We start from the raw sequence: 47,432 nt of genomic DNA, 5'->3' as shown, positions 1-47,432 counted from the left end.
TTTACTTTCTCGGACAACTGCTTGAATAGGACATCAATGACCAGTTCCGTGGTTTCACGGGCTTCGTTGAGTAACCTTAGATCCACCGGATAGGGAATATCATCAGGCACACAGGTGGCATCAAGCATCAGCGTGCCCCAGTTTTTGCTGGGGTCATGCGAAAGGGGGGGCTCACCCAGCTCTGACTCGATGGCCGCGAGTTCCTTGTTCTCGCCCTCAGTGCATTCTGCTTCTGGAAGCGACGATAGAAGCTGTTTGACCAACGCGATACCACTCGCCTTCGTCATGTCATTGCAGATCTTGATCAGATCAGGTCCAATCCGCTTCCGGAAGTGCACCATCATCGAGGCGTCGAACGGGTGCGTGAACTGATAGCCACTCAGACCGATGAAGAATTGCAGATAGGGTGATTCCGTAATCAGCTCAACAGTCTCCCGATCCGTTACGCCAAGCCTCTGCTGGATATACAACGCACCAAAGGCCATCCGGAATGGCTTGGCCGGTGCACCAGTAGTGGCGCTGAATAATGGTGCGTAGCGGCTTTCCAGAGGCTCCCAGGGGATGATGCTGGCCAGCGCAACCCAGCGATTGTTCGGATCCAGCTTGCCGCCAAAGGGGGCATGAAACTCCTCAATGGATAGCTGGCCGTTGTGCTGAAAGACGTACATTTACAGCTCAGCGAATTCTTCTAGCCCACAAATGGCTGATTTGCGCGCATTCTAGCGTAAGACTCTGGCTGGAACCAGCTGCGCTGCAGTAGATCTGGGTTCCTCAGCAAGCCCTAGGTAGTCCCTGCGAACATTCCTGGCCATCAGGCAGTCCAAGGAACCCAGCTTGGCAAGGACTTCCGCTTGATCCATCAGCCACTGGCTGTTCTGGGGCTCCCGACGCGCCAGGGATTCAAGAATATCCAGACCCGCGAGGTAAGCGGCCCGTGCTTTACGGCTGTCCCCCTGCCCCACCAGCGCATTGCCGATCTTGTCGTGACTGATCGAGAGATCGCGCTGCCACTTCGCATTCTCCGGATCCTGCTGTGTCAGGGCGTTTCTGATCTCCAGACCGGTGCGATAAGCGGCCAATGCTCCAGAACTATCCTCCTGAGACAAAAGCGCATCGCCGATCTTGTTGTGACTGATCGAGAGATCGCGCTGCCACTCCGTATTCTCCGGATCCCACCGCACAAGGGATTGGGCGATTTCCAGGCCTGCGCGGTAAGCAGACAGTGCCCCGGGGCAATCTCCTTGCGCCAGCAGCACATCTCCCACTTGATCGTAACTCGCTGAGAGATCGTGTTGCCACTCCATGTTATCCGGATCCCGCTGCGCCAGGATTTCGGCAATCTCCAGGCTTTTGCGGTAGGCAGCTAGTGCCTCAGAGCTATCCCCCTGCGCCTGCAGCGCATGGCCGATCTTGTCGTGACTGATCGAGAGATCGCGCTGCCACTCCGTATTGTCCGGATCCCGCTGCGCCAGGGTTTTTCTGATTTCCAGACCGGTGCGATAAGCGGCCAATGCTCCAGAACTATCCTCCTGACCCAACAGGGCATTTCCGATTGTGTTGTGACTGATCGAGAGATCGCGCTGCCACTCCGCATGCTCCGGATCCCGCTGCACAAGGGATGCGGCGATTTCCAGGCCTGCGCGGTAAGCAGACAGTGCACCGGAGAAATCACCTTGCGCCGTCAGCACATCACCGATTCGGTCAAGTGTCCACGAGAGATCGCGCTGCCACTCCGTGTTATTCGGATCCCGCTGACTCAGGTTGTTTCTGATCTCAAGACCATCGGAGTAAGCGGCGAGTGCCCCACGGCGATCCCCCTGTGCCTCCAACAGAATGCCAATCTTGTCGTGAGTCAATGAAAGCTCGCGCTGCCAATCCGTGTTGTTGGGATCCCGCTGCGTGAGTGCTTTTCTGATCTCCAGACCAGCGCGGTAGGCAATCAGGGCTCCCGGGCCATCCACCAGCTCCATCAGCACCTCACCAATCCGGTTCAGCCCACGTCCTACCTGCTGCGCTTCTCCGCTTTCGAGGTGCAGGCAAGTCAATCCATCAAACACGTCACGTGCCGTCTCCAGCGATCCCCTCCTGATCCAGGCATAACCCAACTGGAGAGTTGCCTCGAGATCCTCCGACAAGTTCTCCAGCACAATTTCGGGATACTTCACGGCTTCAGCTGCCTCCACGGTATAGGGAAAAGACTTGAGGCTTCGCGGTCTTCATCATCATGGTGCTCCCGTTTTGAGGACACAACGCTGCCCCAGCAGCGAGAAGCTTGCCGCTGGCCACCTGCTCGAATGACCTCCCCAGCCGGCAGGATGGTTCCAAAGGCGCCCATCGATCAGTTCGAGCCGCATGACCCAGAACCAGCTCCACCAAGAACATGGCTGGGGAGCGAGGTCCGGAGATGCACCAGATCAGGGAGGGCACCCACTCCGCGTAATCAATCCTCGCTGCAAGGTCACGCATCACTGCGAAGTCAAGGTGCTGACTAGATCGACCAATCGATTCGATGCGCGTCATCCGTTGCCATCCAGGACAAGAGACAAAAAGATCGAGGGATCCGAGACTCGCAACCTCCATGCCTGCCCCTGTCGAACGGAGGCTCTGTTCCAGGAGCCGAAGACGATGCTGCCCTCGACCTGCCATGGGTGCCGGTGACCTGGGTTGGACACCATCTCAGCAACCACCACCACAGCCACCGCCACAACCACCACCACAGCCGCCACCACCACCACAGCCTGATTGTTCCTGGTCCCGTTTAATCTGCTGAATCAAAAGCTTGAGATCGTCAAGCCGCCCCCCCGACAACGCCGAGGGGCCCAGCAAAGCGACGCGCATCATCGGATCATGGGCGTCGCCATGGTTCTGGTGATGCCCCAGCACAGACGAACCCCAGCGCGTGCGGCCACCTGGAATGATCAGAAACGCACTGCAAACGAGAGTCAGGGTCCACGGACCAACCAACACAGAATCAAAAGCGTGGCGAAACTCGCGCGGACAAGGAAGAGCCATGCTGATCACGCTAGATACGATCAGCGGAGTCAAGAGCAGATAGAAGGAACGCGAAGCCGCCAAAGAAAGCGGACTGATCATCAGCCCTTTCTCCCTCAGATTTTGCTTCAACGACGAATAGTCGTAAGCGCCTGGCGTGACAAGGTTCCCATAGGTTGGCATGTAGGAAGATATCTGCGCCATCTCCTTGTTGCGCCGAACCAGCTGCTGCTCGAGTGGCGATACACATGGGGAAACAAAAAATGTGAGGTCCAACGTCTTCTTGTCTCGATTCGGCCGCAACACACCTCGATCAACCAGCTGAGCCAGGGCCACATCCAACGCACCCCTCGCGCCTCGGGCCAGATAGGCAAGCTGCTCAGCGGAGAGCAGTGGGATGGCAGATTGATGATCCGGCCGGCGGATCAGGCGCCGAAAGACCAGCCCCACCGCGATCGCGAGGGGAAGGAGAAACATCGCCGCCAGAAAGACAAATGCCGAGGTGGCCGAAGCCGTGGAACTGCTGGCCAGGGCCAGGGGGGTTGAGGCGACGGCACACACCAGCAGGAGGCTGAGTACAGCCAGGAGCTGGCGCAGCCCAGGCCGACGACCGATGGGGACACGCTGCCTCTGGAGATCGCTGCCGAAACGAATGTCAGCCGGTGGCCAGAGATCCAGCGGCGGCTCGCCGAAATACTGCCGGTAGCTGTCAATGGTGGCGCGGTAAAAGTGGTGAAACGTCGCGCGCTCCTGCCCGCCCCCCCGTGCTGGGCAATGCTGAAGCCTGCGGCCCAGAACATTGGGGCAGAAGTCCTCCCAGTAAGACTCGCTGTACAACAGATGCAAGTGCCAGACCTGGTCAACAGCATCGGAAGGCACGGCTTGTTGGCCAGCAACAGACGCCAGAAAGACATACTTTTTGTATTCCTCAATCGTACGTAGACAATGCTCGCGACTCCAGCCCTGCTGTCGCATCAAGTGCCGAACAAAACCGATCTCGTGACTGGGGTCATCCAGCTCATAGGCCTGAATACGGCGATACAAATCGCGCTGGGCGTCGAGCATGATTACCATGCGAAAGGCTACCAACTGACATTCCCAGACGGTCCCAAGTGATGTCAATCATGGTCAAGTGGAAACAGATGGAGGGAGGTTTAAACAATGTCAACAACTACAACTGGCACAGCCCGACAGCTCAACGGTAACCGGCGAATCGGCGCAGCCAAGCAACGCAGCCGCCCCCGGGGAGACAACTGATCCAGTGGTGTTGCTGGCTCAAAGGGTCCGATGGCTTCCGCCATGGGCGACGGACAGCCGCAGAGGGACGGGCTGCACATCAAATGAACACCTGGCTTGCCTTAACGGATGCCGAGCATTCTGGACAACCAAAAGCCCCCTTCTCCTCCGACGATCAGGGTGGTTGGGACCTTCGATCCGTTTTGCGCCCACAGACGGATTTTCTCCAGCTCCGTCACTTCACGGGCGCCGGGTACCCGCAAACTCGCGGCCTTGAGTCGGTGGGCCTCCGCTTGGCCCCTAGCCTCCTCAATCACCCCAAGCGCCTCATTCTTTTTCGCCGTGGCTTTGTATGTGGCCGCCAGAGCCTCCTGCTCGGCAACCTGCTTGGTCTCAATCGCTTCCGAGACCTTTTCACTGGGGGCTAGGTTCACCACATCCAGACCAACCACTTCCACCGGATATGGGCGCAAGTTGGCCTTGATCGTGCTCTCCCAATCAGCCTTCAGCTTAGCGCGATTTCCGATGGCCGAATCCAAACTTCGCGTCGAACTCACCGTTTTGAAGCTCTCCTCCGCTTTCGGATCAATGATCCCCGTGGCCATCGCTTCAAGCGAACCAAATTCACGTCGCACCCGCGGGACCTGGGAGGGGGGCACTCTCCACTGAACAGCCAGTTTTGCATTCAGATCCTGGATGTTAGATGTGGAAGCTGCCACTTGCCGCTGAAAACTCTTCACCGTTACATCCATACAGTCGAAGCCATCGATGAATGGAATCAATAGATTCAGTCCTGGCAGCACCGGTTGATTCTGAACTTGGCCGAGGCGTAGCCTGGCGCACGTCGTGCCCTCAGGGATCACGCGCAGGGGATTCAGAATCACCGCAGCCATCGCCACTCCGATCGGCGCGAAGCGCCGCACCGTTAGACCACGTGACCCGGATTTAGAGAACATGGCATGAGTGGTCATAAGAGTTACCCTGTTTCACGAATAAGATGGTGCTGATTCAAAGGTGATCCGGTGGCCACAGTGCCAACAGCGTCGCTCCGCAAAACTGGCGATCAATACCTATCTCATGGCTGGGGTCATCCAGCTCATAGGCCTGAATACGGCGATAGAGATCTCGCTGAGAGTCGAGCATGGTTGCCATACGGGAGGCTGGCAACTGACATTCCCAGACGGACCCGAGTGCTGTCAATCATGGCCAGGTGCAATCAGATGGAAGCAGGTGTAAGGATCTCCACCTATCACCACAAGGCGATACAATAGATTTTCGAAAAGCCCCGATTCACCGACCTTCTCCCGCACGGGCTATGAGCTGGACATCCTTCCTGCAGGCCATTGGCCAGCAGCAACGCTACGCACTGACGCCCCACGAGATGGAAGTGGTTCTGTGCCTTCAGGAGGAACAGGGGCAGACCAAGCAGCAGCTGTTGGAGGCCTACCAGCGCTATTACAGCGCCATCGAAGAAGAGGCCTTCACCCAGAGACTTCGCACCATCTATCGCAAATTTGGGATCGAGGGTCGCGGCTACAAGTTGCCGCAACTGCATCGTTTTATGATCAGTGAGTATCGTCAGAATGATCCAGGCTTTTCTGGAATTGGGCTGGTCAGAATCCATCACTCTTTCCCCACTGAGATCTTCGCCGATGCCCTGGATGGGGTGAGCCAGTGTGAGCCACCTGAGAAGAGAAGAGTTGACATTCTGCAGACCTTTGCCCCCAATCTTGACCACTATCGACCCCAGCTGATTCGCTGCCTTCGGCAGGGTGTGCGCGTCCGCGTCCTGCTGGCCTGGCCCTATTCCCAGGCCGCCCGATTGCGCGAGGAGGTGCTGCAGCGCTACACTTCCACGCTGCAGGCCCATGAGATCGATATCCAGAGTTGTGTGATCGCCAACCTGGAAACGCTGGAACAGGCCATCCGCGGCTGTCAGCCGAGCTGCCCGCTGGAGATCAGGCTCTATGACACCTTGCCCTCCCTGGCGATCTACCGCGCTGGTCACACCATGATCGCCGCTCCCTTCCTGCATGGATCCCTTGCCATCCACACCTTTCAACTGCAGCTTGATCTACAGGCTGCCAATGCTCTGATCACCGGTACGTTGCTCAACGACTTTGAACTGATGTGGGATGTGGCTCGCCCTTTTGCACCGCTCCCCGACCAGAACTGGCGCAACGATCTGAAGATTCTTTTTGCCAGGTAGTGCCATGATGGATCAACTCAACAGCCACGAAATCAAGCAGATTACGCAGTTTCAAGCCCATCTGCTTTCGCGTTGTGATGCGCTTTCCTGGGATGGCCTGTTAGCGGCTCTCATCCAGCGCCGCCATCTGTCACTGTCGATCGTGAATGTCTATGAGTTCGTGATCGATGCCCTCGAAGATGAACCCAGCAAAGCGGCTGTGCGCCTGATTCTGCACGAGGAGTTTCCGCGCAATACCAAGGGAGTTGCCCTTCCCTCCCATCGCGAGTTGCTGTTTCAGGATCTTCTCAAGCTCGGCGCCTCACGCCAACAGATCCTGACCACTGAGGAGTCAGATGTCACCCGTTCTGTGCGCCACGAATGCCAGCAGCAGCTCATGGATTGTCTTTCTGAGCCCCATCACCAATTAGCACTGGTCTGCTATCTCCGGTTCTGGGCGGAAGTGCTGGTGTCTGTGGAGTACACCTGTTTATGGCCTCGGCTCTCGGAGCGGCTGTCCCATGGTGATGTTCCGGATCGCAGCAAGTCTGAATTCTTTTACTACCACATGATCCACGACAGTCGCCGATCCGATATCGGCACCGACACCCTGCTTGGCGGCCTCACCCACGCCCAGGAGCTGGCGCGTCAGATCAGCAGGCTGATCCCCAATGGGGATGCACTGGCCTGTGCCATGCGCCAGGTGGATCAGGCCTGTGCTCTGAAATCCCGCTTCTACGACCAATTCCTGCCGTGAGGCGCTTTGCACCATGCGCCTGCATATCGGCCAGGGGTCACCGCCTGATCCTGATGCCGTCGCTGCAGCAGGCTGTCGTTGCACGTCTCCTGCAGAAGCCGACGGCCCCTGGCCGGCGTCAGACGGAGGTGTGGAACTGTTGCGCCAGCAGGCGGCGCTGATACTCCAGCGACAGCGCTTCCAGGTGGGAGCGGGCCTGCTCCTGCAGGCCTGGATCCAGCTGGTCGAGCACCAGACCCTTGGGCACCCCCATCCGCATCACCAGCGCCAGGGCATCGAAGATGCGCACCTGGTCGCCCTGCCAGCCCTGGTACTCGGCGGCGAGCGCCATCAGGGACTCCCCCGAGGCCTGGCCTTCGATCACCCGGGGCCGCAGCTCCTGCACCTGGGCCAGCCGGGCGGAGCTGATCAGGGCATGGGCGGCGCCCAGGGCCGCCAGGGAATCGGCGGCTTCGCGCTTGAGCACGGTCATGTCCCGGCTGAGTACGGCATTCTCCACCGAAAGGGGCTCCCGCACCCCGGGGCAGAGGGCGGCGACCCGATCGACCGGTGGCGCCGGTGGAGCGGGCGGGCGGACCGGCGCCGGGGCCAGGGGCGGGGGCGGGCTGCTGACGGCCAGCGGGGGCGGCGCTGGCTCCTGCCACATGGCGGCGGCCGCCGCCCGCAGGCGCCGTGCCAGCCATTGCCTGACGTTGGTTGCGAGGCGTGCCATGGACGTGGGCCTATGAGTGGTTTCAATCTGCCCCTCATTCACCGGCGGGGATGACGGCAAACTCACCCTCCGGGCGACGGATTGCCGGCCCTTCCCGGGATCAGGGCGGCAGCACCTGGGCATCGGCATCGGTGAAGCGGGCGCGCTAACCAAAGTCTGGGGGGATTGCGGCCGACGCCACCCCGATGACCCGAGCCCAGCAACCCATGCGCTCCCCCCGCCAGGGCACGCTGGGCCGGCGGGCCCTGGCCCTGCTGATGGCCCTGGGCCTGGCTCTGAGCATCAGCCTGGCGGCGGTCCAGCCCCACCCCACGGCAGCGGCCACAGCCGCCCCGGAGGCCGCCGAGCGGGCCCGGGTGATCGAGAGCAACCTGAGCCAGCTGTACGAGCCCCGCAATCCCTGCACCCCAGGGGAGCGAGTCGGTGAGGCGCTGCTGGATCACCTCAGCATCAAGGGGACGAAGGCCGCCTGTGACCCCAACCATCTGGGGCTGCAGGGGGCACCGCAGGCCCTGCGGGTGGTGGTGCTGCGGGAACCAGGCGGAGGGCAACGTCTGGCGGCCCTGGTGCCCGGCCGCGCCAGCCCCTTCCCCCTGCTCACGGTCACCGACCAGGACGCCGCGTTCAACGGCCTGCCGGCCGATGCCCTGGCCGAACAGTGGCGCGGCCTGCTGCTCCAGCTCACCCAGGCCTTCAGTCGACTGCTGGCGGCGCTGGTGCTGCTGCTGGGGCTGGCGATGGGCGCGGTGCTGCTGCTCGACGACCGCTACGCCATCGGTGATGTGGTCGAGATCGGTGGTCGCTGCGGCGAGGTGGTGGATGTGGGGGTGCTGAGCACGGAACTGCGCTGCGCCGATCAGCGGGTGGTGGTGGTACCCAACAGCCACTGCGAGCAGGTGGTGAACCACACCAAGCTGCGCTCGGGGGCGGAGGTGACGTTGCTGCTGCCGCGCCGCATCGCCGATCTGGCGGGCGCCATGGCCCTGATCGCCGAGGAACTGGCCGCCTTCGGCAGCGACCCGCGCTGGGCCCCGAAGCTGCTGGAGCCCCCGCGCCTGCTGGGCATCGAGGCGATGACGGCGGACGACCTCCAGGTGAAGGCCCTGCTGATCACCGAGGCGGGCCAGCAGGGCCCAGCCCGGCGGGAACTGCTGGGGCGGCTGGTGCAGCGGCTGCAGGGCTGGCCGCAACAACAGGGCCAGCCCTGAAGAGTTCGGTTTCCAGGATCGTTTCCCCTCTACCCGGCCAGGATCTCCGCCGCGGCCGCCGGCTCAGGCCCGGTTGAGGTACTGATCCGCCGCGGCCGCCAGGCGGTCGGTCCAGTGGTCGACTTGGCTCTGCTCGGCCGCCTCCACCATCACCCGCAGCAGGGGTTCGGTGCCGCTGGCCCGCACCAGCACCCGACCGTGGCCCGCCATGGCCGCCTCCGCCTCGGCCACCGCCAGCCGCAGGGGTTCGCACTGCTGCCATTGCTGGCGCCGCTGCCGGTCGGGCACGGTCACGTTCACCAGCCGCTGGGGGTAGGGCTGGAAGCTGCCGTCCATCCATTCGTCCAGCTTCAGGCCACCGCCATGGATCAGGGTGGCCACCTGCAGGGCGCTGAGCAGGCCGTCACCGCTCATGCCATGGCGGGCCGAGAGGATGTGCCCCGACTGCTCACCGCCCAGGCCGGCCCCCAGGGCCTCCATGGCGGCATGCACGTGCTGATCGCCCACGTCGGTGCGCTCCAGCACCCCGCCGCTGGCCTGCCAGGCCCGCTCGAAGCCCAGGTTCGACATCACCGTGGCCACCAGGCGGTCGTCCGGGAGCTGGCCCTCGCGGCGCAAGGCCGAACCCCACAGATAGAGGATGTGGTCGCCGTCCACCACCCGGCCGCGGCCATCCACCGCCAGCATCCGGTCGGCGTCGCCGTCGAAGGCGAAGCCCATGTCGGCGCCGCTCTCCAGCACCGCCCGCTTCAGGGGCTCCAGGTGGGTGCTGCCGCAGCCCTGGTTGATGCGCTCGCCATCCGGCTCGCCGTGCAGCACCAGCACGTCCGCCCCCAGGGAGCGGAACAGCTCCTCGCCGCAGGCGGTGGCCGATCCCCAGCAGAGGTCGAGCACCACACGAGCGCCATCGAGGCGCTGGTCGCCGGCGCTGGCCCGCAGGGAATCGACGTAGGCCGCCAGCAGGTCGGGCCGCTGCACCTCCCGTCCGCTGCCGTTCAGCGGCGGCGGCGCGGTGCGGCCTTGGAGCCCCGCCTCGATCGCCTGCTGGCGCGCGGCCACGAGCTTGGCTCCGGTGGCGCCGAACACCTTGATGCCGTTGTCGTGGGGAGGGTTGTGGCTGGCCGACACCATCAACCCGCCGGCGGCGCCCTGGCGCCGGATCGTGCCCGGCACCGCCGGCGTGGGGCACAGCCCCAGCTGCCACACCTCCCGCCCAGCGGCCATCAGGCCGGCACTGAGCGCCGCCACCAGCATCGGCCCGCTGCGGCGTGAGTCGGTGCCGATCACCACCGGCCCATCGGCCTGCAGCACCACGCCGGTCCAGTAGCCCACCTGCAGGGCCAGGGCCGGGGTGACGCTGGTGCCGACGCGGCCACGGATGCCGTCGGTGCCAAAGCGGGCCAAACCCTCCTCCAGGGGCGCCCCGAGGGGGGACACCACCGGATGCGATGCCGCTTCTCCCATGCCGCTGCCATCACTGGAGAGCAGGCTACGTGCCGTTCCCGGCCGGCCTCAGCGCCAGCGGGGCGGCCACCAGCGCCAACGCAGCAGCTCCAGGGTGGCCCAGAGCAGCAGCAGGCCCACGCACCAGCCCGGCAGCAGCCGCAGGGGCAAGAGCGGCCGCAGCAGCAGGGTGAGCACGGCCACTGCGCTCACCACCACGGCGCGGCGGCGCTCGGCCGCCCCGGGCAGGCGGTCGAACAGGGGTGGAAGGGCGGGAAGGGAGGGCAATCGCACCGGGTGCGGCGCAGGCGGATGCCCAGAATGCCCCGGACGCCGTCCCCCGGCCATTGGCCCGACTCCCCCTGCTGCTGTCCCTTTCGTGCCTGGGCACCGGCCTGGCCCTGGTGGGGGGTCGGGCGTTGCTGGCACGCCAACCGGCGCTCACCCCTGCCACCACCACCGACCGGCTGGAGTGGCTGCAGCACTGGGATGCCGATCCCTGGCGGCGCCGGGAGGCCAGCCTGCTGCTGGCGGCCCGCAGCAAGGATCCCCAGCAGCAGCGCCAGTGGCTGCGGGGGCAGGGCTGGGGCCCCGATCCCCTGGCCGCCCTGGTGCTGAAGCAGGACGCCCTGGCCGCCGCGGCCCTCGGACGCCCGGAGACGTCGCTGGCCCTGTGGCGCCAGCTGCAGCGGCGCTTCCCCGGCGATCCGGCCAGCGCCGATGCCCTCTACGCCCTCGGCGGCGACAACCCCGGCAAGCGCGGGCAGTTGCTGCAGCGCTTCCCGGCCCACCCCGCAGCTCTTGCCGCCGCCCTGTCCGCCGGCCCGGAGGCGGCCGAACGGCGACGCGGCGCCCTGCACCTGGCCCGCTGGGGCGCCCGCTGGCCCGGCGCCGAGGCCCGCCTGCGGCAGGTCTGCAAGGACGACGCCGCGGTGCTGGAGGCCCGCCAGCGGGCCCAGCTGGCCGAGGGGCTGGCGGAGCTGGGCGATGCCGAAGGGGCCCTTCGCTGCCTGGGCTCCACGCTCAACGGCCTGGGCGCCAGCGGCCGCCTCAGCCTGGGCCGTGCCCTGCTGGCGGGGAACGCCCAGCAGCAGGTTCAGGCCGAGACGTTGCTGCTGGATCTGGTCCGCAGCGCCCCCACCGCGCCGGAGGCAGAGGCGGCCGTGCGCCTGCTGGCCCAGCAGGGCAGCCCCGCCGCCGCTGCAGCCCTGGCCCGGCTGCCGCCCCGCTGGCGTGACAGTGCCCCGGTGCTCGCCCGGCGGATCCTGGAGGCCGAGCCCAAGGGGGATGGCCCCCATCCCGCCACCGACGCCGCGGCCCTCAAGCTGCTGCGCCGCTGGCCCCTTGACCCCGCCAGCCGCACGCTGCAGTGGGATCTCGTGCGGGAGCGGCTGCTGGCCGGCCGCTGGCAGGCGGCCATGGCGCTGCTGGAGGCCATCCCCACCGACCAGCTGCCGCCGCCGCTGGCCGCCCGCCAGAGCTTCTGGATCGGCTTCCTTCAGCAACAGCTCGGTGAAGGGGCCGCCGCCAGGGCCACCTGGGAGGCGCTGCTGCGGCGCCATCCGGGCGGCTACTACGGCTGGCGCGCCGCCGTGCGCCTGGGCCAGGGGGATCTGCAGCTGGACGCCGGCCCCCACACACCGGCTGGGCGCAGCGACTGGCGGCCCCTGGCCAGCGGCGATGGGACGCTCGATCGGCTCTGGCGCCTGGATCAGCGCACCGAGGCCTGGGAGACCTGGCGCCACCGCCGCGGCCGCCGCGCACCCGAAGGGGGCCGGGAGCTGCTGCTGGAGGGACGGCTGCGGCAGGGGGTCGGCGACGACTGGACCGGCTTCGGCCTGCTGGAGCAGGCCAGCCTGAAACTCGACGGCAACCAGTGCGCCCTGGAGCGGGAGCTGGAGCGCAGCCTGCATCCGCTGCGTTTTGAGGCGGCCTTCCGAGCGGCCGCCACCCAGGCCGGACTGCCGATGGAGCTGCTGCTGGGCGTGGCCAAGCAGGAGTCGCGTTTCACACCGGCGGTACGCTCGCCGGTGGGTGCCACCGGCCTGCTGCAGCTGATGCCGGCCACCGCTGCCGAGCTGGCCGGTGGGCCGGTGCCGGAGCAGGTGCTGGAGGACCCGGCCGGCAACGCCAGCCTCGGCGCCCGCTACCTGGCGCAGATGCTGCGCCAGTGGGACGGCGACCCGCTGCTGGCGGTGGCCAGCTACAACGCCGGGCCCGGCGCCGTGGCCGGCTGGGTGGCCCCCCGGCTGCGCAGCGACCCGGAGCTGTGGGTGGAGGCGATTCCCTACCCCGAAACCCGCCTGTACGTGAAGAAGGTGCTGGGCAACGTCTGGAGCTACCAGCAGGGCAGCGAACCGGGCTGCTGACTCAGCGCACCAGCATGCGGCCGAAGTTGGCCCCGCCCAGCACCAGCAGGGCGAGCACCCCGGCCAGCACCAGCGGCGGCGGCACCACCCGCACCCGCAGCAGATCCAGCCGGGCCAGCAGGACCGCCGAGCCCATGATCAGCACGTTGGCCAGCACGTTGAGGTGCAGCAGATAGAGGCCACCGATGGTGACCAACAGCAGGGTGACCACCAGGCTCACCACCCGGCTGGCGGCCATCACGATCGACACCTGCCGGATCACCAGGTCGGGCATGGTGCAGATGAACACGATCACCATGGCCTGCAGGCATTCGGCCGACCAGACCAAGGTGGTGAGCTCCTGCACCCGGCTGCCGCCGGCCTCCAGGGCATGGCTCCAGTGCATGCCCTGGTAGGTGCTGACCCCCACCAGCACCAGCAGCATCGGCGCCTGCAGCGGCAGCAGCATGAGCCGGAAGATGTCCTTCATGGCTGCAGCACCAGGGTGATGGCCTCCAGCGGGCAGCTGGGGATGCACTGCTCGCACACCAGGCAGCGGGAGGCCTCGAAATGGAGCCGCTGGCTGGCCGGCGTGTAGTGGAGGGCGCCGCTGGGGCAGACGCTGGAGCAGATGCCGCAGTCGACGCAGCGCTCCGGATCGATGCGGATCTCACCGGGGGCGCGGTTGAGCCCCAGGCCCTGGCCCTCCAGCCAGTCTTCGGCGGCATCGAGCTCGTCAATGTCGCCGGAGAGCTCCACCACCATGGTGCCGCTCTGGTTGGGGGCGATCTGGGCCCGCAGGATCTTGGCGGCGATGTCGAAGTCGACCGCGAGGCGGTAGGTGATCGGCTGGTGCACCGCCTCGGAGGGGAAGTGGAGAGTGAGGCGCCGTTTCACCGCTCCAGGCCGGGAAGCCTGACGCTAGCAACGATGTCCGCAGCCAGCCTCCCGCTGCCAGAGTGGGCGCCACCTCGTGTCGTTGCTGTCCATGGCCCCGTCGGGCAGTTCTCCCCCCTCCGCGCTCGGCCGTACCGAGCGCATGGTGCTGGCGGCCGTGGCCGCCGTTCTGGTGGTGCTGATGCTGTGGCTGCGGGGCGGTCTGCACCCGGAAGCCCCCCTGGAACGGCTGGCCCGCCAGTCGCCTGAGCTCACGGTGGCCCTGGCCGATGGCAGGCCCACCGTGGTGGAGTTCTACGCCGACTGGTGCGAGGCCTGCCGTTCGATGGCGCCGGCGATGGAGCGGATCGAGCGGCAGCAGCGCGGCCAGATGGATGTGGTCCTGCTCAATGTCGACAATCCCCGCTGGCAGCCGCAAATGGAGCGCTACGACGTCAACGGCATCCCGCAGCTGGAGTTCTTCGATGCCGCCGGCGCCCCCGTCGGTCGCTCGATCGGTGCTCGCAGCGCCACCGAACTGGACGCCCTCAGCAGCGCCCTGGTGGACGGCACCTCCCTGCCACGGCTGGCGGGCGTGGGGGCCGTGAGTGCCCTGGCCGAGAGCGCCAGCCCCGAGCCCCAGACCCCGCCCCAGGCCGGCCCCCGCAGCCACGGCTGATCCCGTACGTCCCGCCTTTTCACCCCGAACCCCCCGCCCATGGATCCCCGCTTCCGGGTCGAGCTGATCGCCGCCACGCCGAACCCGCAGCAGTGCGTGTATGCCGGGATGCACCAGGACTACAGCGAGGGCTTCGTGGCCGCCGACCGGGCCGACTGGCCCGACGAGCGCAAGGCCGGTGAGATCTGCGTCAAGCGGCTGCTGGCAGGCGAGCGCGGCCACTACGGCCCCCTGGAGCACGCCCAGATCGTGCTCAACGTGGGCTGGTTCCCCCATTCGGTGATGCAGCAGGCGCGCACCCACCGGGTGGGGGTGAGTTTCGATGTGCAGTCGATGCGCTACACGGGCGACCGCATCCGCCGGGCCGCCAACGGGGAGCTCGACCTGGAGGAGGTGTTCTACCTGCGGCCGGTGGGCCCCTATAGCGACCGCCAGGGCAAGAAGTACCTCTACGACGACGGCCAGCGGGCCATCGATCTGGAGCTTTGCCGGGCGGCTGCCGGGCGCTATCGCGACCTGCTCGATGCCGGCTACGCCGAGGAGCACGCCCGCGGCATCCTGCCGTTCGACTACCGCCAGCACTTCATGGTGAGCTTCACCCTGCGGGCGTTCCTGCACTTCCTCGACCTGCGGGCCAAGCTCGATGCCCAGCAGGAGATCCGCGAACTCTGCGACCTGATGTGGCCCCACCTGCAGAGCTGGGTACCGGAATTCGCCGACTGGTACGAGAAGAGCCGCCTGCACAAGGCGCGGCTGGCGCCCTGAGAGCTCAGGGACCGGCCTGCCAGGGCTCCAGCAGCTGCAGATCAAGGGCGTCCGTCAGGCGCTTCAAAACGGCGGCCAGCTGCTCGAACTCAAGTCGTCCCAGGGGACCTTCCAGCTGATCGGCGGCCACGGTGGTGGGCAGCCAGGCCATGACGTAACTGCGCAGCTGCAGGCCGTTGCTGGGGGAAGGCTCAAGGGGGTAGGCCAGCGGCTGCCCCTCCAGGCGTGAATCGCTGCTCAGGGGCAGCACCACCCATCGCCGGCTGCGGCTGGAGGCGGCCTCCGGTGCAATAACGACGACGGGGCGACGCTTGCTGTCGCCGAAGCTGCGGTTGCGCGGCCAGAGGTACAGACGTCCCCGCTCAGCCATCGATGGCGGCCAGGGCCATGGCGGCAGCGGCTTGAGCAGCGTCGGCGAGGTCGCCACCCTCACCCTCCAGTCGTGCCAGATCGGCGTAGGCCGCGTTGAGCTCCGCCAGGCGCCTGTGGGCCAGCCAGAAGGCCAGGGCCTCCCCCACCAGGGCCGAACGGTTGCCGCCTTCGGCGTCGAGTTCGGCCAGCAGGGCTTCATCCACCGAGACGCTGATGGAACGGTTGGCCATGGCTCCAGCAAGATTCCTGGCAACAATCCTAATAGCAGTGATGGAGTAAGCCATCGCCTGGAAACGGCGCGGACCATGCAAGACACTGGCGGGACCTGATGACGCTCCAGGGATTCGGATGAAACGCCTCAGCCTGGGCCTCGCCCTCTGCCTGGCCCTGGGCCTGCCGGGGACGGCGGCGGCGGCACCGGTGCTGCGGGTGGGCCTGGTGGATGGCTCGCCGCCCTGCAGCTACCGCGAGGCGGGGGTCTGGCGGGGGCTGGGCGTCGACCTGTGGAACCGGGTGGCCACCCTTGAGGAGCTGCCCTATGTGGTCTCGGAGTGGCCGTCGGTGCGGCAGATGCTGGAGGCCAGCCGTGAGGGCAAGGTGGATGTGGCGGTGGGCTGCATCAACGTCTCGCCCGACCGCCTGAAGCGCTACCGCTTCAGCCTCCCCTTCCAGGAGGACGGCCTGGCGGTGATGGTGGTGAAGAGCCGTCTGGATCTGGGACGCTCCTTTCTGGGCGCCCTGCTGACGCCGACGCTGCTGCAGCTGCTGGGCGGCTACCTGCTGGCGATCGCGCTGCTCACCGGGCTCACCCTGCGCCTGGAGGCCCGCACCCATCCCGCTCCGGTCAGCCGGCGGAGCGGCCTGCGCCACGCCAGCAAGGTGTTCCAGGTGCTGGCCACCGGGCCGGGCAGCAACACGATCGTGACCACCACCCGCGGCAACGGGGTCGTGATCCTGGCCTACCTGGTGCGGATCGTCTCGGCGTCGCTGCTGGTGGGCTATCTCACCGTGAACGTGGCCGGGGAGATCCAGGACACGGCCAGCGGCGCGATCCGGTCTGCGGCGGATCTGCGCGGCCTGCGGGTGGGGGTCCGCAGCGGCACCGTCAGCGAGTCACTGCTGAAGGAGATCAACGCCACCGGGACAGGACCCAAGGCCACGATCGTGCGGTTGGCCAACATCAGCGAGGGGGGCAAGCTGCTGGCCGAACGCCGGATCGACGCCCTGGTGGGCGACAACCTGCAGCTCAGCTACCTGCTGCTCCAGGAGGACGCCAAGGGCTTCCTGCCCAGCCTGGCGCTGGAGGGAATCCGGCCCGAATCGCAGGCGTTCGCCTACGCGCCGACGCTGCCGGTGGCCACCGCTGACCGCATCGACCAGGCGATCAGCGCCCTCAAGCGCAGCGGCGTGGTCAGCGAGCTGCGCCAGCAGGCAACGACCCGGGGGAAGCCCCGGGCGCGCTGAAGCCGGCGCTCCACCAGCGCTCCACCACGTCGGGGCTGCCGTACCAGGAGGGGCCGAAGGCGCCGCCATGGGCCACCCCCGGCAGCACCAGGGAAGTGGAGCCTTCCAGCAGGGCCGAGGCCACAGGCACCAGGCCATCACCCCGGCCTGTGGGATCACCGGTGCTGTTGCGGTAGGCGGCGGGGGCCAGGCGCTGGGCCATGGGGGAGGCCGCCTGCAGATCCAGGTCGCCGGCCACCGAGACATAGCGCACCCGATCGGCGAAGGGGCAGGCCGGCAGCCGCTCTGCCACCATCCGGCGCAGCACCGTGGCCTTGAGGGCGGTATGGGGACTGCCCAGCATCACCAGGGTGTCGGCCAGGGCCTTGCCGTCGTAGCGGCGCCCCTGGAACGGGGCCTCATCCAGGAACAGCCGCAGCATGATGCCGCCGGAGCTGTGGCCGATCAGCGTCACCTTGCCGGTGGGGGAGCGGCGGGACAGTTCGGCCGCGGTGGCCTGCACCCGATCGAGGATCCCGGCCCAGGCGAAGGCGAACACGGTGAGCAGCCATTCCGGCTTGCCCACCGGCACCAGCCGCACCGGCTGGCCACTGAGCTGCTCCAGCCGCGTCACCATCGGCCCATAGGCCTCGGGGCTGATCAGGAAGCCACCGAGGATCAGGATCGGCTGGCGGGTCATGGGCGAGGACAGGTGTCGCGAATCCGGTCTACCCGACCCTTCTGGCCAGATACGTCCCATAGCCGAAGCGGGAGCCGTGGGTTTCGTAGAGACGGATCTCGAGCTCTTCGGCGCTGACAGCAGCTGGCGAGTCACCGCCACCTCCTCTGGGGTTCCCATCACGCCCTCCAGCGCGACCATCCCCCCTGCTGTATGGGCACCGACCGTCTTGGCCAGCCCAAAGCCCACACCCGCTGTCGACCGCGTCGCCGCCGCCGATGACCGTTGCAAGGAAGAGCCATGACCCGCCGCTGACGCGGCCGGCAACGGCTCCCCCATCGCTTCCGGGTGGCTCACTTTTGGTGTCGGCGCTGGCTCAGCTTTCGATGTCTGCTGACACCCTCTCTGGCCAGGTACTGCACCGTTCGCCGGCTACCGGTAGTGGGATCCTCGAGGTACAAGGCATCGATCCTGGCCATGATCCGCAGGGTGGATTCACTAACCGGTACAGGCTTGTAGTAGAGGGTCAACCGTGGCAGTCCGAGGAGCTCGCACTGGCGGCTGACCGTGAGCTCACGGTGGTCATGATCCACCAGTTGGCGTAGTTCACGGGCATCAGAGCTGCTGAGACTTTTTTCAGCCACTCCAACTCCATCTGGAGCTTGCCGTAGCCGTCAGGCTTCTGCGAAGCCGTACTGCTGGAACAGCTCAGCCTCCTTGGCCTGGCTTACGTCCTTGGCCTGCGACTTGTTGCCACGGGTGAACAGGTCGCTGGCGCCATCCAGCAGCTGCTTCTTCCGCTGGCTCACCTGGATCGGGTGCACCGCGTGGTCGGCGGCGATCTCCTGGAGCGTCTTGCGGCCTGAAATCGCCTCCATGGCGACCCTGGCCTTGAACTCGGGGCTGTGGGTGCGGCGTTTGCTCATGGGTGGGGGCCCCTTCTCAGGGGTGGTGCCCCGCCTCAAAGGTTAACGATGGGGCCTGTCCAGAAAAACCAGACCACCTCACTCTGGCCGACCAGAACTTGCCAATCTTCTTGAAATGGAGTGAAGGATGGCGCGGCTCTGCTTTTAGCAATTCAAAGCAGCAATCAGCCTAGAGTTTCACCTCCGAAGGAAGCGAATTATAGCAAGCCCAGAAGCGCGGGCTGGCCCGATGCCTCATAATTCAGTACATCGACCCACATGGCTGTTGCCAATCGCCTCATCAGCAAGCCAGTCCAAGTTGCCCGTAGTAGTGTCATCATCCATCTGCTGGTCCCAGTCCGCTTCATCAAACGACTGGAACAAAGCCCGGAACTCGGCCCGCTTGGCCGGTGGCAGCTGCTGAACTGCAGCCTCAATCTCTTCAAGGGTACTCATGAATCCAATGATAGCCGAGTCCTTCCGCAGAGCCGTGGCATCCACCTGATAGACCTAACGCTTGCCATCACCTGGCCGCAGAGAGCTGCTGGTTCGTGACCTCGTTGGGCTTGAGGGAATTGAAGGGCGGGTCAGGTGAATGGCCATGTTAGCCAGGCCTCTACACAGCGAACATCGCCTGAAGAACACCCAGCAACTCATTCAGCGTAGTCTCCGACAGACTCCCCAATCGCTTGACGAGATGGTGCCTATCCACAGCCCTTAGCTGATCAGCCACAACATGACCGTCTTTGCCATCAAACCTGCAACGTATACGAAAGGGGTATGGATGTCCGCCAGTTGTGAGCGGTGCAATAATGAAAGTGCAAAGGTGAGCATTTAGCTCGTCCGGCGACACTACAACACATGGCCTCGTCTTCCTGATTTCAGATCCTCGTGTGGGATTCAGCGCGACAAGGAAGATATCGCCTCTTGAGACTTGTTCATCAGTCACCATGACCACTCTTCATCATCAAACCGAGTGGCGCTCATCTCATCGAGAAGTCCCTCCGGCTCGAAAGACGCTGCCGCTTCTGCCCAGCCAGCCCTCGGATGAGCCGAAGGCCTGATGGTCAGAACCCCTGGAGCTGCCTCGATCTCGACTTCGTCAGCCAGCCCCGCAACCTCAAGCAGCGGCTTGGCGAGCCGTATCCCTCTCGAGTTGCCGATTTTGACCAGCTTCGCTCGAACCACGACCACACCCGCCAGACGTGCTCACATTGTAGCCACGTGACGTGGACCCCGAGAACTGAACCAGCCCTTATGAGAGCTTCCCTACCGGCCAGACTTGGCCAGGAGAAGCCCCATGAAACGCAAGCGCCACACACCCGAGCAGATCATCCGCAAGCTGCGCACTGCTGAGCAGCTCCTCAACCAGGGCCAGACCGTCGCTGACGTCTGCAGGACCCTGGAGGTGTCGGCTCCCAGTGGTCGAGTGGCCTGACGACGAATACAGCCAGTGAAGCGCGGTGAGCTCTGGACCATGGCCGGCGGCTCCGGCTCTGCCAGCAAGCCCCGCCCTGTGGTGATTGTTCAGGACGACGCCTTTACCGCCCGCGACTCCGTGACGGTGTGTCTGATCACGACCGACCCGTCTGATCTGCCGGTCTTTCGTGTCCCCGTCGAGCCCACAACGGAGAACGGTCTGCGAGCCCTCAGCCGCCTGATGGTCGACAAGGTCACCACTGTGCCCAGAAGCCGCCTGGGCCAGTGCATCGGCTGCCTTGCGGATGACGACCTGCTGCGGCTCAACCGCTCGTTGCTGGTATTTCTGGGCCTGGCCCGCTGATCGCGCTTGCGTGCCCCTCATCGCAACATCCCCTCCAGCTCCTCGATCCCCTGCAGGAGCTCCTGCTCGATCGCCCGCAGTTCGGCCAGGATCTCCAGCGGTGGGCGGTGTTCCACCTCGTCGTGCACCAGCTCCTTGTAGCGGGTAAGGCTGAGGTCGTAGCCCTGCTCGGCGATCTCGGCCTTGGGCACGCAGAAGCTCTGGGCGGTGCGTTCCCGCTCACGCTCGGCATCCTTGCGCTGCCGCCAGCGGGCCAGGCAGTCGGGCAGGTTGTTCTTGTCGTGTTCGCCCTCGCCCAGGGCTTCTTTCGGTGAAGGCCCGAGTTTCTCCAGCGGCAGCAAAGGGTTGCGCTTGTCGTCGAGGCTCCAGCCGGCGGCGGTCATGTCGTAAATCCACACCTGATCGGTGCCGCCCCGACCGGTTTTGGTGAAGAACAGGATCGCCGTGCTCACGCCGGCATAAGGGCGGAACACCCCGCTCGGAAGCGACACCACGCCCTCCAAAAATGGACTTCCACCAGGGTGCGGCGCAGTTCCTTGTGGGCGTTGGAGGAGCCGAACAGCACGCCATCGGGCACGATCACCGCCGCCCGGCCGCCGGGTTTGAGCAGCTGCAGGAACAACGCCATGAACAGCAGCTCGGTCTTCTTCGTCTTCACCACCCGCTGTAGCTTGCCGCTGGTGCTTTCGTAGTCGAGTGATCCGGCGAAGGGCGGATTGGCCAGGACCAACGTGTATTTGTTCTCCTCACTGGCGCTGTCTTCGGAGAGCGAATCGCGGTAGCTCACATCGGGGTTTTCCACCCCGTGCAGCAGCATGTTCATCGCGCCGATGCGCAGCATCGTGGTGTCGAAGTCGAAGCCATGGAACAGGCCATGGTTGAAGTGCTCGCGCAGCTCCGGATCGCTGAGCACCTCGGGGTGGTGTGTGCGCAGGTATTCGCCCACCGCCACCGGGAAGCCGCAGGTGCCGCAGGCCGGATCCACCATCACATCCCGCGGCGTGCGGAACTGGCCGTTGGTGCCGGCCGTGGCCAGCTTGCCGAGCATGTACTCGTAGATGTCGCCTTTGGTGTCGCGGTCCTCCATCGGCACCGCATCGAGCAGCTCCACCACCTTGGTGAGCAGCCCCGGCGTGGGGATGGTGAAGCGGGCGTCGCGCATGTGGGTGGCATAGGCCGATTCCTCACCGCCCAGCTCGCGCAGGAACGGGAACACCCGCTCGCCCACCACCTTGAACATTGAGGAGGCTTCGCCCAGCTCCTTGAAGCGGCTCCATCGCAGCTAACTCCAGGGGCGGTCCTGCTCATCCGCGCCTTCCGGGAAGATGCGGCGGCGCATCGGCTGCTCGGCTCGCTGGCTGCGGCGTTCCTCCAGGATTTCCAGTTCATCGAGCCGCCGGATGAACAGCAGGTAGGTGAGCTGCTCAAGCACATCCAACGGGTTGGCGATGCCGCCGCTCCAGAAGGCGTCCCAGATGCGGTCGATTTGGTTGCGCAGCTCGCCGGTGAGGACCGAGGCCGACGTGGTGCCGGGGGCAATCGAGGGCTGGACTGTGGCCGGGGCCGCTCCATTGTCGTTGCGGCGGCCGCGGCCGTTGCCCGATGGGGAGGCTGGCCTCGCGGGTGGGCTCAGGCCTGGCGCCTTTAGGCCGCCGCCGGGGCCGCGGGCTTTCTCGGCGGCGCCCATGGCCACCACATGGTCCTTGGCGGCTCCAAACTCCTCGTCACTGAAGGGCTCATCCGCCTGCTCGGCCAGGGCCGCCCGCAATTGCTCGTTGCTCAGGCGGCTGCCGTTCTCCGGGATCAGGGCCAGCAGGGCGTCGGTGAGGTCGGTGCGGGTGGGCATCGGAGGTGGAACGGGACAGTCAGGGGTGGAAGGCCGGGCTGCGTGGGGGCGGCCTGGCTGCGGCGCAAGAATCTGCCCAGTGTGGAGCTCAGGTGTTGAGGCGTGGGTGTGGTTCGTGCGAATGACGAATCAGGTCAGGGCCTGACCTGCCCAGCTCAGCAGGCGCTCGGCAGCCCCCAGGGCGGCCGCCCCATCCTCCGGTCCGAAGACATCCACAGGCGCCTCATCCCCGAGCGCATCCGGATACCGGGTGGGGGCGTAGAGCTTGTCGAGCAACCGGGCTTCCCGCTGCCACAACTCATGATCCGGCCCACCGAGTTCCCGCAGCAGTGCCGTCAGCGAATGGCTGCGCAGATCACGGTCCTCAGCCGCCAGCAGGGCCTTCAGTGCTTTTTCACCCACCTGCTGGGCAAGGAAACAGGCCTGTGCAGCCTGGCCACCCTGGTGCAGCATCGAAGCGGCCTGGAAATCATCCTGGGCCTGACGCAGCCACAGCTGTGCCCGTTGGCGCGCCTTTTCCTGGCTCATGGAAAGTGGCTCCCTGTCAGCAGGGGAATCGCGTCCGCCTTCACCGAGCGCCAGAACGGGGCGTCGCCATGCCTTGCCAGTAGAGCGGGGGCCGCCACAAGCGGCTGTACCGGCAAGGGGCACCTCTGCAGCACGGTCAAGACGGCGTCGTAGGCCTCCAGCAGGCGCCGATCTGCCAGGCCCATCACCAGCAGGTCCACATCCGATCGACGCGTGGCGCTGCCGCGTGCCCAGCTGCCGAATAGCCACAGCCCTTCCGGGTGGAGCTCCCGCACGAGCTGGTTCAGAGCAGGCACCAGTTCCGGCCGCAGGGGCTCGGGGATGGCGTCGATCAGTAAGGACGCCGAGGTGATGTCGGCGGTGTCGATGGCAGTGGTCGGGTGCATGTCCGGCTCTCCAGTCTTCGATCATCGTCGGGATGGACGCGAAGCCAAAAAAAGCGCCCCCGCAGGGGCGCTTGGAACGGAAGGCGAAGGAGTCGTGATCCGACGCTGACCGCAATGGCGATCAGTAGTCGAAGTCGCCGCCCATGCCGCCACCGCCGCCGGCGGGTGCAGCTTCCTTCTTCTCGGGCAGATCAGCCACGATGCACTCGGTGGTGAGCACCATGCCGGCAATCGAGGCGGCGTTCTGCAGGCCGGAGCGGGTCACCTTGGCAGGGTCGACGATGCCGGCAGCCAGCATGTCGACATACTCACCAGTGGCGGCGTTGTAGCCCTCGTTGAAGGGCTTGCCCTTGACATGCTCGGCCACGACGGCGCCGTTGACGCCAGCGTTCTCGGCGATCCGCTTGAGGGGAGCGGTAAGGGCGGAGGCCACGATGGTGGCGCCGATCAGTTCCTCACCGGAGAGGTTGGCAGCGGCCCACTCCTCAAGGGCAGGCGCCAGGTGGGCCAGGGTGGTGCCACCGCCAGGAACGATGCCTTCCTCAACGGCCGCCTTGGTGGCGTTGATGGCATCTTCCAGGCGCAGCTTCTTGTCCTTCATCTCGGTTTCGGTGGCGGCACCCACCTTGACCACGGCCACACCGCCGCTCAGCTTGGCCAGACGCTCCTGCAGCTTCTCCTTATCATAGGAGGAGTCGGTTTCGTCCATCTGCTTGCGGATCTGCTCGCAGCGGGCCTTCACCGCCGCTTCGTTGCCTTCGGCGACGATGGTGGTGGTGTCTTTGTTGATGGTGATGCGGCGGGCGGTGCCCAGCATCTCCAGCTTGGTGTTCTCCAGCTTGAGGCCGGCGTCCTCGGTGATCAGCTGACCGTTGGTGAGAACGGCGATGTCCTCGAGCATGGCCTTGCGGCGATCACCGAAGCCGGGAGCCTTGACGGCAGCAACGTTCAGAACGCCGCGCAGACGGTTCACCACCAGGGTGGCGAGGGCTTCTTTCTCGATGTCCTCGGCGATGATCAGCAGGGGCTTGCCGGTGCGGGCGATCTGCTCAAGAACGGGCACCAGGTCCTGCACCAGGCCGATCTTCTTGTCGGTGAGCAGGATGTAGGGCTCGTCGAGCACCGCTTCCATCCGCTCGGTGTCGGTGGCGAAGTAGGGCGAGATGTAGCCCTTGTCGAAGCGCATGCCTTCGGTGACCTCCAGTTCGGTGGTCATCGATTTGCCTTCCTCGAGGGAGATGACACCCTCTTTGCCCACCTTGTCCATGGCATCCGCGATCATGCGGCCCACTTCTTCGTCGTTGCCGGCGGAGATGGTGCCCACCTGGGCGATGGCGTTGGAGTCGGAGATCGGCTTGGCGTGCTCCTCGATCTTGCCGACGAGGAACTCGGTTGCCTTGTCGATGCCCTTCTTGAGGGTGATGGCGTTGGCGCCGGCGGCCACGTTGCGCAGACCCGCCTTGACCATGGCGTGGGCCAGGACGGTGGCGGTGGTGGTGCCGTCACCGGCGGCGTCGTTGGTTTTGGAAGCGGCCTGACGGATCAGGGCCACACCGGTGTTCTCGATGTGATCCTCGAGCTCGATCTCCTTGGCGATCGTGACACCGTCGTTGATGATCTGGGGAGCGCCGAATTTCTTCTCCAGCACCACGTTGCGGCCCTTGGGACCCAGGGTGACGGCAACGGCTTCGGCGAGAATGTCGATGCCGCGTTCGAGCGCCCGGCGGGCTTGCTCGTTATAGATAATGCGTTTGGCCATGGAAGAAAGAAGATTGCTTGGTTGAAGGTGATGCAGACGGAAACGCCGTCAGATCAGTTGACGACGGCCAGAATGTCCTTCTCGGACAGGAGCACGTACTCGTCGGTGCCGAGCTTGATGTCGGTGCCGGCGTACTTGCTGTAGAGCACCTTGTCGCCGACGCCCACTTCAGGAGCCTGACGGGAGCCGTCGTCGTTGCGCTTGCCAGGACCGATCTGGACCACTTCACCAACCTGGGGCTTTTCCTTAGCGGTGTCGGGCAGAAGGATGCCACCGGCGGTTTTTTCCTCCGACTCGGACACCTTGATGAAGACGCGATCTCCGAGGGGTTTGACCGTGGAGACGCTGAGAGAAACGGCAGCCATGAATTGACGCGATGGATGGACGCGAAGGCAGCGACGGAAGACGACCGGGGCCGGCGCGTCGCTGGGATGGGGCGAGTTAGCACTCGCGCCCTTCGACTGCCAACTTAGGTGGCGCCTGCGCTGCGTCGCCATCCCCGGGCTGTGCGGGTGACCGAACCGCAGGCGGGCGGGCACCCTGAAGTGGTAAGGTTGCGCCGCTTCAGACGGGTGGTTGGACCCCGCTGGGCACACCACGCTCTTTCCTTACCTATGGCTGCTGCCGCTCCCGCCGTCCCTGGTACCAAAGGCACCGTGCGCCAGGTGATCGGCCCCGTCCTCGACGTGGAATTCCCTGCGGGCAAGCTGCCCAAGATCTTCAACGCTCTTCGCATCGAAGGCAAAAATTCGGCCGGCCAGCAGGTGGCCCTCACCGCTGAAGTGCAGCAGCTGCTGGGCGACCACCGGGTCCGTGCCGTGGCCATGAGCAGCACCGACGGCCTGGTGCGCGGCATGGGCGCCCTCGACACCGGCGCCCCCATCTCCGTTCCCGTGGGTGAGGCCACCCTCGGCCGCATCTTCAACGTGCTCGGCGAGCCCGTTGACGAGCAAGGCCCGGTCTCCACGTCGATGACCGCCCCGATCCATCGCCAGGCGCCCAAGCTCACCGAACTTGAGACCAAGCCCCGCGTCTTCGAGACCGGCATCAAGGTGATCGACCTGCTGGCCCCCTACCGCCAGGGCGGCAAGGTGGGTCTGTTCGGTGGCGCCGGTGTCGGCAAGACCGTGCTGATCCAGGAGCTGATCAACAACATCGCCAAGGAACACGGCGGCGTCTCGGTGTTCGGTGGCGTGGGTGAACGCACCCGCGAGGGCAACGACCTCTACGAGGAGTTCAAAGAGTCGGGCGTGATCAACGCCGGCGACCTCTCCAAGTCGAAGGTGGCCCTCTGCTACGGCCAGATGAACGAGCCCCCCGGAGCCCGCATGCGCGTGGGCCTGTCGGCGCTCACCATGGCCGAGCACTTCCGTGATGTGAACAAGCAGGACGTGCTGCTGTTCATCGACAACATCTTCCGCTTCGTGCAGGCCGGCTCCGAAGTGAGCGCCCTGCTGGGCCGCATGCCGTCGGCCGTGGGCTACCAGCCCACCCTCGGCACCGACGTGGGTGAACTGCAGGAGCGCATCACCTCCACCCTGGAGGGTTCGATCACCTCGATCCAGGCCGTCTACGTCCCCGCCGACGACCTCACCGACCCGGCGCCCGCCACCACCTTCGCCCACCTCGACGCCACCACCGTGCTCAGCCGCGGTCTGGCCTCCAAGGGCATCTACCCGGCGGTGGATCCCCTCGATTCCACCAGCACCATGCTCCAGCCCGCCGTGGTGGGTGATGAGCACTACCGCACCGCCCGGGCCGTGCAGTCCACCCTGCAGCGCTATAAGGAACTCCAGGACATCATCGCGATCCTGGGTCTCGACGAACTTTCCGAGGACGACCGCCGCACGGTGGACCGGGCCCGCAAGATCGAGAAGTTCCTTTCCCAGCCGTTCTTCGTGGCGGAGATCTTCACCGGCCAGTCCGGCGAATACGTCAAGCTCGACGACACGATCAAGGGCTTCAACATGATCCTGGCCGGCGAACTCGACGACCTGCCCGAAGCCGCCTTCTACCTGGTCGGCAACATCGACCAGGTGAGGGCCAAGGCCGCCAAGATCCTCGCCGCAGCCAAGTCCTGATCCGGGAATCTTCTCCATGACCCTCACCCTGCGCGTCCTCGCCCCCGATCAGAGCGTCTTCGACGGCACCGCCGACGAAGTGATCCTGCCCGGCACCACCGGCCAGCTCGGCATCCTCACCGGCCACGTCTCCATGCTCACCGCCCTCGACAGCGGCGTGCTGCGGGTGCGGGAGGGTGCCAACTGGCAGTCGATCGCCCTGATGGGTGGTTTTGCTGAGGTGGTGGCCAATGAGGTCACCGTGCTCGTCAACGGTGCCGAACTCGGCAGCAGCATCGACGCCACCGCCGCCCAGAGCGATTTCGAGGCGGCCCAGCAGGCTGCTTCGGCCCTGGAAGGCTCCGACCCCAGCCCTGAGAAAGTGAAGGCCCAGCAGGCCCTGGCCCGCGCCCGCGCCCGTCTTCAGGCCAGCAAGGCCGCCTGAGTTTCCCTGCGGGCCGGGAGGCTGCGGCGGCCATGGGCAAGGGTCGGGAACTCGGTCTGCAACTGCGCCAGTGGATCGCCACCGGCTCCGTCAGCCTGGACAATCCCCAGGCCCTGGCCAACCGGCTGATCGACGCCCTCGGGGCTGAGCAGAGTTTGTGCGGACCCGTGCGGGATCTGGCCACCCAGCCTTTGCTGCTGCGGGTGCTGCAGCTGCAGGGTGGCCCCCAGCGCAGTGCCGTCACGGCCCTCAGCCAGCATCTGGCCGGGATCTACGCGCCGAGGGTGCTGGCCGAGCTGCTCGACCTGCTGGAAGCCTGCTCCGGCGTGGCTTCGGCGCGGCCCACGGGCGACGCCACGGCCGCTGGCGCTGACCCTGTCCTCTCCGGGCGTGCCCCCCTGACCTGGCGGCAGAGCCTGCGGCCCCTCGGTCCCGGTCTGGCCCTGGCCGCTGCCTCGGCACCGGTGCTGTTCTGGGCCGGCGGGGAGCTCGACCAATGGTTTTTCGACCCCTGGCGCTGGGGCAGCGGCCTGGTGCTCGTGGTGGCCCTGGCCCTGCTGCAGGCCCTGGCCCTCGGCCCGCTGCGGGTCCTGCGCCGCCGCTGGCCCCTGGCCCTGGAGGCCAGCGGTGACCCTCGCCGGGCCTGGTGCTGGAGCACGGCCCCCTGGATCCATGCGGCCAACCGCGAGGCCTTGCTCAACCTGGTGATGCTGGCGATCATGCTGGGGGGCTCAACGCTGCCCCTGTCCTCCCTGTTGCTGCGCTACGCGCTCACCGCCCTCGCCACCACGGCGCCGGCGGTGCTGGTGGCCCGCCGGGCCCGGGTGCTGCGGCAGTGGGACGGGGCCTCCGGGCCGATCGCCGCGCTGATCGCCCTGGCTTCGGCCCTCAGCCTGCTGCACTGGAAGGCCCACCCCTTCGTGGTGGGGCCGGTGGAGATCCCCGCCTGGGTGCTGCTGGTGATCTTCGGCGCCGTCCAGCTGGGCTGGCAGCTACCCCGCCGCGATCCCGAGGACAGCAGCAGCCCGACGGCCCGGCTCTGGAGCAGCCCCTGGTGGTGGGGCACGCTGCTCGGAACGGCCTGGGCCCTGGTCACCCGCGCCCAGGAGCTGGCCAGGGGCCTGGGCTGGCTGGGCTGAAGCCCTGGCTCCGGCCTGAGCCCGCTCAACATCAGCTCGCCAGGGCGCGCATGTATTGCCCCCAGAGCTGGGCCACCAGGGCGCCGGAGGCGGCCTGGGCGGGGCGGTTGTCGTCGTTGCCCATCCAGATGCCTGTGAGGATGCGGCTGGAGGGGGAGTAGCCCACGAACAGCACATCGACGCCGTTGTCGGTGGTGCCGGTCTTGCCGCGGGCATCGGCGACCACGGCGGCAGCGGCGCCGGTGCCCCCGCTCACCACCTGCCGCAGCAGGGCATCCATCTCAGCGGCCACCGCCGGTTCGATCAGCTGCCGCGTCTGCTCGCCCACCGGTGTGGTGACGCCGCTGGGGGGGCAGTCGGCCAGGGACCGCACCGAGCCGCAGATGCCCAGGTCGTAGATGCGTTTCACACCGTGCAGGGGCACCGAGCGACCGCCGTTGGCGACCACGGCATAGGCCCCCGCCAGCTCGTAGAGGTAGGTCTCCTTGCCCCCCAGCACCATCGAGAAGCTCTCCTCCATCGGCGTGCTGATGCCCAGCTGGCGGGCCTTGGCCACCACCTTGTTCAGGCCGGCCTGCTGGGCCAGCCGCAGGGCCACCACGTTCTCGGAGCTGGCGAAGCCCGCCGCCACACTGGTGCTGCCAGCCCCGCCCCGGCAGCCGGCCACGTAGGCCAGGGGGGCGCAGGAGACGGCATCGCCGGGCTTGACGCCGGCCTCCAGGGCCGCCAGGAACGCGAACAGCTTGAAGGTGGATCCAGGCTGGCGCAGGGCCTGCACCCGGTCAAAGCTCGAGCGGCTGTAGTCGCCGCCGCCGACGTAGGCCAGGATCGCCCCGGTGCCGTAGTCGATCGAGATCAGGGCGCCCTGGGTGAGCCCGGCCCGGGCCCCGGGCCCTTCCAGGAACGCCTTCAGCTGCTTCTGGGCGATGGCCTGCAGGCGGGGGTCGATGCTGCTGATCACCGCGTAGTTGCCCCGGGCCTCCGCACTGCTGAGGTCGAGGGCGAAGCGTCGACCCTCCAGCTCGCCGATCACGTAGTCGCTGAAGAAGGGATAGCTGGAGTAGGTGGACGCGCCGCAGGCGGAGGGATCGATGTTCAGCGGTCGGCGGCGGGCGTCGATCAACGCCTGATCGGACAGATAGCCCTCGGCGTGCATCCGCCCCAGCACCAGGTCGCGGCGCTCCCTTCCCCAGGTGGGGTTCTCCCGGTTGCAGGGGCTGTAGCTGTTGGGGCTCGGCAGCAGGCCCACCAGGAACGCCGACTCCGCCACGTCCAGGGCGCTGGCCGACTTGCGGAAGTAGAGTTGGGCTGCCTGCTCGAACCCTTCGGCCCCCAGGCCCAGGTAGGCCCGGTCGAGGTACATCTTCAGAATCCGGTTCTTGCTGAAGCCCGCCTCCAGCTGCCAGGCCACCCACAGCTCCCGCAGCTTGCGGGCCACCGACACATCGGTGCCCACGGCCGGGTAGACCATGCGGGCCACCTGCTGGGCCAGGCCGCTGCCGCCGCCGGTGCCCTGCACCAGGGAGCGCAGCGTGCCGAACAGGTCGATGCCACTGTTCCAGCCGAAGCGGGAGTCCTCCGAGGCGATCAGGGCCTGGCGCAGGTGCAGGGGGTAGTCGGCCAGGGTGGGCAGGGCCGTCGAAGAGCCCTCGGCCGCATCGATCTGGCGGCCATCGGTGGAGAACACCTTCACCGGCCCGCTCACCGACCGGATCGCGGAGCCTCCGGAGACGGTGGTAGCCAGCAGCAGGCCCCCCAGGGCCACGCCCGAGCCGATGAGGGCGCCGATGGCGCCCCAGTGCACCAGCTGCCCCAGGGGACTGCGGGGATGGCGGTACACCAGGGTCGGCGCCTCCCCCTTCAGGGGCGAGCCGAGCTGCAGCCGGTCCCCGTCCCGCAGGTGAATGGCGCGGATGCGGCGATCGCGGTGAAACAGACCGTTGGCGGAGCTGAAATCCTCGCCGACATAGTCCGGATCTCCCGGGCGCTCCTGCTCCACGATCGCGTGCACGCGGCTGACGCCGGTGGCGTCGGCCTGCAGCTCGCAGAGGGGATCCCGGCCGATGCGGTAACGACCGCCCTCCAGGGCCACCTGCCGGCGGCACTGGCCGCCGATCCAGAGTTCCAGCCAGGCGCCATGGCGGTTCAGTTCCCCCAGGGCCGTGGTCACGGCCCGGCGACGGCCGCCATCCGGAGCGGGGCGGCGAAGGGCCTGCCAGAGGCGGAGCCAACCCGTGGCGGGCGTGGGTGCGGAGCCGTGACCAGGCGACGCCTGCTCCGTCGTCCCCCCCATCCCCGGCCCTTCTGCCTTGCTCCCATACGCTACCCGCAGCGATCGGAGCGGCCGGCCAGGTGGAGCAACGCCGGGATCCATGGGCACCCTTCCGCATCTGGACCGCCCTGACCATCGGGGTGTATGCGCTGCGGGCCACCTTTGCCGCCACCTGGGTGGGGGCGATCCCCGGCTGGGTGCTGCTGTTGCTGCTGCTGGTGGCCCTGGCCCTGGCGACCTCGGCCCTGCTGTTCCCCGGGCGGGTGATCCCCTGGCGCGAAGGGGAACCGATGGGCTTGTGGGGCCGGTTCCTGGCCGACCGGCGCCTGGGCCGCCGGCGCAAGGCCGGTGAGGATCCGCGATGAGCCCCCACCCCCGGCTGCTGCTGCGTGACGATCCCGGCCGCAGCGTGCCGCTGGATCCCCGCACGCCCCTTTCGATCGGTCGCGATCCTGCCAGCGACCTCTGCCTGAGCCAGGCCCAGGGCGTCTCCCGCCACCACGCCCTGGTGCGGGTGTCGCGAACACGGGCCGGCCAGTGGCTGCTCTGCGACCTGGGCAGCGCCAACGGCACCTACCTCGAAGGCGCCCGGCTGCGGGACTGCCGGCCCCTCTCGGACGGCGACGAGATCCGGCTGGGCCTGCAGGGGCCGGTGCTGCAGTTCAGCGCCTCCACCAGTGGCCGCCCTGCGGCCCCGTTGGTGGCTCCGCCGGCCGCCGGCCAGCTGGATTTCGCCGGCCAATCCCTGCCCCTCGACCGGATCCGCTCGGCCTACGTGCGCAGCCGCCGGCGCCATCCCCAGGCCTTCAGCTGGTGGCTGCTGCTCTGCCTGGGCGGCCTGTTGCTGCTTCCCTTCCCCTGGCTGTTCTGGCCCCTGCAGCTGGGGGCGCTGGCGGGTTGGATCCTGCTGGGCTCCCGCTGGGAGCACCTGCTGGAGGTGACGCTGCAGGACGGCCTGGCCTACCGCCACCGCTTCGACAGCCTCGAGACGGCCCTGGCCCACCGCAACGGCATCCGCAGGGCCATGGGCCCGGCGGCGGGGCGGCGGCCATGAACTGGATCCTGCCGGAGGGCGCCAGCCTGGGCTTCGAGGGTCTGGCGGCCCCGCTCCAGATCATCCGTGGCCTCGGGGGCGGCACCCAGGGCCAGGTGTACGAGGTGGACCTGCAGGGGGAGCGGCTGGCTCTGAAGTGGTACCTGCCGGCCTGCATCGCCCGTGACGGGGGCCTGGAGCGGCGCCTGGAGGCGAGCATCCGGGCCACCGCCCCGAACGAGGATTTCCTCTGGCCGATCGCCCTGCTGCGGGCCAGCCCCGCCAGCCGCCCCCTGATCCGCCTCCGCCAGGAGAGCTTCGGCTACCTGATGCCCCTGCGCCCGCCTGCCTACGTGGGCGCCTGCGAGCATGCCGCCGGCCGGCTGGCGATCGGCCTGCGCCAGGTGCTGCGGGCCTGCTTCGGCCTCGCCGACGCCTTCCACGCCCTGCACCTGGCGGGGCTCTGTTACAAGGACGTCTCGCTGGGCAACCTCTTCCTGGAGCCCGGCAGCGGCGGCATCCTCATCTGCGACAACGACAACGTGGCGGTGGATGGCGCCGACCATGGCGCGGTGCTGGGCACCCCGGGCTTCATGGCCCCGGAGGTGCTGCTGGGCCAGGCCCGGCCCGGCGCCGACAGCGACCTCTTCTCCCTGGCGGTGCTGCTGTTCCGGCTGCTCACCCGCCACGATCCGCTCAAGGGCCAGATGGAGCTGGCGATCCGCTGCCTTGACGAGCCAGCCCGCCGCCGCCTCTGCGGTGAGGATCCGGTGTTCATCTTCGATCCGCTGGACGACCGCAACCGGCCCGACCCGATCGAGCATGCGGCCGCCCTGATCACCTGGCCCATCTACCCCCGCCCCCTCCAGGCCCTGTTCGAGCAGACCTTCTGCCGCGGCATGAAGCAGCCCTCCCGGCGGGCCCTCACCGGCCAGTGGAAGCAGGAGCTGGCCCGCACCCTCGACCGCCGTGCCCTCTGCCCCGCCTGCGGCCAGGAAAACTTCCAGGCCAGCGGCGCCCCGGCGCTGTGCTGGAGCTGCGGCGCCCCCCTGCCGGAGCCGATCACGCTGCTGCTGGCCCGTGGGGCCGTGCTGGCGGCGCCCGACAACGAGCTCCACCCCCACCACTTCGATGCCCTGGCCGGGGAGGATCTGCGCCGGCCGCTGGCCCGGGTGGTGGCCCATCCCCAGGACCACAGGCGGCTGGGGCTGCGCAACCTCTCATCGGCCGCCTGGAGCGCCGAGACCCACGACGGCCGCGTCCAGCCGGTGCAGCCTGGCGAGAGCTGTAGCCTCGCCGCACTCGCCCGGATCCAGTCCCCGTCGGGTCCGATCGCCGTGCAGCGCCCCACCCGGCCATCCCCCGCCGCCTGATCCATGCCGTTTCCCGACGTCAAGCTGGCCAACCGGCCGCTCCACTTCCTCTACCTCTGCGACTGCTCCGGCTCGATGGCGGCGTCGGGCAAGATGCAGGCCCTCAACCAGGCCATCCGCCAGTCGCTGCCAGGGATGGCGGCGGTGGCCCGGGACAACCCGGAGGCGCGGGTGCTGGTGCGGGCCGTCCGCTTCGCCGACCATGCCGCCTGGCACATCGAGACCCCCACGCCGGTGGACCAGCTGGAATGGCGCGATCTGCAGGCCGGCGGCATCACGGCCATGGGGGAGGCCCTGAAGCTGGTGGCGGCGGCCCTGCAGACCCCGCCGATGGAGGTGCGCGCCCTGCCGCCGGTGCTGGTGCTGATCTCCGATGGCCAGCCCACCGATGATTTCGCCGCCGGCCTCGAGGCCCTGCTGCGGGTGCCCTGGGCCCAGAAGGCAGTGCGCCTGGCCATCGCCCTCGGCCACGACGCCGATCTTGAGGTGCTGCAGCGGTTCATCGGCAGCGAGCCGGCCACGGCGGGCCGCTCGCCCCGCCGCCCCCTGCAGGCCAGCAACGCCACCTCCCTGGCCCAGTACATCCAGTGGGCCTCCACGGCGGTGGTGGGGGCCGCCTCGATGCCGGCGAGCCGGGTGAGCGAGACACCCCTGGAGCCCGCGGCAGGCAACATTCCCCTGCCCGATCTGCCCCCCACCGTGCTGGATCCCACCGACGACGTCGGTCCCCTGGTGTGGTGAACCGCTGGGCGGCGCCGATCGCTGCCAGCCGGGCCGGGGCCGCCCACCTCAGGGCTGGCCGCCCCTGCCAGGACGCCGTTCTCTACCGCGAGCTGCGCGACACCGATGGCCAGCCCGTGATGCTGATGGCGGTGGCCGATGGCCACGGCGGGCGCCGCTACCGGCGCAGCGAGGTGGGCAGCCGCCTGGCCTGCGAGACGGCCCTGGCCGTGGCGAGTGCGGCCCTGGCCTCGGCGCCCCCGGAGGACGGGGAGGGGGCCTGGAGCCGCTGGCTGGCCCACGACCTGCCCGAGGCGGTTCAGGGCCGCTGGCTGGAGGCCGTGCAGGCCCATTGGCAGAGCGATCCCGGCGAGGGCGGTTTCGAGCCCCTGCTCTATGGCAGCACCCTGGGCCTGGTGGTGATGACGGCCCGCTGGTGGGGCCATACGGGTCTCGGCGACTGGGACCTGGTGCGGGTGGAGGCGGACGGCCGTGCCCGTTTGCTGGAGGAGGAGAACGAACCCACGGTCCTCGGTGAGGCCACCTGCAGCCTCTGCCAGCCCCAGGCGGCGTCCCTGTTCGCCCGCCGGGCGGCCCTGTATCCCCTGGCGCTCGAGGAGGGCGACTTCGCCCTGGTGCTCTGCACCGACGGCATCCGCAAGTCCTGCGCCACCGACGGCGACTTCCTCACCCTGGCGGCCTGGCTGGCCCGCAGCGGCGGCGAGGGGGTCGGCCTCCTGCCGGAGGCGCTGGATCGGATCAGCCGCGAGGGCAGTGGCGACGACGTGACCGTGGCGATCGGGCGCGCTGGAGCGCTTGGGGAAGCGCAGGCGACGCAAACCACGGCCCTGGCGCCCTCCCCGCCGCCGGCCGCCCAGGCCTCTCCCCCCCGGCGCCAGCGCCCGGCGATCGGCCGGGCGCTGGCCATCGGCCTGGCCCTTGCCGCCGCCGGCGCGGGCTTGCTGGCCCTGGTCTGGCCCCGAACCCAGCCCCAGCCGCAGGCGGCGCCCACCTCCCCCGGGCTGCGGGCCGCCCTGGCCGAGGTGGAGCGCCTCTGCGGTCAGCCGGTCACCATTCCCCTGGAGTTGCGCCGCCGCCGCGATCTGTTCGTCGCCCTGCGCCAGGGCCGGCAGGATCCAGGCCAACTGAAAGCCGCAGCCGCCACCGATCCCCTGGCCGCCCTGATCGCGGCGGATCTTCCCGCAGACCAACGGTCCAACGCCCCAGCCCCTGCGTCCAAACCTGCTGCGGCTCAAGCCCGCCGCCCCCTTCAGGCCCTCGGCGCCTGCCCGGCCCTGCGCGAGGCCCTCAGCCGCCAATGGGCCCTCACCCCGGCCGCCACCACCCCCTGACACCCATGGCCCTGCGTCTGCTGCTCGATTGCGCCGATCCCCTGGAGTGGGAGCGCTGGCTGCCCAGTGGCCTGTTCCAGGGCGTCACCACCAACCCGACCCTGCTGCGGCGGGCCGGTCAGCCCTGCAACCTCGACCACCTGGGCCAGCTGGCTCAGCGGGCTGCGGCCCTGGGCTGCCGGGAGCTGCATCTGCAGACCTGGGGCGCCGATGGGGAGCAGCAGCTGGCCACCGGCCGCGCCCTGGCGGCCCTTGATCCCCAGCGGGTGTTCGTCAAGGTGCCGATCACCCGGGGAGGGGCCGAGGTGGCGCGCCAGCTGATCGCCGAAGGGGTGCCCGTCACGTTCACCGCCTGCTACGAGGTGGCCCAGGTGCTGGTGGCGGCCGCCCTCGGCGCCGATGGCATCGCCGCCTACCTGGGGCGCATCGGCGATCTCGGCCGCGACGGCCACGAAGAACTGATCGCCATGCAGCGGGCCCTCGAAGGGGTCGGCTCCAGCACCCGCCTGCTGGTGGCCAGTCTGAGGCAGCCGGGGGATCTGGCCCGGCTGGCGGCCGCCGGCCTGGCCCACCACACGATCAGTCCAGCCATTGCCGAGGCGCTGTTCGCCAGCCCGGACACCGCCGCGGCCGCCGGGCAGTTCGAACGGGACGCAGCGGGGCCCTGAGGCCGGGGGGCGTGGGGATCAGGCGGTCCCGCAGAAGGTGACGTCGGGGAACTTGAGCTTGGCCTCATCGAGGGATTTGCCGCGCCCTTCCTCCTGCCAGTAGTTGATCACCTCGGTGGCCTTGTTGAGGATCTCGACCCGCTCGTTGTCGGTGATCCAGCTCTTGGCCTCGAGCTCTCCCTTGAGGGTTTCCCAGGCGTCTTCCCGGGGCCAGAAGAAGTAGGCGGTGAGCGGGCTGGGGCCGCCGCCGACGATCTGATCCACCGCCAGGGCGACGTTGTCGGGCAGCCAGAGGATCTTCACCAGGAAGCGGCCCTCATCGGCCTTGGGGGTGTAGCCGGAAGGCACCCCGTCCTCGTCGATGGTGGCGGTGGCCAGGGCGGCACTGCCGCCGCGCAGCACCGGACGACCCTCGGTGGTGTCGGCGGCGATGGCCGCGGGGACGGCGCTGACTGCAGCGACCTCGGCACTCTCAGGGGCTGTCACGGTTTCGGCGCTCAAGGAGAACTAGCAAACGATTAATTTACCAGCCGATTCGCAGCAACCCCCCTGGCCGCCCCCGCCGCCCCCCGCGCCGTCCTGCTCTTCGATATCGACGGCGTGATCAGGGATGTGGGCGGCAGCTACCGGCGCGCCATCGTCGAAACCGTGCGGCAGTTCAGCGGTTGGGCTCCGGAGCCCGCCGCCATCGATGCCCTCAAGGGCGAAGGCCGTTGGAACAACGACTGGCAGGCCTCGATGGAGCTGTTGCGCCGCCGCGGCATGGCCCCCCTGCCCGCCTGGGAGGAGCTGGTGGCGGTGTTCAGCGGCCACTACTTCGGTGGCGATCCTGACGGGGATCCCGGCCTCTGGCGCGGCTTCATCGGCAGCGAGCCCCTGCTGGTGGATGGGCCGTTCTTTGCCGCCCTCAGCGACCGGGGCATCGCCTGGGGCTTCGTCAGCGGCGCCGAGCCCCCCTCGGCCCGCTTCGTGCTGGAGCAGCGGCTGGGCCTGGTGGCGCCGCCCCTGATCGCCATGGGCCAGGCCCCCGACAAGCCCGACCCCACCGGCCTGCTGGCCCTGGCGGCCACCCTGGCGGGGGTGCCCCTGGGCGCCGGTGCCCCGCCCGTGGCCTACCTCGGTGACACGGTGGCCGATGTGGAGACGGTGCGCCGGGCCCGCGAACGGCTGCCCGGCCAGCGGTTTGAGGCCCTGGCGGTGGCCCCCCCCCACCTGCACGGGCCCGGACGGCAGGCCGACCGCCTGCGGTATGAAGCGCAGCTGCACCAGGCAGGTGCCGACCGGGTGCTGGGCTCCACCCGCCAGGTGCTGGAGTTGTTCAGCGCTCCATCGCCACCGGCGCCTTGAGGGCGGCGGCCGTGAGCACCTCATGGCCGTGGTCGACCACCGCCACGTCGTCCTCGATGCGGATGCCGATGCCCTTCCAGCGCTCCGCGATGGCGGGCTGGCCCTCGGGCACCGCCAGCCGGTCACTCACGTAGAGGCCGGGCTCCACCGTGAGCACCATGCCCGGCTCCAGGGCCACATGGTGTTCGCCCAGCCGGTAGGCCCCCACGTCGTGGACATCGAGGCCGAGCCAGTGGCCGGTGCGGTGCATGTACAGGTGGCGGTAGGCCCCCTGCTCGATGAGCCCATCCACCGCGCCGTTCAGCAGGCCCAGCTCCACCAGCCCCTCCACCAGCACCCGCACGGCGGTGTCGTGCACCCCCTCCGCGGTCTGGCCGGGGGCCACCACCGCCACCGCTGCCTCCTGGGCGGCCAGCACCAGCTCGTAGAGGGCCCGTTGCTCGCCGCTGAAGCGCCCGTTGACGGGGAAGGTGCGGGTGATGTCGCCGTTGTAGTAGTCGTCGAGGCTGCAGCCGGCATCGATCAGCAGCAGGTCGCCGTCCCGCAGCACATCGGCATTGGCGGTGTAGTGGAGGACGCAGGCGTTGTCGCCACCGGCCACGATCGATCCATAGGCAGGCCCGCGCGCTCCCTGCTCAAGAAAGTGCTGCTCGATCACGGCCTGCACCTGCCGTTCGCTGAGGCCGGGCCGCACCACCCGCCGGGCCAGTTCGTGGGCCTCGGCGGAGATGCGGGCGGCCTCCCGCAACCGGGCCAGCTCCTCGGGTTCCTTGCGCAGCCGCAACTCGTGCAGCAGCGGGCAGGGGGCCACCAGACCCAGGGCGGCCTTGCCGCTGCGCGGGGCCCGATCCAGCTGGCGCGCCCAGGCGGTGAGCACCAGGGGCTCCACCTGGGGATGGCGGCCCACCCGGAAGGCGATCCCTTCGGCGCCGTCGAGGTACTCCGGCAGCCGTTCGGCCAGTTCGCTGCGGGGGTGGGCCAGGTCGGCGCCGAAGCTGGTGACGGCCCCCTCGCAACCCCAGCGGAAGCCATTCCACACCTCGGCACCGGGATCCTTCGCCTCGACGAACAGCACGAAGGGGTTGTCGGGTCGGTGGGGCAGGAACAGCGCCACGGCACCGGGCTCATCGAAGCCGGTGAGGTACCAGAAGTCGCTGTTCTGGCGAAAACCGTGCTCCACATCGGCGTGGTGGGTCACCAACGCCGCCCCCGGGATCACCGCGGCCACGCCACCCAGCTGCTGCAGAAACCGCTGGCGACGGCGGGCCAGCAGGGCGGCGTCGATCGGGGAGGTCGGCGGCATCGCGGTGAAGGGATGTACAGCGAGAAGATGGCACAGCCGATTAAATACACGTGATCCCCCCGAACCTGCACGTGCCGATCCTGTCTGTTTCGATCAGCCGCGGATGAACGATCTCCTGCTCCTGGTGCTGGCGGTGGTCGGGATGCTGATGGGGTCCTTTCTGTGTTCGGGGGTGGAGGCGGCCCTGCTCACCGTCAATCCGGTGAAGGTGCATGAACTGGCGAGCCGCCCCAGGCCGGTGCCGGGGGCCCGGCGGCTGGAGGCCCTGCGTCAGCGCCTCGGCCGCACCCTGGCAGTGCTGGTGATCGCCAACAACATCTTCAACATCTTCGGCAGCCTGATGGTGGGCGGCTTCGCCAGCGTCGTCTTTGCCCGCTACGGCGTCAGCGGCCCGGTCTTGCCCCTGTTCTCGGTGGCCCTCACCGTGCTGGTGATCCTGCTGGGGGAGATCCTGCCCAAGGCGATCGGCAGCAAGCTGGCCCTGCCTGTGGCCCTCGCCACGGCCCCAGCCCTTGGCGTGTTCACAGGGCTGATGCTGCCGCTGGTTCTGCTGCTGGAGCGGATCCTGCCGGCGATCACGGCTGAGAACGAGATCAGCACCGACGAGGAGGAAATCCGGCTGCTGGCGCGGCTGGGTTCCCAGAAGGGCCAGATCGAGGCCGATGAAGCCGCCATGATCGCCAAGGTGTTCCAGCTCAACGACCTCACCGCCCGGGACCTGATGCTGCCCCGGGTGTCGGCCCCCACCCTGGCGGGCCGCCAGAGCCTCGATGCGCAGCGCTCCACCCTGTTGCGGCATGCCACTGCCTGGTGGGTGGTGCTGGGGGAGGAGGTGGATGAGGTGCTGGGGGTGGCCAGCCGCGAGCAGCTGCTCACCGCCCTGGTGGAGGGCAGGGGGGGCAGCCAGGCCGCCGATCTCTGCGAGCCGGTGGAGTTCGTGCCGGAGATGATCCGGGCCGACCGGCTGCTCACCAGCTTCCGCCGCAACGGCTCCAGGGTGAGGGTGGTGGTGGATGAGTTCGGCGGTTTCGTGGGGGTGATCGGGCCCGAGGCCGTGCTGGCCGTGCTGGCGGGCTGGTGGCGCCGGCCCTCCGCCACCGTGGAGGCCACGCCGTGACGACGGCGGCACCGGCACCGGCGTTCGACGCCCCCCCCGCCGCCGAGCGCTGCCGCCAGCTGCTGGCCCGCTGGCGATCGGGGCTGGTGCTCAGCGGCCGGGAGCAGGCGGCCCTGGCGCCGGAACTGGCCAGCCTCGACCGCCAGCTGGACCGTCTGCGGCGCCGGCGGCCACGGGTGGCGGTGTTCGGCCGGGTGGGGGTGGGCAAGTCGAGCCTGCTGAATGCCCTGCTCGGGGAGGAGCACTTCGCCACCGACGTGGCCCACGGTTGTACCCGCCGCCAGCAGCAGCAGACCTGGGGCCAGCCCCTGGCCGGCCTGGAGGGGGTCGACCTGGTGGACACCCCCGGCATCGATGAGATCGCCGCCGCCGCCCGCTCCCGCCTGGCGGCCCGGGTGGCGGTGGGCGCCGACCTGGTGCTGCTGGTGATCGACAGCGACCTCACCGTGATGGACGCCGAGGCCCTCGACGACCTGCTGGCCTCCGGCAAGCCCCTGCTGCTGGTGCTCAATCGCAGCGACTGCTGGCCGGAGGCCGAGCGCGACGCCCTGCTGGCCAGCATCGGCCGGCGCCTGCCGGCGGGGGCCCGCAACCTTCGCCCCCTGGCCGTGGCGGCCGCCCCCCGCGAGGCCCGTCTGCGGGCCGACGGCCGGGTGCGCAGCGAGCCGGTCCCTCCCCGGGTGGAGCCCCTGCGCCGTGAACTCACCGGCCTGCTCGAGCGCCATGGTGAGCTGCTGCTGGCCCTCAATGCCCTGCGGGCCGCCGACCGCTTCAGCCAGGCCCTGCACCGCTGCCGGCTGCGCCACGGTCGCCGCCAGGCCCAGGGCCTGATCGGCCGCTTCGCGGCCCTCAAGGCCACGGGGGTGGCGGCCAACCCCCTGCTGCTGCTCGATCTGGCCGGCGGCCTGGCCTGCGACAGCGCCCTGGTGGTCCAGCTCTGCCAGCTCTACGGCCTGCCCATGACCCGCGGCGGCGCCCGCGCCCTGCTTACCCGTCTCAGTGGCCACAACGCCCTGCTGGGAGGCGCCCAGCTGGGCCTGCAGCTCCTGTTGAGTGGCCTGCGCCAGCTGCTGCTGCTGGCGGCGCCCCTGAGCGGCGGACTGAGCCTGGCGCCGGCGGCCCCGGTGGCCCTGGCCCAGGCGGCGCTGGCGGTCCACACCACCCGGCGCACGGGCCGGCTGGCGGCCGCCGAGCTGCTGCGCGCCGCCACCGCCGCCGGCCAGCCGGGGGCCCTGCTGCAGAGGCTGGTGCGGCAGGATCCGGAAACCCGCCGCTGGCTGAGCGAATGGCAGCAGCAGGGGGCGGAGGGGACCGCCGGCGGCGGTCTCCACCCGTGACCCGTCTCGCCCTGTTCGGCACCAGCGCCGATCCCCCCACCCGCGGCCACCGGGCCCTGCTGGAGGGGTTGCTGGGCCTGTTCCCTGCGGTGGTCACCTGGGCCAGCGACAACCCCCTCAAGCAGCACGGCGCCCCCCTGGAGGTGCGCACCGCCCTGCTGGCCGCCCTGGTGGCCGCCATCGACGACCCGCGGCTCAGCCTGGAGCAGGACCTCAGCAGCCCCTGGGCGGTGGAGACCCTGGAGCGGGCCCGGGCCCGCTGGCCTGACCGGGAACTGGTCTTCGTGGTGGGCAGCGACCTGGCCGGCCAGATTCCCCGCTGGAAGCGGGCCGACGCGCTGCTGCGGAGCTGCCGGCTCGGCATCGCTCAGCGCCAGGGCTGGCCGCTGGAGGCGGACGATCTGGAGCGGTTGCGCACAATGGGGGCGACGCTCGACCTGCTGCCCCTGGCGATTCCGCCCAGCGCCAGCTCCCGGATCCGGGAGCGGCCCGATCCGGCCCAGGTACCGTCCGAACTCTGGCCCGTGCTGCTGCAGCACAATCTTTACGGCCTCTCCGAGCCCTGATGCGCCTCGCCCTGGCCCAGCTCAATCCCCTGGTGGGCGACCTGGAGGGCAACGGCCGCAGGATCCTGGCGGCCGCCGAGCGGGCCCGCGCCGGCGAGGCCGACCTGGTGCTCACCCCCGAGCTCTCGCTGTGGGGCTACCCGCCCCGGGACCTGCTGCTGCGCCCAGCCCTGATCCAGCGCCAGGAGCGGGTACTTGCGTCCTTGGCGGCAGCCTGCCCAGGCGATCTGGCGGTGCTGGTGGGGGTGGCCGAGCCGGCGGCTGGCCGGCGCCAGCCCGGCCTGTACAACGCCCTGGCCCTGGTGGAGCAGGGAGGCTGGCGTCTTGTCTGCCGCAAGCGCCTCCTGCCCAGCTACGACGTCTTCGATGAGCGTCGCTACTTCCTGCCCGGCGACGCCCCGTCCGTGCTGGAGCTGGAGGCCGGCGGCCGTTCCTGGCGGCTGGGCCTGACCATCTGCGAGGACCTGTGGGTGGAGGAGAACCTCCACAGCCGCTGGCCGGATGCGGTGGACCCGATCGTCGAACTGGTGCCGAGCCGGATCGACCTGTTGCTCAACCTCTCGGCCTCCCCCTTCGGCCGCGGCAAGGGGGAGGTGCGCCAGGCCCTGGCGGCCCGGGCGGCGGCCCGGCTCGGGGCGCCGGTGGTCTACCTCAACCAGGTGGGCGGCAACGATGAGCTGGTCTTCGACGGCGCCAGCTTCGTGGTGGATCGATCGGGGCGGCCCTTGCTGCGGCTGGCCTGTGCCGCCGAGGACCTGGGCTTCTGGGACGCCGCCCCCGCCAGGGAGGACGTCGCCCCGGCCACCGCCGCCACGACACCCGCCGCGGCGCCGCCGGACCCCTGGGAGCAACTGCTGCGGGTGTTGGTGCTGGGGGTGCGCGACTACGCCGCCAAATGCGGCTTCCAGCGGGCCCTGCTGGGGCTGAGCGGCGGCATCGATTCGGCCCTGGTGGCGGTGATCGCCGCCGCGGCCCTCGGTCCCGACCGGGTGGAGGGGCTGCGGATGCCTTCCCCGTTCAGCTCGGCCGGCTCCCTCGACGATGCCGACGGCCTGGCCCGGCGGCTCGGCCTGCGCACCGCCACCCTGCCGATCGCGCCCCTGATGGAGGCCTTCGCCGCCGCCCTCACCCCCGAGCTGGGGGGGGCACCGCGGGGGGTCACCGAGGAGAACCTGCAATCGCGGATCCGGGGCACGCTGCTGATGGCGGTGGCCAACCAGAAGGGGGGCCTGCTGCTCTCCACCGGCAACAAGTCGGAGCTGGCGGTGGGCTACTGCACCCTCTACGGGGACATGAACGGTGGCCTGGCGGTGATCGGCGACCTCTACAAGACCACCATCTCCGGCCTCTGTGACTGGCTGGATGGGGCGGCCTCCGGCCCCTGCCGCGCCGCCCTTGGCCTGCCGCCTGACGGGGAGTTGATCGGCGCGGCGATCCGCACCAAGCCCCCCAGCGCCGAGCTTCGCCCCGACCAGCGCGACAGCGATTCCCTGCCCGACTACGGGGTGCTTGACCCCCTGCTGAAGGCCTGCATCGAGGAGATGCGCACGCCGGAGGAGCTGGTGGCCCAGGGGGCCGACCGGGAGCTGGTGGACCGGGTGGCCGGCTTGCTGCGGCGGGCCGAGTTCAAGCGGCGCCAGGCGGCACCGGTGCTCAAGGTGAGCGACCGGGCCTTCGGCAGTGGCTGGCGGATGCCCATCGCCTCGGCCTAGGGTTTGGCCACGATCGCCTTCGGGCGGCAATTCTTCCTGCGCCATGCCAGCTTCCGGCCCGGCACCCCTGGCCTCCCCGATGGCGAGCATCGGTGTGCCCACGGAAATCAAGCGTGACGAGCAGCGGGTGGCCCTCACCCCCGACGGCGTCCATGAGCTCGTGTCCCAGGGCATGGAGGTGCGGGTCCAGGAGGGGGCCGGGCTGGGGGCCGGCATCAGCGACGACGACTACCGCGCCTCGGGCGCGCGCATCGTCAGCTGTGAGGAGGCCTGGGCCGCCCATCTGGTGGTGAAGGTGAAGGAGCCCCAGCCCCAGGAATTCGCCTTCCTGCGCAGCGATCTGGTGCTGTTCACCTACCTGCACCTGGCGGCCTACCCCGAGGTGGGCCGGGCCCTGCTGGAGGCCGGCACTACGGCGGTGGCCTATGAGACGGTGCAGCTCGAGGACGGCAGCCTGCCGCTGCTGGCCCCGATGAGCGAGGTGGCCGGCCGGCTGGCGGCCCAGGTGGGGGCCCACCTGCTCGAGAAACCCCACGGGGGGCGTGGCGTGTTGATCGGGGGCTGCACCGGCGTGCGGCCGGCCCGGGTGGTGGTGCTGGGGGCCGGCACGGTGGGCTGGAACGCGGCCCGCATCGCCGCGGCGATGGATGCGGAGGTGTTCCTGCTGGATCGCTCGCCGCACCGCCTGCGGGGGCTGGAAGCCGCCCGGCGCGGCCGGATGACGGGCCTGGTGAGCAGCCGCAGCCTGATCGAGCGGCTGGTGCCGGGGGCCGACCTGCTGATCGGCGCCGTTCTCCTGCCGGGCGGCCGGGCCCCCACCCTGGTGGGGGAGGAACTGGTGCAACGCATGCGGCCAGGCTCAGTGATCGTGGATGTGGCCATCGACCAGGGGGGCTGCATCGCCACCAGCCGCGAGACCACCCACACCGATCCGGTGGTCACCATCCATGGGGTGCAGCACTACGCCGTGGGCAACATGCCCGGCGCCGTGCCCTTCACTTCCACCGAAGCCCTGGTGAGTGTCACGCTCCCCTACATCCTGGTGATGGCGGGACGGGGCCTGCTGGAGGCTGTCACCGACCGGCCCGAACTGCTCTCCGGCCTGAACACCGTCGATGGGGCGGTCTGCCATCCCGGGGTGGCCAAGGCTCTTGGGGTGGCACCCCGCCATCCGATGGCCTGCCTGCGCTGAGCCGGCGGCAGGGCCTTCAGGCGGTGTTCAAGGGGGTGGCGCGGAAGATCACCGAGGCGGGCTGTCCACTGGCCGGCTCCATGGGCTCGAGCAGCTCCTGGACGATCAGACCATGGCGTTGGAACAGACCCAGCCACGAGGCCAGGGTGCGGAAGGTCCAGGGGGCCGGATCGCGGAAGGCTGGCGAGAAGCCGGCCCAGGAGCCCTGTCGCCAACCCTCCCGGTAGGGCTGATCGGCGCAGGCCAGAACGGGATGGAGGGTCTGCACCAGCACGCTGCCCCCGGGGGCAGCGTGCCGTGGCAGCACTGCGAACAGCTCCTCGAGGGAGCGATCCCCGAGCAGGGAGACATTGGCCACCACCCCATCGAAGTGCTGCATCAGGCCGCCGGCGGCGATCTCCTGTTAGGAGAGGGTCTGGAAGCGGGCTCCGGGCGGGGCAGCGTCGGCGGCGATGGCGGTGAGCTCGGCCACCGCGTCGATGCCGAGCACCTCGATGCCGTTCAGGGCGCAGTGATGGGCCAGCCAACCTTCGCCGCAGCCCAGATCCAGCAGGGTGCGGGGGGGCCAGCGGGCGATCGCTTCAAGGATCGCTTTGTTGGTGACCCTTTCACGGCTGAAGATCTCGCCGCGGCGCACGGCGAGGGTCCAGGTCGCCGTGTTGCCGATCCAGGAGGTCAGGATCTGCTCCTCCGGTCCCGACAGGGATGGATCCTGAACGGACTCCTCGTCGTCGGCGGCGTCAAGGGGAAGGAGCCTGGAGATGGCCTGGCCGTGGGGATCAGCCCTCTGTCTCAGAGCCCTGGCTCCGCCAGCAGCCCGGTGAGGTCCTCGCTGCCGAACACCTGGCGGTAGGCGGCCGTGCTGGTGCAGAGGATCACGGGCACCGCCACCAGCAGCCCCACGAAGCAGGCCAGCAGGCCCAGCAGGGCGATCGCGAATTCCACCAGGGCCAGCAACAGCACCGAGCCCCACTGGGGATCGAGCAGGGTGCGCCCCCGGTTGATCGATTCGATCGGTCCGAGTCCCTCCAGCAGGGCGATCTGGGCCATGAACTTCTGGTTCACCGCCAGGTAGATCAGCACGGCGAACGCCACCAGAAAGGGCAGCACGGCCAGGACCTGGTTGAGCTGGGCAGCGGCCACCCCCACCAGGGCCGCCACCACCAGGACCGCGCCGAACAGGATCCCCAGCACCAGTCCGTTGCGGAACAGCCGCCAGCTGGCCTGGCCATCCCAGCGGAGGAAGGTGGCAAGGCTTGGCTTCCCCCCCGCCAGGGCGCTCCAGGCGCCCCGGACCAGTCCGGTGGTGCTCCACAGGCTCACCAGCACGCTGAGGATCGAGCCCAGCACGATCCGGCCCAGCTGAAGTGTGGTGATGGCGTCGGCGGCTTCGGGGTCGACCTGGCCCTGGATCAGGGAGCAGAGGCTGCTCAGCACCCCCGCCAGCAGGGTGAAACCGATGAACACCCAGGGGGCCCGGCCGAAGGCCTGCCACCCCTCCTTCACCGCTTCGATCACCTTCAGGGAGGATCCACCGGAGGGATCCTGCATCAGAGACACGGCCATCGCTCGGGAAGACGGTTTGCCGGGAGACTAGGCAGAAGGTGCCGGCGGGCACCCCATCGGGTAGGAAGAGTTGCAAGGGGCGGTCGCCTTTCGATCAGACCGTGTGAAGAAACGTCAGCCCGGCCTGGGTGCGGAAGCCGGCCCGCCAGTCGGTGGCCCCCAGCTTCGCCATTTGCAGGCCGCCGGAGGTGACGCACCCCACCCATCGACTGGGCGATCAGGGCGCAGGGGCGATCCAGCGGCTCCAGCACCAGGGCCAGCAGGTCGTTGAAGCCCGAGACTCCTGACTCGGGCGGGGTGTCGCCGAAACCCGGCCAGCCCAGATGCAGCCGCTCGGCGCGGCAGGCCAGCCGCTGCTCCAGGGGGCGCCAGAAGGACGTATCGCCCGAGGCGCCAGGGAGGAACAGCCGCCGCTCGGGCCGGCCGCTCACGGCCAATCCGCCCCCACGCCCACCAGGGCCGCACTCGCCTCCCAGAGCTGCCGGGCCAGCTCAGGGTCCTGCCCTTCGGTGCTGGTGGCGCTGGCCTCGAACAGGTGCCGGCCCGGGGCCGTGACACGGTTGCGGTGGTAGGTGAAGCCGCTGGCGGCGTAGGCGTCATCGACGGCCAGGGCGGCCAGCAGGGCCCCGGCGTTCTCGACGCTTTCGGTGAGGCGCAGCAGCGAGCGGGCCGCCAGGGCGAACAGCCGCTGCCCCAGCTCATTCGACTGGCGGCTGTAGCGCCAGAAGCCGCCTGTGCTGGTGGGCGGGATCACCAGCCCCGGGCTCCAGGCGATCACCGGATAGGGCGTGCCCCCTGCCTCCAGCCGCCGGGCGAACTCGCGGGCGAACAGCACGTTGCAGAGCTTGCTGTCCTTGTAGGCCTTGTCGGCATTGAACTTGTCCGTGCCGTTCACCATCGTGGTGCCCTGGCCAGGCACCAGGCCAGCCAGTTCTCCGAGCCCCGCCGGGGCGCCCACCTTTCCCCCCGCGGTGGTGGGGTCGTGGACCTCGCTGGCGGTGACCACCAGCCGTGGCGATGGTCCGGCCGTCAGCAGGGGCCCCAGCTGGTGGGTCAGCAGGACATGGCCCAGATGGTTCACCCCGAAGCTGAGCTCATGGCCCTGGGCGGTGCGCCGCGGCTCGCTGGCACCGGCGTACTGCAGGCCGGCATTGAGCACCAGCGTGTCGATGGGGGTCCCCCGGGCGAGCAGGGCGGTGGTACAGGCCCGCACGCTCTCCAGATCCGCCAGGTCGCAGACCGCGGTGGCGGGGGGTGTGCTGGCGCCGGCCCGCTCCAGCACCCGGCCTCCGGCCGCCTCGGCGGTGGCCCGGTCCCGGCAGAGCA

The 47,432-nt window shown here is 68.6% G+C and carries 51 protein-coding genes and 2 pseudogenes (1 of these 53 running past the window's edge); 24 read left to right on the top strand and 29 right to left on the bottom strand.

Annotated features, from left to right (window positions below; all coding sequences use genetic code 11):
* The 5 genes from KBZ12_RS07760 to KBZ12_RS07740 form a co-directional block, all read right to left on the bottom strand.
* A partial coding sequence (locus KBZ12_RS07760) for a transposase (protein ID WP_254957339.1) occupies positions 1 to 668 on the bottom strand: 668 nt, incomplete at its 3' end.
* 51 nt (positions 669 to 719) lie between these two features.
* The gene (locus KBZ12_RS07755; RefSeq protein WP_254957338.1) at positions 720 to 2,165 is read right to left on the bottom strand and encodes a tetratricopeptide repeat protein; all 1,446 of its coding nucleotides are present in this window, start codon (positions 2,163 to 2,165) and stop codon (positions 720 to 722) included.
* A 511-nt stretch (positions 2,166 to 2,676) separates the two neighbouring features.
* Positions 2,677 to 4,056 carry a TIGR04222 domain-containing membrane protein gene (locus KBZ12_RS07750; protein ID WP_254957337.1) on the bottom strand — a complete coding sequence of 460 codons (1,380 nt, stop codon included), beginning with the start codon at positions 4,054 to 4,056 and terminating at the stop codon, positions 2,677 to 2,679.
* 293 nt (positions 4,057 to 4,349) lie between these two features.
* Positions 4,350 to 5,198, bottom strand: a complete 849-nt coding sequence (locus KBZ12_RS07745; protein ID WP_254957336.1) for a prohibitin family protein — start codon at positions 5,196 to 5,198, stop codon at positions 4,350 to 4,352.
* Between the two features lie 37 nt (positions 5,199 to 5,235).
* A complete protein-coding gene (locus tag KBZ12_RS07740) occupies positions 5,236 to 5,379 on the bottom strand; it encodes a hypothetical protein (RefSeq protein WP_254957335.1) in 144 nt (47 codons plus the stop codon).
* 163 nt (positions 5,380 to 5,542) lie between these two features.
* Between KBZ12_RS07740 and KBZ12_RS07735 the strand changes: the two genes are divergently transcribed.
* Both KBZ12_RS07735 and KBZ12_RS07730 read left to right on the top strand, forming a co-directional pair.
* On the top strand, positions 5,543 to 6,436 hold the full coding sequence (locus KBZ12_RS07735; RefSeq protein WP_254957334.1) for a hypothetical protein: 894 nt from the start codon (positions 5,543 to 5,545) through the stop codon (positions 6,434 to 6,436).
* 7 nt (positions 6,437 to 6,443) lie between these two features.
* Positions 6,444 to 7,172 carry a hypothetical protein gene (locus KBZ12_RS07730; RefSeq protein ID WP_254957333.1) on the top strand — a complete coding sequence of 243 codons (729 nt, stop codon included), beginning with the start codon at positions 6,444 to 6,446 and terminating at the stop codon, positions 7,170 to 7,172.
* 118 nt (positions 7,173 to 7,290) lie between these two features.
* On the opposite strand, the gene KBZ12_RS07725 is transcribed toward KBZ12_RS07730, so the two are convergent.
* A complete protein-coding gene (locus KBZ12_RS07725; protein ID WP_254957332.1) occupies positions 7,291 to 7,884 on the bottom strand; it encodes a hypothetical protein in 594 nt (197 codons plus the stop codon).
* A gap of 206 nt (positions 7,885 to 8,090) precedes the next feature.
* Between KBZ12_RS07725 and KBZ12_RS07720 the strand changes: the two genes are divergently transcribed.
* Positions 8,091 to 9,092, top strand: a complete 1,002-nt coding sequence (locus KBZ12_RS07720; protein ID WP_254957331.1) for a mechanosensitive ion channel family protein — start codon at positions 8,091 to 8,093, stop codon at positions 9,090 to 9,092.
* Positions 9,093 to 9,155: 63 nt separating this feature from the next.
* Here KBZ12_RS07720 and glmM read toward each other — a convergent pair whose 3' ends face one another.
* Both glmM and KBZ12_RS07710 read right to left on the bottom strand, forming a co-directional pair.
* Positions 9,156 to 10,556 carry a phosphoglucosamine mutase gene (gene glmM / locus KBZ12_RS07715; protein WP_254957330.1) on the bottom strand — a complete coding sequence of 467 codons (1,401 nt, stop codon included), beginning with the start codon at positions 10,554 to 10,556 and terminating at the stop codon, positions 9,156 to 9,158.
* Between the two features lie 48 nt (positions 10,557 to 10,604).
* Positions 10,605 to 10,829, bottom strand: coding sequence for a hypothetical protein (locus KBZ12_RS07710; protein WP_254957329.1), 225 nt, complete (start codon positions 10,827 to 10,829; stop codon positions 10,605 to 10,607).
* Between the two features lie 53 nt (positions 10,830 to 10,882).
* On the opposite strand from KBZ12_RS07710, the gene KBZ12_RS07705 reads away from it, so the two are divergent.
* A complete protein-coding gene (locus tag KBZ12_RS07705; protein ID WP_254957328.1) occupies positions 10,883 to 12,904 on the top strand; it encodes a lytic transglycosylase domain-containing protein in 2,022 nt (673 codons plus the stop codon).
* 1 nt (position 12,905) lies between these two features.
* On the opposite strand, the gene KBZ12_RS07700 is transcribed toward KBZ12_RS07705, so the two are convergent.
* Both KBZ12_RS07700 and KBZ12_RS07695 read right to left on the bottom strand, forming a co-directional pair.
* Positions 12,906 to 13,373: a hypothetical protein gene (locus tag KBZ12_RS07700; protein ID WP_254957327.1), complete on the bottom strand. Its 468-nt coding sequence runs from the start codon at positions 13,371 to 13,373 to the stop codon at positions 12,906 to 12,908.
* Positions 13,370 to 13,780, bottom strand: a complete 411-nt coding sequence (locus KBZ12_RS07695) for an NIL domain-containing protein (protein ID WP_254957326.1) — start codon at positions 13,778 to 13,780, stop codon at positions 13,370 to 13,372. The genes KBZ12_RS07700 and KBZ12_RS07695 overlap by 4 nt, the downstream gene beginning before the upstream one ends.
* A 91-nt stretch (positions 13,781 to 13,871) precedes the next feature.
* Between KBZ12_RS07695 and KBZ12_RS07690 the strand changes: the two genes are divergently transcribed.
* Both KBZ12_RS07690 and thyX read left to right on the top strand, forming a co-directional pair.
* Positions 13,872 to 14,438, top strand: a complete 567-nt coding sequence (locus KBZ12_RS07690) for a thioredoxin domain-containing protein (protein ID WP_254957325.1) — start codon at positions 13,872 to 13,874, stop codon at positions 14,436 to 14,438.
* Between the two features lie 39 nt (positions 14,439 to 14,477).
* Positions 14,478 to 15,203 (top strand): FAD-dependent thymidylate synthase, encoded by a 726-nt coding sequence (thyX, locus tag KBZ12_RS07685; RefSeq protein WP_254957324.1) that lies wholly within the window; start codon positions 14,478 to 14,480, stop codon positions 15,201 to 15,203.
* A gap of 4 nt (positions 15,204 to 15,207) precedes the next feature.
* Here the strand turns inward: thyX and KBZ12_RS07680 are convergent, their stop codons facing one another.
* Together KBZ12_RS07680 and KBZ12_RS07675 are read right to left on the bottom strand one after the other, a co-directional pair.
* Positions 15,208 to 15,573, bottom strand: a complete 366-nt coding sequence (locus KBZ12_RS07680; RefSeq protein ID WP_254957323.1) for a type II toxin-antitoxin system PemK/MazF family toxin — start codon at positions 15,571 to 15,573, stop codon at positions 15,208 to 15,210.
* Positions 15,566 to 15,805 (bottom strand): type II toxin-antitoxin system CcdA family antitoxin, encoded by a 240-nt coding sequence (locus KBZ12_RS07675; protein ID WP_254957322.1) that lies wholly within the window; start codon positions 15,803 to 15,805, stop codon positions 15,566 to 15,568. Before KBZ12_RS07675 ends, KBZ12_RS07680 begins: the two co-directional genes overlap by 8 nt.
* A 118-nt stretch (positions 15,806 to 15,923) precedes the next feature.
* On the opposite strand from KBZ12_RS07675, the gene KBZ12_RS07670 reads away from it, so the two are divergent.
* Positions 15,924 to 17,039 carry an ABC transporter substrate-binding protein gene (locus KBZ12_RS07670; RefSeq protein ID WP_254957321.1) on the top strand — a complete coding sequence of 372 codons (1,116 nt, stop codon included), beginning with the start codon at positions 15,924 to 15,926 and terminating at the stop codon, positions 17,037 to 17,039.
* Here the strand turns inward: KBZ12_RS07670 and KBZ12_RS07665 are convergent.
* From KBZ12_RS07665 to KBZ12_RS07650, 4 genes are all read right to left on the bottom strand, one after another.
* Positions 16,987 to 17,718, bottom strand: coding sequence for a triacylglycerol lipase (locus KBZ12_RS07665; protein ID WP_254957320.1), 732 nt, complete (start codon positions 17,716 to 17,718; stop codon positions 16,987 to 16,989). The two genes, KBZ12_RS07670 and KBZ12_RS07665, sit on opposite strands and share 53 nt — an antisense overlap.
* A 653-nt stretch (positions 17,719 to 18,371) precedes the next feature.
* Entirely contained in the window at positions 18,372 to 18,623 is a 252-nt protein-coding gene (locus tag KBZ12_RS07660; protein WP_254957319.1) for a transposase, read from the bottom strand.
* 234 nt (positions 18,624 to 18,857) lie between these two features.
* Positions 18,858 to 19,058, bottom strand: a complete 201-nt coding sequence (locus KBZ12_RS07655) for a hypothetical protein (RefSeq protein WP_254957318.1) — start codon at positions 19,056 to 19,058, stop codon at positions 18,858 to 18,860.
* 160 nt (positions 19,059 to 19,218) lie between these two features.
* A complete protein-coding gene (locus KBZ12_RS07650) occupies positions 19,219 to 19,554 on the bottom strand; it encodes a type II toxin-antitoxin system PemK/MazF family toxin (protein ID WP_254957317.1) in 336 nt (111 codons plus the stop codon).
* A 348-nt stretch (positions 19,555 to 19,902) separates the two neighbouring features.
* Here KBZ12_RS07650 and KBZ12_RS07645 point away from each other — a divergent pair.
* Both KBZ12_RS07645 and KBZ12_RS07640 read left to right on the top strand, forming a co-directional pair.
* Positions 19,903 to 20,016, top strand: a pseudogene (locus tag KBZ12_RS07645) (transposase); the annotation flags it as partial.
* A gap of 39 nt (positions 20,017 to 20,055) precedes the next feature.
* Positions 20,056 to 20,385 (top strand): type II toxin-antitoxin system PemK/MazF family toxin, encoded by a 330-nt coding sequence (locus KBZ12_RS07640; protein ID WP_254957316.1) that lies wholly within the window; start codon positions 20,056 to 20,058, stop codon positions 20,383 to 20,385.
* Positions 20,386 to 20,402: 17 nt separating this feature from the next.
* Here the strand turns inward: KBZ12_RS07640 and KBZ12_RS07635 are convergent.
* From KBZ12_RS07635 to groES, 6 genes and pseudogenes are all read right to left on the bottom strand, one after another.
* Positions 20,403 to 21,433 (bottom strand): annotated as a pseudogene (locus KBZ12_RS07635) (class I SAM-dependent DNA methyltransferase).
* 234 nt (positions 21,434 to 21,667) lie between these two features.
* Positions 21,668 to 22,231, bottom strand: coding sequence for a type I restriction-modification system subunit M N-terminal domain-containing protein (locus KBZ12_RS07630; RefSeq protein ID WP_254957315.1), 564 nt, complete (start codon positions 22,229 to 22,231; stop codon positions 21,668 to 21,670).
* A 129-nt stretch (positions 22,232 to 22,360) separates the two neighbouring features.
* Positions 22,361 to 22,759 carry a HEPN domain-containing protein gene (locus KBZ12_RS07625; RefSeq protein ID WP_254957314.1) on the bottom strand — a complete coding sequence of 133 codons (399 nt, stop codon included), beginning with the start codon at positions 22,757 to 22,759 and terminating at the stop codon, positions 22,361 to 22,363.
* Complete coding sequence (locus tag KBZ12_RS07620) at positions 22,756 to 23,145, bottom strand: nucleotidyltransferase domain-containing protein (protein ID WP_254957313.1); 390 nt, start codon at positions 23,143 to 23,145, stop codon at positions 22,756 to 22,758. The genes KBZ12_RS07625 and KBZ12_RS07620 overlap by 4 nt, the downstream gene beginning before the upstream one ends.
* 121 nt (positions 23,146 to 23,266) lie before the next feature.
* On the bottom strand, positions 23,267 to 24,904 hold the full coding sequence (gene groL, locus KBZ12_RS07615; protein WP_254957312.1) for a chaperonin GroEL: 1,638 nt from the start codon (positions 24,902 to 24,904) through the stop codon (positions 23,267 to 23,269).
* Positions 24,905 to 24,957: 53 nt separating this feature from the next.
* The gene (gene groES / locus KBZ12_RS07610) at positions 24,958 to 25,269 is read right to left on the bottom strand and encodes a co-chaperone GroES (RefSeq protein WP_015110667.1); all 312 of its coding nucleotides are present in this window, start codon (positions 25,267 to 25,269) and stop codon (positions 24,958 to 24,960) included.
* Positions 25,270 to 25,518: 249 nt separating this feature from the next.
* On the opposite strand from groES, the gene atpD reads away from it, so the two are divergent.
* The 3 genes from atpD to KBZ12_RS07595 are packed head-to-tail and all read left to right on the top strand — an operon-like array spanning position 25,519 to position 28,548.
* Positions 25,519 to 26,985 (top strand): F0F1 ATP synthase subunit beta, encoded by a 1,467-nt coding sequence (atpD, locus tag KBZ12_RS07605; protein ID WP_254957311.1) that lies wholly within the window; start codon positions 25,519 to 25,521, stop codon positions 26,983 to 26,985.
* Positions 26,986 to 27,001: 16 nt separating this feature from the next.
* Entirely contained in the window at positions 27,002 to 27,409 is a 408-nt protein-coding gene (gene atpC, locus KBZ12_RS07600) for an ATP synthase F1 subunit epsilon (RefSeq protein ID WP_254957310.1), read from the top strand.
* A 32-nt stretch (positions 27,410 to 27,441) separates the two neighbouring features.
* Positions 27,442 to 28,548: a rhomboid family intramembrane serine protease gene (locus KBZ12_RS07595; RefSeq protein ID WP_254957309.1), complete on the top strand. Its 1,107-nt coding sequence runs from the start codon at positions 27,442 to 27,444 to the stop codon at positions 28,546 to 28,548.
* Positions 28,549 to 28,579: 31 nt separating this feature from the next.
* Here KBZ12_RS07595 and KBZ12_RS07590 read toward each other — a convergent pair whose 3' ends face one another.
* Positions 28,580 to 30,841 (bottom strand): transglycosylase domain-containing protein, encoded by a 2,262-nt coding sequence (locus tag KBZ12_RS07590; RefSeq protein ID WP_254957308.1) that lies wholly within the window; start codon positions 30,839 to 30,841, stop codon positions 28,580 to 28,582.
* A gap of 59 nt (positions 30,842 to 30,900) precedes the next feature.
* Between KBZ12_RS07590 and KBZ12_RS07585 the strand changes: the two genes are divergently transcribed.
* The 6 genes from KBZ12_RS07585 to KBZ12_RS07560 are packed head-to-tail and all read left to right on the top strand — an operon-like array spanning position 30,901 to position 35,966.
* Positions 30,901 to 31,185 carry a hypothetical protein gene (locus KBZ12_RS07585; RefSeq protein ID WP_254957307.1) on the top strand — a complete coding sequence of 95 codons (285 nt, stop codon included), beginning with the start codon at positions 30,901 to 30,903 and terminating at the stop codon, positions 31,183 to 31,185.
* Positions 31,182 to 31,874 (top strand): FHA domain-containing protein, encoded by a 693-nt coding sequence (locus KBZ12_RS07580; RefSeq protein ID WP_254957306.1) that lies wholly within the window; start codon positions 31,182 to 31,184, stop codon positions 31,872 to 31,874. The genes KBZ12_RS07585 and KBZ12_RS07580 overlap by 4 nt, the downstream gene beginning before the upstream one ends.
* On the top strand, positions 31,871 to 33,226 hold the full coding sequence (locus KBZ12_RS07575) for a protein kinase domain-containing protein (protein ID WP_254957305.1): 1,356 nt from the start codon (positions 31,871 to 31,873) through the stop codon (positions 33,224 to 33,226). The genes KBZ12_RS07580 and KBZ12_RS07575 overlap by 4 nt, the downstream gene beginning before the upstream one ends.
* Positions 33,227 to 33,229: 3 nt before the next feature.
* Positions 33,230 to 33,967 (top strand): VWA domain-containing protein, encoded by a 738-nt coding sequence (locus KBZ12_RS07570; protein WP_254957304.1) that lies wholly within the window; start codon positions 33,230 to 33,232, stop codon positions 33,965 to 33,967.
* Positions 33,961 to 35,298: a protein phosphatase 2C domain-containing protein gene (locus tag KBZ12_RS07565; protein WP_254957303.1), complete on the top strand. Its 1,338-nt coding sequence runs from the start codon at positions 33,961 to 33,963 to the stop codon at positions 35,296 to 35,298. Before KBZ12_RS07570 ends, KBZ12_RS07565 begins: the two co-directional genes overlap by 7 nt.
* A 5-nt stretch (positions 35,299 to 35,303) precedes the next feature.
* Positions 35,304 to 35,966, top strand: coding sequence for a transaldolase family protein (locus tag KBZ12_RS07560; protein ID WP_254957302.1), 663 nt, complete (start codon positions 35,304 to 35,306; stop codon positions 35,964 to 35,966).
* Between the two features lie 18 nt (positions 35,967 to 35,984).
* On the opposite strand, the gene KBZ12_RS07555 is transcribed toward KBZ12_RS07560, so the two are convergent.
* Entirely contained in the window at positions 35,985 to 36,467 is a 483-nt protein-coding gene (locus KBZ12_RS07555) for a 30S ribosomal protein PSRP-3 (RefSeq protein ID WP_216906229.1), read from the bottom strand.
* 48 nt (positions 36,468 to 36,515) lie between these two features.
* Between KBZ12_RS07555 and KBZ12_RS07550 the strand changes: the two genes are divergently transcribed.
* Entirely contained in the window at positions 36,516 to 37,313 is a 798-nt protein-coding gene (locus KBZ12_RS07550) for a TIGR01548 family HAD-type hydrolase (RefSeq protein ID WP_254957347.1), read from the top strand.
* On the opposite strand, the gene KBZ12_RS07545 is transcribed toward KBZ12_RS07550, so the two are convergent.
* The gene (locus KBZ12_RS07545) at positions 37,285 to 38,616 is read right to left on the bottom strand and encodes an aminopeptidase P N-terminal domain-containing protein (RefSeq protein ID WP_254957301.1); all 1,332 of its coding nucleotides are present in this window, start codon (positions 38,614 to 38,616) and stop codon (positions 37,285 to 37,287) included. The two genes, KBZ12_RS07550 and KBZ12_RS07545, sit on opposite strands and share 29 nt — an antisense overlap.
* Positions 38,617 to 38,719: 103 nt before the next feature.
* On the opposite strand from KBZ12_RS07545, the gene KBZ12_RS07540 reads away from it, so the two are divergent.
* From KBZ12_RS07540 to ald, 5 genes are all read left to right on the top strand, one after another.
* Complete coding sequence (locus KBZ12_RS07540) at positions 38,720 to 39,733, top strand: CNNM domain-containing protein (RefSeq protein WP_254957300.1); 1,014 nt, start codon at positions 38,720 to 38,722, stop codon at positions 39,731 to 39,733.
* Positions 39,730 to 41,070 carry a DUF697 domain-containing protein gene (locus KBZ12_RS07535; protein WP_254957299.1) on the top strand — a complete coding sequence of 447 codons (1,341 nt, stop codon included), beginning with the start codon at positions 39,730 to 39,732 and terminating at the stop codon, positions 41,068 to 41,070. Before KBZ12_RS07540 ends, KBZ12_RS07535 begins: the two co-directional genes overlap by 4 nt.
* Entirely contained in the window at positions 41,019 to 41,636 is a 618-nt protein-coding gene (locus tag KBZ12_RS07530) for a nicotinate-nucleotide adenylyltransferase (protein ID WP_254957298.1), read from the top strand. The genes KBZ12_RS07535 and KBZ12_RS07530 overlap by 52 nt, the downstream gene beginning before the upstream one ends.
* Positions 41,636 to 43,348 carry an NAD+ synthase gene (locus tag KBZ12_RS07525; protein ID WP_254957297.1) on the top strand — a complete coding sequence of 571 codons (1,713 nt, stop codon included), beginning with the start codon at positions 41,636 to 41,638 and terminating at the stop codon, positions 43,346 to 43,348. The genes KBZ12_RS07530 and KBZ12_RS07525 overlap by 1 nt, the downstream gene beginning before the upstream one ends.
* A gap of 79 nt (positions 43,349 to 43,427) precedes the next feature.
* On the top strand, positions 43,428 to 44,540 hold the full coding sequence (ald, locus tag KBZ12_RS07520) for an alanine dehydrogenase (protein ID WP_254957296.1): 1,113 nt from the start codon (positions 43,428 to 43,430) through the stop codon (positions 44,538 to 44,540).
* Between the two features lie 16 nt (positions 44,541 to 44,556).
* Here the strand turns inward: ald and KBZ12_RS07515 are convergent, their stop codons facing one another.
* The 4 genes from KBZ12_RS07515 to KBZ12_RS07500 form a co-directional block, all read right to left on the bottom strand.
* On the bottom strand, positions 44,557 to 44,919 hold the full coding sequence (locus tag KBZ12_RS07515) for a hypothetical protein (RefSeq protein WP_254957295.1): 363 nt from the start codon (positions 44,917 to 44,919) through the stop codon (positions 44,557 to 44,559).
* A gap of 24 nt (positions 44,920 to 44,943) precedes the next feature.
* The gene (locus tag KBZ12_RS07510; protein ID WP_254957294.1) at positions 44,944 to 45,177 is read right to left on the bottom strand and encodes a bifunctional 2-polyprenyl-6-hydroxyphenol methylase/3-demethylubiquinol 3-O-methyltransferase UbiG; all 234 of its coding nucleotides are present in this window, start codon (positions 45,175 to 45,177) and stop codon (positions 44,944 to 44,946) included.
* Between the two features lie 155 nt (positions 45,178 to 45,332).
* Positions 45,333 to 46,106 (bottom strand): hypothetical protein, encoded by a 774-nt coding sequence (locus tag KBZ12_RS07505; protein WP_254957293.1) that lies wholly within the window; start codon positions 46,104 to 46,106, stop codon positions 45,333 to 45,335.
* 427 nt (positions 46,107 to 46,533) lie between these two features.
* Positions 46,534 to 47,432: the 3' portion of an SDR family NAD(P)-dependent oxidoreductase gene (locus KBZ12_RS07500; RefSeq protein ID WP_254957292.1), read on the bottom strand. 97 nt of this gene lie beyond the right edge of the window; 899 of the gene's 996 nt are visible here — the last part of the coding sequence; its start codon lies off the right edge, out of view; the stop codon is at positions 46,534 to 46,536.

This window comes from Cyanobium sp. Cruz CV13-4-11 (assembly GCF_024346055.1).
GTDB lineage: Bacteria > Cyanobacteriota > Cyanobacteriia > PCC-6307 > Cyanobiaceae > Cyanobium.
This window is presented reverse-complemented; position numbering and strand designations above follow the sequence as displayed.

Excerpts from the sequence above, each read along its gene's own strand:
- KBZ12_RS07745 (WP_254957336.1), bottom strand. The coding sequence starts at position 5,198 with ATGACCACTCATGCCATGTTCTCTAAATCCGGGTCACGTGGTCTAACG.
- KBZ12_RS07505 (WP_254957293.1), bottom strand. The coding sequence starts at position 46,106 with ATGGCCGTGTCTCTGATGCAGGATCCCTCCGGTGGATCCTCCCTGAAG.
- KBZ12_RS07595 (WP_254957309.1), top strand. The coding sequence starts at position 27,442 with ATGGGCAAGGGTCGGGAACTCGGTCTGCAACTGCGCCAGTGGATCGCC.
- KBZ12_RS07625 (WP_254957314.1), bottom strand. The coding sequence starts at position 22,759 with ATGAGCCAGGAAAAGGCGCGCCAACGGGCACAGCTGTGGCTGCGTCAG.
- KBZ12_RS07630 (WP_254957315.1), bottom strand. The coding sequence starts at position 22,231 with ATGCCCACCCGCACCGACCTCACCGACGCCCTGCTGGCCCTGATCCCG.
- KBZ12_RS07650 (WP_254957317.1), bottom strand. The coding sequence starts at position 19,554 with ATGGTGACTGATGAACAAGTCTCAAGAGGCGATATCTTCCTTGTCGCG.
- KBZ12_RS07545 (WP_254957301.1), bottom strand. The coding sequence starts at position 38,616 with ATGCCGCCGACCTCCCCGATCGACGCCGCCCTGCTGGCCCGCCGTCGC.
- KBZ12_RS07670 (WP_254957321.1), top strand. The coding sequence starts at position 15,924 with ATGAAACGCCTCAGCCTGGGCCTCGCCCTCTGCCTGGCCCTGGGCCTG.
- KBZ12_RS07660 (WP_254957319.1), bottom strand. The coding sequence starts at position 18,623 with ATGAGCAAACGCCGCACCCACAGCCCCGAGTTCAAGGCCAGGGTCGCC.
- KBZ12_RS07690 (WP_254957325.1), top strand. The coding sequence starts at position 13,872 with ATGGCCCCGTCGGGCAGTTCTCCCCCCTCCGCGCTCGGCCGTACCGAG.
- KBZ12_RS07720 (WP_254957331.1), top strand. The coding sequence starts at position 8,091 with ATGCGCTCCCCCCGCCAGGGCACGCTGGGCCGGCGGGCCCTGGCCCTG.
- KBZ12_RS07620 (WP_254957313.1), bottom strand. The coding sequence starts at position 23,145 with ATGCACCCGACCACTGCCATCGACACCGCCGACATCACCTCGGCGTCC.
- groES (WP_015110667.1), bottom strand. The coding sequence starts at position 25,269 with ATGGCTGCCGTTTCTCTCAGCGTCTCCACGGTCAAACCCCTCGGAGAT.
- KBZ12_RS07725 (WP_254957332.1), bottom strand. The coding sequence starts at position 7,884 with ATGGCACGCCTCGCAACCAACGTCAGGCAATGGCTGGCACGGCGCCTG.
- KBZ12_RS07735 (WP_254957334.1), top strand. The coding sequence starts at position 5,543 with ATGAGCTGGACATCCTTCCTGCAGGCCATTGGCCAGCAGCAACGCTAC.
- KBZ12_RS07575 (WP_254957305.1), top strand. The coding sequence starts at position 31,871 with ATGAACTGGATCCTGCCGGAGGGCGCCAGCCTGGGCTTCGAGGGTCTG.
- atpD (WP_254957311.1), top strand. The coding sequence starts at position 25,519 with ATGGCTGCTGCCGCTCCCGCCGTCCCTGGTACCAAAGGCACCGTGCGC.
- KBZ12_RS07730 (WP_254957333.1), top strand. The coding sequence starts at position 6,444 with ATGGATCAACTCAACAGCCACGAAATCAAGCAGATTACGCAGTTTCAA.
- KBZ12_RS07665 (WP_254957320.1), bottom strand. The coding sequence starts at position 17,718 with ATGACCCGCCAGCCGATCCTGATCCTCGGTGGCTTCCTGATCAGCCCC.
- KBZ12_RS07525 (WP_254957297.1), top strand. The coding sequence starts at position 41,636 with ATGCGCCTCGCCCTGGCCCAGCTCAATCCCCTGGTGGGCGACCTGGAG.
- glmM (WP_254957330.1), bottom strand. The coding sequence starts at position 10,556 with ATGGGAGAAGCGGCATCGCATCCGGTGGTGTCCCCCCTCGGGGCGCCC.
- atpC (WP_254957310.1), top strand. The coding sequence starts at position 27,002 with ATGACCCTCACCCTGCGCGTCCTCGCCCCCGATCAGAGCGTCTTCGAC.
- thyX (WP_254957324.1), top strand. The coding sequence starts at position 14,478 with ATGGATCCCCGCTTCCGGGTCGAGCTGATCGCCGCCACGCCGAACCCG.
- KBZ12_RS07570 (WP_254957304.1), top strand. The coding sequence starts at position 33,230 with ATGCCGTTTCCCGACGTCAAGCTGGCCAACCGGCCGCTCCACTTCCTC.
- KBZ12_RS07740 (WP_254957335.1), bottom strand. The coding sequence starts at position 5,379 with ATGGCAACCATGCTCGACTCTCAGCGAGATCTCTATCGCCGTATTCAG.
- KBZ12_RS07590 (WP_254957308.1), bottom strand. The coding sequence starts at position 30,841 with ATGGGGGGGACGACGGAGCAGGCGTCGCCTGGTCACGGCTCCGCACCC.
- KBZ12_RS07560 (WP_254957302.1), top strand. The coding sequence starts at position 35,304 with ATGGCCCTGCGTCTGCTGCTCGATTGCGCCGATCCCCTGGAGTGGGAG.
- KBZ12_RS07675 (WP_254957322.1), bottom strand. The coding sequence starts at position 15,805 with ATGGCCAACCGTTCCATCAGCGTCTCGGTGGATGAAGCCCTGCTGGCC.
- KBZ12_RS07655 (WP_254957318.1), bottom strand. The coding sequence starts at position 19,058 with ATGAGTACCCTTGAAGAGATTGAGGCTGCAGTTCAGCAGCTGCCACCG.
- KBZ12_RS07680 (WP_254957323.1), bottom strand. The coding sequence starts at position 15,573 with ATGGCTGAGCGGGGACGTCTGTACCTCTGGCCGCGCAACCGCAGCTTC.
- KBZ12_RS07515 (WP_254957295.1), bottom strand. The coding sequence starts at position 44,919 with ATGCAGCACTTCGATGGGGTGGTGGCCAATGTCTCCCTGCTCGGGGAT.
- ald (WP_254957296.1), top strand. The coding sequence starts at position 43,428 with ATGGCGAGCATCGGTGTGCCCACGGAAATCAAGCGTGACGAGCAGCGG.
- KBZ12_RS07700 (WP_254957327.1), bottom strand. The coding sequence starts at position 13,373 with ATGAAGGACATCTTCCGGCTCATGCTGCTGCCGCTGCAGGCGCCGATG.
- KBZ12_RS07540 (WP_254957300.1), top strand. The coding sequence starts at position 38,720 with ATGAACGATCTCCTGCTCCTGGTGCTGGCGGTGGTCGGGATGCTGATG.
- KBZ12_RS07530 (WP_254957298.1), top strand. The coding sequence starts at position 41,019 with ATGGCAGCAGCAGGGGGCGGAGGGGACCGCCGGCGGCGGTCTCCACCC.
- KBZ12_RS07750 (WP_254957337.1), bottom strand. The coding sequence starts at position 4,056 with ATGCTCGACGCCCAGCGCGATTTGTATCGCCGTATTCAGGCCTATGAG.
- groL (WP_254957312.1), bottom strand. The coding sequence starts at position 24,904 with ATGGCCAAACGCATTATCTATAACGAGCAAGCCCGCCGGGCGCTCGAA.
- KBZ12_RS07580 (WP_254957306.1), top strand. The coding sequence starts at position 31,182 with ATGAGCCCCCACCCCCGGCTGCTGCTGCGTGACGATCCCGGCCGCAGC.